The following is a 52168-nucleotide window of genomic DNA, read 5'->3' on the forward strand; positions in this document are numbered from 1 at the left end:
AGTTTGCTTTTAATTTTGCAACAATTTCATCTTCTCTTGGGTGTGAAATAGAAAATCTACTTGGCTCTTTTTTGTATAGCTCTTCGCTTTCACTTATTTGTTGCTCAAAATGAGCAATTGTTGCTTGAGTTGTTTGAATATATGAGTAGGATAAAGCACCATTAAAGTATGCAAATTTCTTTCTAAGTGCTGAGATATTTTCTAAAATTGCTTTATGGAAAGTTCTTAAAACATTTTCATAAACTTTTGCAGCAAAGTGTCTTGTATTTGAAAACTCAATATCTGAAGCTATCTCTCTTTGTTTTCTAATAAGTTCAAAAGGCTCTTGCCACTTTACAACATCATTTTTTATTAGACGATAAACATCTCTAAATGCCTCATCTGTATCTAATTCTATATTTTTTAAAAGCTTAATTGACCTTTTAAACATTTTATCTACTGTTTGGTCATCATAAAATAGTGCTTTATAAACAGCATCGCTATCTATCCAAAAAGTTTCATATTCAAATTTCTCTATTTTTTCACCAAAAAGTGATTTTGACTCTTCAAATCTAAGAGATTTTTTTCTTTTGATATTTTTAAATGTCTCATTTGCAATTTTTTCCATAACAGCTTCCAAAGAGTTATAGATACTAAAAAGCTCTTTTGAATATCTTTTATGAATATTTTCAAAAGCTTCATCAACTTTTGTTTCACATGACTCTAAAACATTAACTAAAGCATCATAAACTTTGATTATTGTTTCATACTCTTTTACTAAAATATCACAAAAACTTCTTAAATCTTTTTTTATTGCAAACTCTTTAGCTTCTGCTGCTTGTGGTCTTATTGTTGTTTCTATAAAATCTAAAACTTCATTAATATTTGAGTCTTCCAAAAGTTTTGTATTATGTGAAGTATCACTTTGTTTTATAGATATTATTTTTCTTTTATGCTCATTTAAAAGATTCTCAATAGATATATTGTTCTCTATATCTTTTGCTAAAAGCTCTTTTTTTAGTTGAGTTAGAAGATTTATATTTTCATCTTCAATTAAAATATCTTTCTCTTTTGCTCTTCCCTCAAGAGCTTTTATAGCTGAAATTGGTACAACCTTTGCAAAATATTTACTAAATTTATCTTTTACATAGTTTGTTGTAGTTTCAACTTGAGTAGGAGTTAATTTATCTTTTTGATTTAGTACACAAAGTGATTTATTTTTAAAGTGTTGCATATACTCTTCTAAAACTTGAGCTTCAGATAGTTTTCCTGCATTATCAATCAAAGTTAGCCAAATAATCCCACCAACATCTTTTAAAACTCTTCTTGTAACATCTGTATCACTTTGAGATTGTGAGTTAAGACCAGGAGTATCTACAAATGAAATCTCTTTTAAAATTGGCATTGGAGCATAAAGTGTAAGATATTTGATATTTTTCATATCATCTTGTCTTTGGTCTGTAAAATCAGCAATGCTTTCTATTGGAGCAAATTCTGTTGCCCCTGAATAGTAAGTGATTTTTAGTTTAAACTCTTCACCATAGTTTATAAAGTTTACTTTTGAAGTAACTGGTGTAATTCCTGTTGGAAGTATATTTCTTGATAAAATAGCATTTAAAAATGTAGATTTTCCTGCACTAAATTGCCCTGTAATTGCAACTTCCATTGGGTATCTTGCCCGTCTTAACTGCTTATTTAAAATAGATTGGAGTTGAATAGAAGGATGAAATTTTTCATCTAGTAATTTATCAATAGTTTTTTTAATATCACCAACTAAACCATCTTCATAAATAATCTCTTTTAGGTTATTTTGTTCCTTAAATTCATTTATAAAACTTTTTAATATATTAATATTTGCACTCATTAGTGTAGTCCTTTGATATTTAACATAATATTTTCTAATTTTTTTATATTTTTATGAAGATTTATAGATAATTCAGCTTTATTTTTATCATTCTCTTCAAAAGTTTTAATCCTATTTTGAAGACTCTCTTCTTCATTTTTAAGTCTTTGTTCAAAAGCTTTTAATGGAGCATTTAGAGTATTGAAAAAGTTTTCAATTAAAAGTGAACTAACTTTTTTTGCTTTTGTTTTAATATCATCTTCAATTCCTTTAAACTGAGTCTTAATAATATCTTCAATAACTCTATCAAGTTCATTTAATCTACCCTCTTTAGAACTTCCAACAGCAGAAATAATCTGACTTACCATAATTTCATTATTTGAAGTTAAAAACCCACTTTTAAAATCATCTTGGAAAAATCCTCTTGCATCAAAATTCTCATTCTTATGTCCTAGAGCAAAACCTAAATCGTGATATTTTTGTTCACATTGCTCCCCAATAGTTTGAGATTTTTTTATAAATTTATATCTATAATCTCTAATTACATCAATAATTCCATCTTTTATAGCAGTTTCAACAATCACTTTTACTCTTGCATTTTCTGGTCTTTTTTTAGTTTTTTCTAAAGAGTATCTAGTATCATTTACAACTCTTTGTTTTATTACATTTTGTAACTCCAAAAGCTCACTTTGTAGAAATGTTTCTAAAGAATCTATATAAGACTTTGCATCGCCTTTGTAGTAATTTATATCTTCACTCATAGAAAAAAGGACTCTTTTATTTGACTCTTTTTTCTTATTAAACTCTGCTAATTCAAGCTCTAATTCATCTTTTGATTTATTTAATAAAGTTAATTCATAGTTATTAAATGTTACTTGCTTCTCAATTAATCTATTTAATTGAGTTTTTGCTGATTGAATTACTAAATCACCTTTTTGTGAATTTGTACCAAATAGGCTCTCCATAAGATAGTTTTCTATCTCTAAAATTCCTGTATCTTCCAAGGTAAATCCAGCTTCAAGTGCCTCTTTTTCTCTACCTGTTCGATGAAGAAGTGCCATATATCCAGAGATTGGAATAAACTTAATAGTTTTTAAAATATGATCTAGTTGAGAGTCTTTGTTCTGTGCTTTTAATTGTCTTTCAATAGATGATTTTGTGTAGTTTATAACTTCTTCAAGATTTTTCTTAGAAACTGTATCAGCTCTAGTAATTACTACTAAAAGTTTTGAGATATTTTGGTATAAAACAGCATCAATAATAAACTCAACATCTTTTAAAGTTGCACTTTGGCTTACATTCATTAAGTGCATCATCATATCACATTTACTTATATACTCTTTTGTTATCTCTTCTCTTTGAATAACAGGGTCATCAAGTCCTGGAGTATCAACTATTTCTATACCATCACTTAAAAATTTAAGATTGCTTCCTAATTCTACATATTTCACAAGGTTGCATTTTTTTTGGCTATGTTCAGCTGAAGTATATAAAGCTAAATCATTTATATCAACTTCATCAAATCTTGAAACTGGTCTTATGTAATTTTTTAGATTTTCACCAAAGACTCTGTTTGTCTCATTTACAAAATCTCTCATACTTTCTAAACTTTTTGCACTCTCTTCTATTTTTTCCCACTCTTTACTATCCCAGTAGTAAACTTTTGCATTATCAGTAGGATTGTGTTTAACAATAGTTAAATTTGCAGTTTCAGGAACAACAGCACTTCCTAAAATCTCTTTTCCCATAAGTGCATTTAGCATTGTAGATTTTCCAGCATTCATAACACCAGTAATTCCAATAGAGAATTTTTGATTATTTATATAATTATCTACACTATTTAACTCTTCTTGAACTTCGATATTTGATATTTCATCTTTTAACTCAATAAGAATATTCTCAATATTTTGTTTTAAATCCTTAAATGATGATTTATTTTCATCATCAATTTTTGATAGATTTAAACTATCTTCATCTTTTAAAGCATCTATTTCTTTGTAATCAAACAAAGAGTGTAGTCTAGTATAGCTATCTTTATCAATAATATTTTCATTTTGTAAATATTCAAAACTTTGGTTAATTGTTTCAAGATTTGATTTTGTTTTATTTGCTGAAATAATTTCTATAATATTTTCTTGAATATGATAAAACTCATTCGCATTTGCAGGTGTTTTTATCTTTAGTTGTTGGCAAAGAGTTTTAAAAGAAGTAAGATTTATGTACTTCTCATAATTCTTCCTATTTGCACTTATAATTAAAGAAAAAATAGTAAAAGTATCAGAATTAAGCTCTATGTGTATTGGCTCTATTTCCAGATTTTTTTCAAAGGTAATTCCGTGGTATAGTAAAAAATAGTCGTTTGTCAAACTCATTTATTGTCTCTCCTAAATAAAAAAAGTTAAATATCACCAATGATATTTAACTTTTTCTATATTTCATATTTATGAGAGCTTAACTCTCATAAATTCTTATCTAAGTGCTACTAATTTTCTTCTTAAGTAAGCAATTTTATTTTGAAGTGGTAAATGTTTTGGACAATGGTCTTCACAAGCCATTAAAGACATACAACCAAATACTCCATCATCATCTCCAATTAATTCATAGAAATCTTCAGCTGTTCTATTATCGTGCGGATCTATATCAAATCTTGCAACTCTATTTAATCCAACTGGTCCAACAAATTTTGGTCTCATTAACATTGTTCCACAAGAAGCAACACAAATTCCACACTCAATACATCTATCAAGCTCAAATGTATCATTTGCAACTTTTGGATCAACTCTCTCTTCTAGTTTTGAAATATCAACTTCAGTATTTGAGTGAATCCACGACTCAACTCTTTTACTCATGCTATCCATCCATTTACCAGTATTAACTGATAAATCTTTGATTAATTCAAATGCTGGCATTGGCATTAATTGAAGTTTTCCTGAAGGGTAGTTTGCAATTAATGTTCTACAACCAAGTGCTGGTTTTCCATTTACCATCATTCCACAACTTCCGCAGATTCCTGCTCTACAAACGAAGTCAAAAGATAAATCAGGATCATAATTTTCTCTAATTTGATTTAATGCAATAAAAAGAGTCATACCAGCTGTCTCTTCTAATTTATACTCTACAAAGTGAGGTTTTGAAACCTTACTTCTAGGATTATATTTAAGAACTGAAATTGTAATTTCTCTACCTTTTTGCGTACTCATTATTTATCTCCTGCTCTTTCGTTTTTCTCTTTGTAGTTCATTGGTAAACTAAACGGCATTAAAGCATCTTGGATTTGATGTCTATCTTTACCTTCAGCTTGCATTTTCTCCGTGATACTATCTACTTGCTCTTGTCTAATTGCTGAATCTTCATGTTCTATAATCATACCTTTTGCACCATATCCTCTAAATGCAGGAGGCATCTCCATAGTCATAATATCAAGTGGTTCATAAGTGATTGTTGGCTCCATATCATCTTTAGAAGGCCAAGATGTAAGAGTTCTATTTAACCAGTTTTTATCATCTCTCATTAAATAATCTTCTCTATAGTGAGCACCTCTACTTTCAGTTCTCTCTCTAGCACCTTTTGCAACACATAAAGCAACTTTAAGCATTTTTGGAACTCTGTAAGCTTCTTCAAGTTCTGGATTTCCAACTCTCTCTTTTGATTTAACAGTAATTTTTTTAGTTTTAGCTAATAACTCTTTTAACTCTTCAACAGCCTCTTTTAATGGCTCTCCACTTCTAAAGATTCCTACTTTGTCATCCATTAGTTGTTTCATTCTATTTTTAATTTTAAAAATATCTTCGCTACCATTGTATGATAAAAGTTCATCAATATAAGCATCTTGCTCATCTAAGAATTTTTGAACAGTTTTTGTAGGAATTGTTACATCATTTGCTAAACAGTAATCAGCAAAATAGTTACCAATAATCATACCAGCAACAACAGTTTCAGATACTGAGTTTCCACCAAGTCTGTTAAATCCGTGCATATCCCAACAAGCAGCTTCACCACAAGCAAATAGACCTGCTAATTTTTGTGATTCACCAGTTGGTTTTGTTCTAATACCACCCATTGAGTAGTGTTGCATTGGTAAAACTGGTGCCCAACCTTTTGGACCTTCATCAGCTGGATCAATACCGTTGAAAATTTGACAAATCTCTTGAACATCTCTTAGGTTTTTCTCAATATGTTCTCTACCTAAAATAGATATATCTAGCCATACATGGTAACCATAAGGTGAAGGAACACCTTTACCATTTCTAATATGCTCAATCATTCTTCTTGAAACAACGTCTCTTGAAGCTAGTTCTTTTTTCTCTGGCTCGTAATCTGGCATAAATCTATGACCATCAACATCTCTTAAAATTCCACCATCTCCTCTACAACCTTCTGTTAATAGAATTCCAGATGGAACGATTGGAGTTGGGTGAAATTGAACTGCTTCCATATTTCCTAAAGTTGCAATTCCAGTTTCAAGTGCAATAGCTGCTCCTGTTCCTTCACAAATAACTGCATTTGTAGTTTGTTTAAAGATTCTTCCATATCCACCTGTTGCAATACATGTACCTTTTGCCACATAAGCTTCAAGTTCACCAGTTACTAAATCTCTAACAACAGCTCCATAACATCTTCCATTTTCGTGAATTAAGCTTAAAGCCTCTTTTCTATCTCTAATATCAACATCATGTTTTAGTGCTTCATTTGCAACACCAAAAAGCATTGTATGACCTGTAGCATCAGCCGTATAACAAGTTCTCCATTTTTTAGTACCACCAAAGTCTCTTGATGTGATTAAACCATGTCTATCTTCATCTTCAGTAATAGTTGTTTTTTTAGCATTAATAACAGCTTCTCTTGTACCAGCTTCTACTCTTGACCAAGGAACACCCCAAGATGCTAACTCTCTAATTGCTTTTGGTGCAGTATGTACGAACATTCTTGCAACTTCTTGATCACATCCCCAGTCAGAACCTTTTACAGTATCAGCAAAGTGTAAATCTTCATTATCTCCATCAGACATTTTAGAGTTTCCTAAAGATGCTTGCATACCACCTTGAGCAGCAGCAGAGTGTGATCTTTTAACAGGAACTAAAGATAAAACGATTGTACTTAAACCTTTTTTTTGTGCAGCAACAGCAGCTCTAAGACCTGCAAGTCCTCCACCAATAACTAGTGCATCACAGTAATTAATTTTCATTATGCAATTCCTCCAACACTTTTAGTTTTTAATTCATAATTCATAATTTTTGCAGATGGTTGGAAAGAACCTCTATCAATACCATTTTTAGAATTTTCGTAACCGATTTTCATATAAGCTGCAAGTGAAGCAAATCCTAAAACTAAGAAGAACACTGTTAATGCCCATTTTAATTTTTTAAGAGTTTTTCTAGTCTCTTTTGGGTTTTCTCCATCAAACCAACCCCACTTAACACAGAGTCTGTATAGTCCAATTGTTCCGTGGAACTCAACAGCTAATAATAAAAGAATGTAAAGTGGCCACATATACTCTTCCCAAACTCTAGCACTACTTTCGTATGGTCCGATTGCATCTGAATGAGTCATAATTACATATAAATGCACTGAACCTAAGAAGAACATTGCAAATCCTGTAAATGCTTGTGTAAACCAAAGTTTTGTATCATCGTGTCCCATACTTTTTGAGTGAGCTTTAATTACTTGGTACTGTTTGAAGTTACCTGGTAATTTTCTCATACCTAAAGCAGCATGAACTATGAAAATAACAAAAATTACAATAGCAGCAATAGATACTAAAAGTGGATTTCCACCCTCAAAAATAAAACTACCTTCTAAAAGTTTTGTAACATAGTACATAAAGTCTTTTGACACCAAAATAGATGCAACAAGCATCATATGTGCCCACATAAATAGAGCTAGAAATCCACCTGTGAAACTTTGAATAAAATCAAGTTTTGCAGGTAATCTACTCTTTTTCCCTTCTGTTGTTTTTCCCAAATAACCCTCTATTAGGTCACTCATTTGCTATCCTTTCTTGCGATTTTAGATTTCACAAAATCATAGCAAAATAATAGTTTAAAGTTTCTTCAATGGCTTAGAGAATATTAACTTTTTGTTAATGTATAGTGGTAAAAAAGTTACACCTAATCCCCAAGTGGGGATTTAAGGGAGTTTCTGAAATTATATATTGTTTCGTTTCTAAACAATTAGTTTAAAAATAGTGATTGAATAGCTATATTTGTAAGGTGTGTAATTGTATCAATACTAAGTGATGGAATAAAGAAAATTATAGCACTTCCAATACCACCAATTATTGTTGCAATTGCTACAACTGCTATTGCATAATTTGAAACACTCTTTTCATTGAAATTTTGAGTTGCACAAGCTTCTTTTACAGGATAAAAATAGATAGCTGCGATTAATCTAAAGTAGTAGTAAATAGAAACAATAGTCGCAAGAATTGCAAGAATTGCTATTAATGTGTAACCAGCTTTTATTGTTTCAGTAAATACATAAAGTTTTCCTATAAATCCTATAGTTCCAGGTATTCCTGCTAAAGATAATAAAAATATAGTAAGCATTAAAGCATAAAAAGGTCTTTGTTTTGCTAAACCATTAAAATCACTAAAAGTAACTCTTATAAGTGATTTTGAATTTATTTGAGAAATTAAACCAAAAGAACCAAGTGCTGCTAACATATATGCAAGTAGATAGAACATTATAGAGTAAGATACATCTATATTTGCTATTTTTGTATTATCATAAGTTAGAGCAACAAAAGCCATTAAAATATATCCCGTATGAACTATTGAAGATGCTGCTAACATTCTTTTTACACTCTCTTGAGTAAGAGCTAACCAAGTTCCAATAACTAAAGTTGCAATTACAACAATAGTTAATAAAGTATCCCAAAAATCAAAAATAGGTGCAACTGTATCAAGAATGATTCTTAAGAAAAGTGCAAAAATTGATATTTTAAAAGTTGAAGCCATAAATGCTGTTACAATCATAGGAGCTCCTTGATAAACATCAAGTAACCAAGATTGGAATGGAAAGGCTGCAATTTTAAATAAAAATGTAAATAAAATTAGAGTTAAACCAATATAAACTAAAACTAAATCATTTGTATTCGCATTTATAATATAGTTTTGAATATCTGCAAAATTTGTAGAAACTACAGTTCCATAAACTAAAACTAAGCCTAAAAGGAAAAATGCTCCAACAAAAGCACCTAAAACTAAATATTTAAATAAAGCTTCAATTCTTTTTGAATTGTCTTGATTAAATCCAACCATAACATAAACAGAAAAAGATGCAATTTCAAGAGCTATAAATGCAGTAACTAGCTCATTTGCTTGAGTTAAAATCATCATTCCAAATAGTGCAAATAAAATTAAACTAAAAAATTCACCTTTAAAATATTCTCTATTTCTAAAATAACTCTCACCAATTAAAACAGTTAAAAGTGTTCCAAAAATAAGCATTGTATTAAAGAAGTTTGAGAAACTATCAAATGTTAAAAGGTTATGTAAAAAACTTTCATAGGCTTGAACAGAGTAGTTTGTATTTATATTTACTAAAGAAAATACTAAAGCAAAAACTAAAAATAGCGAAGTTACAACAATATGAGTTTTTGTAGAGATTTTTTCATACATACTTAAAAACATAAGTACTAATGCTCCAACTAAAACTACAAGTGTTGGTAAAACTAGAATAAATTGATTCATTTTGTTGCTCCAATTTGTAAAATATCTTGTAAATATGAATTTACAGTTGGCTCATAGATATTTGTAAAAATATCAGGAAAAAATCCCATAACAAAGATTAGAAGCACCCAAGGAGTTAAAGCTAAAATCTCTTTAATTTTTAAATCTTTCATTGAAAGTTCTTCTTGATTCTCTTTTCTATCTTGTAAAATTGCTCTTTGAAACATCCAAAGCATATATGAAGCTCCAATAATCACTGATAGTGCTGCAAAAATTCCAAGATATAAGTTAAACTCAAATACTCCAAAAATAATTAAAAATTCAGATACAAATCCACTAGTTCCTGGAAGTCCCACATTTGAAAATAGCATAATTGCAAAAATAAATGTAAGAATAGGTGCTTTTTTAGCAATTCCACCTAAATCTTTAATTTTTTTAGTTCCTGTTTGATCTTGAATATTTCCAACAAGTAAAAACAGTGCTCCTGTTGCTATGGCATGAGCCATTACTAAATATAAAGCACCATTTAAACCATAAGATGTAAGAGTAAATACACCAGCAGCAATAAAACTAAGGTGAGATGCTGAAGAGTATGCAAACATTCTTTTTATATCTTCTTGAGTTAAAGCTGCAATACCAAAATATACCATTCCAAAAATACCAATAAATACTAGATATGTTGAGTATAGTTGAACTTCATCAGGGAAAATAGGAATTAAAAATCTAATAACAGCATAAATTCCTAGTTTTGCCATAATAGATGAAAGGATAAATACTGCACCAGTAGGAGCATTTTTATATGTTGCCATAATCCAAGTATGAACAGGAAATAGTGGAATTTTTATTGCAAAGGCAAATAAGAATGCTAGGAATAACCAAGTTTTAGTTGAAGAATTAAGTGAAGTTATTTTTGCTAAATCATTATAAGCAAAAGACCAAGCACCAAACTCATTTGCATAACTCATTCCTAAATAGAATATTGCAAGTAACATAAATAGTGAACCAGCCATAGTATAGATAGTTACTTTTAAAGTAGTTGCTATTTTGTCTCCACTTCCATACATTCCTATCATTAGGAATATTGGAATTAACATAAGCTCCCAAAAGAAGTAAAATAGAACTATATCTAATGATAATAATGCTCCTGTAACACCAGTTTGTACTAAAAGCATATTTATAAAATATGATTTATTCTCTTTTTCCCATAAAAATAGATAAGAAGATGGAATTAAAATAGCTATCATCATTAAAATTGTTAATGAAAATCCATCTAGCCCTAAATAATAGTTTATGCCATAGTTCTCTATCCATGGAATATTTACTACAAATTGCATAGAAGCATTTGCATCATAATTCATAAATACTTTAAGAGCCAAAGCTAAAACAACTGTAGTTGTAACAAAAGAGATATTTCTTACAGTTTTTATCTCTTTTGTTGTAAGCATTAAACCTAAAGCTACAATGGCTGGTAAAAATATAATAAATGAAAGTATTACTTGATTCATATTACAATCCTAGTGAAATATATAGGTAAATAAAGGCAAAAGTCATACCTAAAAGCATGAATACAGCATAAAATCTTACATTTGCATTTTGAATAGTTGCAACTCTTTTACCTACATTTACAAAGCCAGTCGATATTCTCATGATTGTATCATCAATAATTTTATCATCGATAACTTTGTCAAATAGTTTTGATAAACCTTTCATACCTTTTACAAAAATTGCCTCATAAATCTCATCAACATAAAGTTTTCTTCCAACAAATCCAACTTCTAGCTCTGGTTTATTTAAATCAAAGTTTGCATATTTTTTATATGCTACAAAAATTCCTAAAGCTGCAACTATTACAGAAAGTGCCATTAAAATATACTCTGTACTATGTGATAATGTTATAGTTTTTGAGTTTAATTGACTTAAAAATGTATCAACAAAATGACTTCCACCAAAAATAGCAGGGAAGTTTAAAAATCCTGCACCAATTGCACCAATAGCAAGAATTAAAAGTGGAATTGTAATAGTTTTACTTGTATATACATACTCTTTTTTATGACCATTTGGAGTAACAAAAACTATGAAATATAATCTAAACATATAAAATGCTGTTAAAAATGCTGTAAATAGTGCAATTGCATATATTAAATAGTGTCCCTCTTGAAATGCAGCTGCTAAGATAACATCTTTTGAAAAGAATCCTGAAAATGGTGGAATTCCAGAAATTGCAATAACTCCAATTAAAAATGTAAATGAGATAATAGGAAGACTTGCTCTATGTTTTGCAATATTAAATATATTTTGTTCGTGATGAAGTGCTAAAATAACTCCTCCAGCTCCCATAAATAGCATTGCTTTAAAAAATGCGTGTGTGAAAACATGGAAAAGTCCACTTGAATAAAATCCAAGCCCAACAGCAATAAACATATATCCAAGCTGACTCATTGTTGAGTATGCAAGGATTTTTTTAATATCTGTTTGTCTTGTTGCAATAATAGCTGCTAATAGGGCTGAAAATACCCCAATATAAGCTATAAATATACCAATATTTTCAATTCCAACATATAAAAAGTGGAATCTTGCAACCATATAAACCCCAGCTGTTACCATCGTTGCTGCGTGAATTAGTGCTGAAATTGGTGTTGGCCCAGCCATTGCATCTGGAAGCCAAGTATAAAGTGGAATTTGTGCTGATTTTCCCATAGCTCCAATAAATAGTAATATACCAGCAAAAACTAGCCAACCATTTGTTGTATTTGCTAAGTTTGCTTCAATTGATGCAAATGATAAATCAATCTGTCCTAAAGCAAAAAACAGTGTTGCAACTCCTAGTAAAAAACCAAAATCTCCAACTCTATTTACTATAAATGCTTTGTTTGCAGCTTCAACATTCTCTTTACTTCCATAATAGAATTTAATTAAAAGGTATGAACAAACTCCAACACCTTCCCATCCTATAAATAAAATTACTGGGTTATCTGCTAAAACTAAAATAAGCATTGAAGCTAGAAAAAGGTTAAAATAAGCGAAGAATTTACCAAACCCCTCATCACCTTTCATATATCCAACTGCATAAATATGAATTAACCATCCAACAAAAGTTACAAACATTGCCATAAATATTGATAAATTATCACCTAAAAATGCCATATCAATATTTAAATTTCCAACACTAAGCCAAGTAAATAGGTTTTGTTTGAAAACTATACCTTCATCTAAAATTCTATTAAATAGGCTAAATGTTATTAAAAAAGCGATTAGTGGAGTAAGTGTTCCAATTATTGCAAAACATTTTTCACTAATTTTTTGTTTTTTAATATTGTAAAAATATAAAGCACCGTTTAAAATTGCACCAATTAATGGAGACAATATTATCCAAATAAGTAAATTTGTACTCATTTTTTCTCTCCTTGTGCAAGAGATGTGAATAAATCAGTATCTAAAGATTTTTTAGATCTAAATAAAAGAATAATTACAGATAAAAAAATCGCAGCTTCAGCAGCAGCAATAGATATTACAACGATTGTAATAATTTGTGGGTCTATATTAAAATGGTATCTAGCAAAAGTTACTAAGAATAGATTTATTCCATTTAACATCATCTCAATTGACATATAAATTACAAAGATATTTTTTCTTGCAATTACTCCAATAGCTCCAATTGAAAAAAGCATCATTGAAACAAAGGCATAAGAAGTAAGTGATACCATATTAATCCTCCTTATCTATAATTTTAGTTTTTCTTTTTTTAGCAAGAACAACTGAACCAATTAGTGCTATTAAAAGAAGAATAGATATTAACTCAACAGGAACTATCCATTCATTATATAAAGGAAAACCTAACTCTTTTAAATCTCCAAAATTTGTTTCAAGTGTTGATAAATCTTTTTCTGGAAGCATTGAAACTGCTTTTAAAACTAGGATATTTAAAGGAAGCATTATAATTGCTCCAATAACTATTAATCTATATTTGTTTGGTTCATTTGGAAGATCTTCTTCATTTATATTTAAGAACATTAAAATAAATAAAATAAGAGTCATAATAGCTCCAGCATAAACTATTATTTGAATTAAAAATAGGAAAGTTGCATTTAAAAGTGCAAACATTCCAGCAACACTTAGCATAGAGATTAAAACACCCAAAGCACTAAACATAGGATTTTTATAAACAATCATGGCAATCGCACCAGATATTGCAAAAAATGCAAGAGCTAGAAAAATAATATTTGCTATCATTCAAAATCCTTTGATCTCTCATTTTTCATAAGAGCTTTTTTATCTAATACAAAATCCTCTCTTTTAGGAGCTGTAAATGAGAAAATTCCAGTATCCATTCGTATTGCATCACAAGGACAGGCTTCAACACAATATCCACAAAATACACACTCAAGAAGATCTATTTTAAACTCTTTTGGTCTTTTTTCATCAACACCATCAAATCTCTCTTCAGCTTCAATAAAGATACACTCAGCAGGACAAGCAGTTGCACACATAAAACAAGCAACACATTTTTCAGTTCCATCTTCATGTTTTGTAAGTCTATGAACTCCTCTATATCTTTCTGTTATATCTGTTGGTTGAACCTCTGGATATTGTAAAGTTCCTATATTTTCAACATCTTTTAAATTTTTGAAAAAGTGCTTAAAAGTTGTCTTCATTCCACCTGCAATTGCAGGAAGATATAATTTATCTTTAAATGATTTTCCATATCTTGGTACTACTTTTATTGCCATTTTAACTCCCTTTTACAACAATAAATATTGCAGTTACAACAATATTTAGTAATGCTAGTGGAATTAAAACTTTCCACCCTAACATTTGAAGTTGGTCATATCTAAATCTTAAAACAGTCCATCTAACCCACATAAATACAAACGCCATCATAAAGAACTTGATTAAAAAAGTTCCTATTTGTAGAACAGTTGTAATTATATTAACTCCATTTTCTCCTAAACCAGTTACTAAAAATAGGATTAATAAAGCTGAAACTATAACTCCTAATGACCAAAAAATAGTAACTAAAATTTTTGTCTCTTTTTCTCTACTTCTATCTTCTCCAACGGCTTTATTATTCTTTTTTATCCAGCTTGTAAAAATATATATTACTAAAGGAAGAGTTATTAAAATTGCTAAAATAACATAGTTGATATTTGATTTTATAGTTGCTGTATCCATAAATGGAATTTGATAACCACCAAAAAATAGTGTTACAATAATTGCACTTGAAGCACTCATAGCTGCATATTCACCAACTTGGAAAAGTCCAAATTTCATAGCACTATACTCTGTATGATACCCTGCAACTATCTCACTTTCCCCTTCTGCTAGGTCAAAAGGTGCTCTATTTGTCTCTGCAAATGCACAAACTATAAATATAATGGCTGCAAGAGGTTGAATAAATACTCCCCACATTGGAATAATTCCAAGATAAGTTCCAGCTTGTGCATTTACCATATCTGTTAAGTGAATTGAACCATAAGAGATAATCATAGAGATAATTGCTAATCCCATAGAAACTTCATAAGAGATTACTTGAGCTGATGCTCTAATAGAACCTAAAAGTCCATATTTATTCCCAGATGAATATCCTCCAAGAATAATTCCATAAACACTAAGACCTGCAAATGCAACAAACCACATAATTCCTAAGTGATTAGGAACAGCTTGCATTGTATGAGAAGTTCCGTCATAAACTAAAACATCAGCATAAGGAATAACTGCAAAAGTTAAGAAAGAACAGAAAAATACAATAACAGGAGCTATTGTAAAAAAGAATTTATTTTTAATATGAGAAGGAACAAAATCTTCTTTAAAGATAAGTTTTAACATATCAGCAAGACTTTGGATTAATCCACCAAGTCTGAAAACTCCTATACTACATCTATTTGGACCACTTCTATCTTGTATAAATCCAGCAATTCTTCTCTCCCACCAAACCCAAAGTGGTGTAAGTCCAACTGCAAGAACTACAGATAAAAGTATATTTACAATGATTATAACGATATTACTCATATAGTTCCTTTTTCTATCATAGATTTAATATCTTCTAGCAAAGATGTAATTGTAGGCATTGGATTGTCTCTTTCCATTTTAGAAACTACTTTTTGTCTAACTCCATCACAGTTTATATATGAACCACTTTTTTCATAAAAAGAGGCAACAGGAATAGCTATATTTGAGTTTCCTATTGTTAAACAGTGGTGAGAAAATAAAGAGATAACCTTTTTGTTTTCAAGAAGTTTTAAATTCTCTTCAAAATAACTATTTTCTAATATAAAAATAGTTTTTGCTTCATTTAAAGCATTTTCAAAAAACTCTTTTGATTCATCAATTCCTAGCTCTTTAAAAGAAGCTCTATTTGCAGTTTTATCTGCTTTTTTTAACCAATCATCAGCAAAATTCTCATCATAAGTATTTGGAGAATATCCACTTAATTTTATATTTAATTTACCTGCTAATACTTTTATATTTATCATCTCTTCGTATGATAAATTTGGGCTTAAAAGCATTAAAATATTTTGTGAAGATGATAACTCTTTAAAAATATTAATTGTTGCATTAGAAATTGTTGTTTCATTTTTTTCTAATAAAGCAGTTTCAAATCTATTTTCTGACTCATTTTTATATGATAATCTTCCTTCATCACACATAAACCAACCATTTACCGTTTTATTTGTTCTTGGTCTAAATCTGTAAATCATATCATCTTTATATTTCTCTTTTCTATGATCTACATTTATATTACACCCTTTTGAACAGCCATTGCAAATAGCTTCAAAACTTTGTAAGAACCAAACTCTTTGTTTAAATCTGAAATCTTTACTTGTTAATGCTCCAACAGGGCATAAATCGACAACATTCATAGCATAAGGGTTGCTTAAAGGTCGTCCAGGGAAAGTTCCAATAACAGAGTGATCAGTTCTATCAATAACTCCTAATTCACCAGTTTTTGTAATATCTTTACAGAATCTCACACATCTAAGACAAAGAACACATCTTTCTTGATCTAGCATTACATTTGAACCTAAATCAACTCTTTTTCTTGCCTCATTTTTATCATCTACATTTACTCTTGAAGTATAAAAACCAGATTCCATATAGTAATCTTGAAGTTTACACTCACCAGCTTGGTCACAAGTTGGACAATCTATTGGGTGATTTATTAGTTCAAGTTCAAGAATGTCTCGTCTAACTTTTTCTATTTTCTCACCTTTTGTTCGTACAATCATCCCATCTTTTATAGGTGTATCACAGGCAATTTGTGGTCTTTTTTGACCTTCAATCTCAACCATGCACATTCTACAATTTCCATCTTTTCCCAACGCTTGATGATAGCAAAAGTGGGGAATATGAATATTTTCATCGATTAATTTATCAATTAACAAGCTGCCTTTTGCAGCTTGAAATTGGATACCATTAATTGTAATACTAACTGTTTGGCTCATAAGCATATCCCCTTTTGAATATTTAATCTATTATTTACCTGTATATAATTGTCTAGGTCTTGCAATTTTATGTTTTGGATCTCTTTTTAATTCAGCCCATTGTGCAATCCATCCTGGAGTTCTTCCAATAACAAAGATTGGTGTAAACATCTCAACTGGAATTTTAAGTGCTGTTAAAATTACTCCTGAATAGAAGTCAATATTTGGATATAGCCCTCTATCTTTAAAGTAGTTATCATTTAATGCAGCTTCTTCAACAGCTTTAGCTATATCTAAAAGTTTAGAATCAAGATTTAGTTTTTCTCTTAATTGGTCTTGTAAACCTTTTAAAGTTTCAGCTCTTGGATCTCTATTTTTATAAACTCTGTGTCCGAATCCCATTAATCTAAATGGATCATTTTTATCTTTTGCTTTTGCAATAAATGAAGGAACATTTTTAACATCTCCTATCATTCTTAATTGATCCATAACTTTTTCATTTGCTCCACCGTGAGCTGATCCCCAAAGTGCTGAAATTCCAGATGCAATAGCAACATAAGGGTGAGCTTCTGTTGAACCAACATTTCTTACAGTTGTTGTAGAAGCATTTTGCTCGTGGTCTGCATGTAGAGTTAAAATAGCATCAAGTGCATCAACTTCAATTTGAGTAATCTCTTGGTTAGAACCATCAGCTAAATGTTTCATTTTTCCACCTGGATATGCTCTTAACATATATAAGAAGTTTTCAGTGAAATATCTATCTACATCTGGATAAATTAGAGGTGTTCCAATAGAATTTCTATATGCCATAGCTGCAATTGTAGGCATTTTTGCCATAATTCTATTTTGCATAGTTTTAAACTCTTCTTCATCTTCTAAATGTAAATGGTCTTTATAGTATGCTGAAAGTGCCATAGTTGCAGCTCCCATAGTTGCCATTGGGTGAGCTCTATCTGGAAGGGCATCAAAAAGTCTAATAATTCCTTCATCAACAAATGATCTATGTCTAATCTCTAAATCTAAATTTTTTGAAGTTTCAGCATTAGGCAGCTCTCCATTCATAAGTAGGTATGAAACATCTAAAAATGAGTGTTTACCAGCTAATTCAGCAATATCATAACCTCTATATCTTAACTCTGAATTCTCTCCGTCAATAAATGTGATTTTTGATTCACAAGCTGCAGTTGAAGTATAACCTGGGTCAAAAGTAAACATTCCTGAATCTTTGTAAAAAGTTGAAATATCTACAACACTAGGTCCTCTTGTACCATCAACGATGTTGTATTCATAAACATTACCATTTCTATTGTCTGTAAAAGTCATTGTATTTTTTGCCATTTTATATCCTTTTTTTATTAAAATTTATTTTTGTAAATATGTTTCGAACTCTTCGGGAAACTTTTGCACAATACTTGCAATAATATCTTTAACTGCAGGTGCAAACACACATACAGTTTTTCCATTCATAGTATCACACACATCAAGAATTGTTTGTAAATCTCTTTTCTGTGCCTCTTTTTTTAAAACCTTTTCTAAAATCTTATCAATCCAACCACACCCCTCTCTACAAGGTGTACATTGACCACATGACTCGTGGTGATAAAACTCTATAATGTTTTTTGCAACATCAACCATTGATGTATCTTCATCAATTACAATCATCCCTCCTGTACCTAAAGTCGAGCCAATATCCCACATAGACTCATAATCCAATACAGCTTTTTGCACTTCAGAAGCTGTTAAAATTGGACATGATGTTCCACCTGGGATTATTGCTTTTAATTTTTTACCCTCAATCATTCCACCACCTAAAACATTTAGGAAGTCAATCATTTTGTTTCCATACTGCATCTCATAAACACCTGGATTTTTAACAGGTCCTGAAATTGCAAAAAGCATAGTTCCAGGTGACTTCTCTGTTCCATATTTTGTATAACCCTCAGCTCCATTTTCTACAATATTTGGAACAGAAGAAATAGTTTCAACATTATTTACAGTTGCTGGATCATCATAAAACCACTCACACTCTTTTCCATGAGGTTTTAACCTTGGGTGTCCTCTTTTTCCTTCAAGTGATTCAATAAGTGCAGATTTTTCTCCACAAATATAAGCTCCCCCACCTCTATGAACTGTAATATCAACTCTAAAATCATATTTATCCATAATTTTATTGCCAATAATTTTTGCATCATAAGCTTCTTTTATAGCTTCATTTAATCTATCAATAAAGAATTTATACTCACCTCTTATATAAATGTAAGCATGATTTGCTTGAATTGCCCAACAAGAACAGATGATTCCTTCTATTAAAAGGTGTGGGTCATATTGAAAAATTTGTCTATCTTTAAAAGTACCTGGTTCACTCTCATCCCCATTTACTATTAAATATCGTGGTCTTTCATCAACTGGTGGCATAAGCTCCCATTTTGGACCACAGGCAGCTCCACCTCCACCTTTTCCTCTAAGCCCTGATGCAGTAACTTCAGCAGTTACTTCATCTGGAGTCATCGTAAAAAGTTTATCTATTGAAGAGTATCTACCATTTGCTAAAGCAACTTCAAGTTTGTGTGAATTTGGAATATCAAAATTTTTACTTACTATTCTAGTTATCATTTTTACACTCCCAAATTATTTTTTCTAATTTCTCTTTTGTTAGTTTTCCATGATAAACATTGTTTAAAGCTATCATTGGTGCATCACCACAAGCACCTTGGCACTCAACTTCGCTAAAAGTAAACATCCCATCAGCACTTGTTTGCCCAGGTTCTAATCCTAAAGTATCTTTTATGTAAGCTTTTAATTCCCTTGCACCCATAAGCATACAAGATACTGTTTTGCAAAGCTCTATATGGTACTTTCCTTTTGGTTTTAAGTTAAACATTGTATAAAAAGTTGCTACTTCATATACTTGCATAGGACTTTTTTCTACTTTTTGTGCTACATAAACCATGGCTTCAGGACTTACCCAACCTTCTTGCTCTTGCACTAGCCAAAGTGCTGGTAACATACAAGAGTCAATTTTTGGGTATCTTGAAGCATACTCTTGGAATTTTGCTTCATTTTGTGGTGTATATTTAAAACTACTCATTATCTATCAAACTCCCCAGCAATAAAATTCAAACTAGCCATTGTAACAACGGCATCTGCAAGCATTGTTCCTTCAACTATTTTTGAGTAAGCAGCAAGTGAGTAAAAGCATGGTGGTCGGCATTTTACTTTATAGGGTCTTCCGCTTCCATCACTTACAATAAAAAATCCTAACTCACCATTTGCTGCTTCGCTTGAGCTATAATATTCACCTTTTGGAACTAAAATTCCTTCAAATGTTAGTTTAAATTGGTTCATTAAACCTTCAATATTTCCATAAACATCTTTTTTAAGCGGTAAAATAGTATTTGGTGCATATACATTTATATTACCATCGGGCATGTTTTTCATAGCTTGTCTTATGATTTTTATAGATTGAATAGACTCTTCAAATCTACACATCATTCTATCATACACATCTCCATGGCTTCCAATAACAATATCAAAATCAAAGTTTTCATATCCATAATATGGCTTATCTTTTCTTAAATCATGAGCAACTCCAGCTGCTCTTAAGTTTGGACCAGATATTCCATTTGCTAAAGCAAAATCAGCTTTTATAACTCCAATATCTTGTGTTCTGTCTTGATAAATTCTATTATGAGCAATTAAAGATAGTACATCATCAATTGCTTTTTCTGATGTTTTTAAAACCTCTTCCAAATCTTGTTCAAAACCATCATATAAATCAAACTCTAAACCACCAATTCTTGTATATGTATTTGTAAGTCTAGCACCTGTTAGTTTTGATAGTAAATCATAAGCTTGATCTCTTGCTCCAAACAGATACCATAAGCTAGTAAGTCCACCTAAATCAACCATATTTGCAGCATTACAAACAAAGTGGTCAATAATACGACTTAACTCTCCAATAACAACTCTTATCATGGCAGCTCTTGGAGTAATTTCAATATTTAACATCTCTTCAATAGCTTTTGACCAACCAATATTATTTAAAATAGCACTACAATAGTTTAATCTATCTGTATATGGAATAACTTGTGAATATGTATGGTGTTCACAGGCTTTTTCAAAACCTCTATGTAAATATCCAATTTCTGTTACACAAGCTGTGATTGTCTCACCTTCCATTGCTAAAAAGTTTCTAATAGTTCCATGAGATGCAGGGTGAGAAGGACCAATATTTAAAAGCATTAAATCATTTATCTCTTCTTCGTTGTAACCTTTTGATTTTAATAATGGAGTCATTTCATCCATTAAATCTTCAGTTTCAGTACAAATTTGACCTTTTGTGATATTGTAATCTTTTCTTAAAGGGTGACCAATAAACTGTTTATGATTTAAAACTCTTTTTAAATTTGGATGGTTTGCAAATTTAATTCCATATTGATCATAAGCTTCTCTTTCAGCCCAATTTGCAGAAGAGAAAATGTCATAAAGCGAATCAACTTCTAAAGTTTCATCACTTACAAAGGCTTTTACTGTAGTCTGTTTTTTGAAATCACTGCTTCTTAATACATAAACAATAGCAAATCTTGAAGGTGTAGTATCAGGAAATTTTAGATAATCAACTGCAGTAAGGTCTAAAAGAATTGTAAAATCTTCATCATTTTTTAATCTAATAAGAGTAGCTCTTAAATCTTTTGAATCAACTAATAAATCACATTTAAGCATCTAAAAATCCTTTATACTCTTTTACTCTATCTTTAATGATTGATTCATTTTTTGCTTTCTCTTGAATTCTCATAATTGCATCAAGAACGGCTTCAGGTCTTGGAGGACAACCAGCAACATACTCATCTACAGGGATAATTTGATCTATTCCTTGAACTGTTGCATAATTATCATAAAATCCACCACTACAAGCACATGCACCCATAGAAATAACCCATTTTGGTTCACACATTTGTTCATAGATTTTCTTTAAAATAGGTGCTTGTTTATATGAAATAGTTCCAGCAACTATTAGTAAATCAGCTTGTCTTGGAGAAAATCTTACAACTTCAGCTCCAAATCTTGATACATCGTATCTTGAAGCTGCAACTGCCATAAACTCTATCCCACAACAGGCTGTTCCAAAAGCCATTGGCCAAAGTGAGTATGATCTTCCCCAATTAACAGCAGCATCTAATTTTGTAGTTAGGATGCTATCTCCTAAACTTGATTCAATTCCTAATCCCATAATAAAGCCTTTTTCTTATAGATATAGATTAATCCAGCAAAAAGTAATCCCATAAAGATAAACATTTTAACTAGCCCAGCATATCCTAGTTCTGCTACATTTATAGCCCAAGGAAACATATAAACTAGCTCAACATCAAATAGTAAAAATGATATTGCAACTAAATAAAATTTAATAGAAAATCTTATTTTTGTAGTTCCAATAGGGTTTGTAACACCACTTTCGTAAACAGAATTTTTAATTATAGAGTCTTTGTTATTTGGTCCAATATATTTTGTTGAAACAAAGAACAGAGATAAAACTACACCAATGGCGATGAAAATAGTAGAAGCTAGGATTAACTCAAATGACATCTTTTTTCCTAATGAGTGAATTTTAAACTAATGTTGATTGTATCTTAATTTAAATTTTAAGCAAAGTGTATAGGTCAATAATATGGTATTTGTGAAATATAATGAGAAAAAAAGTAATACTTATTTCAAATAGATTTGTATTTTTTTTATAATCAAAAGTGAATGCTAAAAAAATTATTTTATTTTTTTACTTAGTTTATCTTAAAGCATAAAATGATATAAAATTGAGATAATTTAAAAAAATTAGGAAAAATATGAGAAGAGCGATAGAACTTTTAAAAAAAAATAACCTTTTAAAAATAGTTGATGAAGAACTTGATATAAATTTAGAAATTCCACATCTTGCTTATGTTGAGGTAAAAAAAACAGATTCAAAGGCAATTTTATTTACAAAACCAATAGATAAAAAAACTGGAAAAAAATTTGAAACTCCTGTTTTAATGAATGTTTTTTGTAATGAAGAAGCTGTAAAACTTTTTATAGGTGATGGAGATAAAATTGCAAGTGAAATAGAGGGGCTTTTAAAACTAAAACCACCTGTTACATTTAGTGAAAAACTTTCAACTTTAGGCAAACTTTTTTCACTTAAAAATACAATTCCTAAAAAATTAAAGACAAAAGGTGCTTGTCAAGAAGTTATAAAACTAGGAAATGATGCAAAACTTGATGAGTTACCAGTGGTTACAACTTGGGAGCAAGATGGTGGTCCATTTATTACTATGGGACAAGTTTATACTCAAAGTTTAAATGGAGAGTTAAAAAATCTTGGAATGTATAGACTTCAAGTTTATCCTGATAATACTTTAGGAATGCATTGGCAAATACATAAAGATAGTAACCACTTCTTCCACGAATACAAAAAAGCTGGTAAAAAAATGCCAGTAAGCATAGGAATTGGTGGTGATCCTATGTATATATGGTGTGGACAAGCACCACTTCCTATTGGAGTTTTTGAGCTTATGCTATATGGATTTGTAAAAAATACTCCAGCAAGGCTTGTAAAATCTATTACAAATGATATTTGGATACCTGAAGATAATGATTTTGTAATTGAAGGTTTTGTAGATCCCGAAAAACTAAAAATAGAAGGTCCTTTTGGTGATCACACTGGATATTATACACTTGATGAAGAGTTTCCTTTTATGCAAATTTCTGCAATTACAAGTAAAAAAGATCCAGTATTTTTAGCAACAGTTGTAGGAAAACCACCTTTAGAAGATAAATATATGGGGTATGCAACGGAGAGAATTTTCTTGCCACTTCTTAAAACAACAGCACCTGATTTAGTAGATTATTATATGCCTGAAAATGGTGTTTATCACAACCTTATTTTGGCAAAAATAGATGCATTTTATCCTGGACATGCCTCTCAAATGATGCATGCATTTTGGGGAGTAGGGCAGATGAGTTTTGTTAAACATGCTATTTTTGTAAACAAAGATGCTCCAAAATTAACTTCTCATGATGAGATTACAAAATATATTTTAAATAGATTAAATATTGATGATATTTTAGTTTCAAAGGGAGTTGTTGATCATCTTGATCACACTGCACCAAAATTTGCTATTGGTGGGAAACTAGGACTTGATTGTACAGGTGAAGAGATAGAAGAGCTTGGAATTACGCTTTTAAGTGATGCTGAATTATTAGAACAAATGCAAAATATTACTAATGAAATAAAGGGAATAAAGCAGTATTACACTGATACAAAAAATCCAATTTGTGTAATTAGTGTTGAAAAAACAAGAAGCCAAAAAGAGCTATTTAAAGAGTTAAAACCACTATATAAAAATATAAAAATATTGATAATTGTGGATGAAAAAGCAAATGATTTGGAAAATCCATATATGCTTATTTGGAGAGTTACAAATAATATAGATTCAAATAGAGATTTATATATTAAAAAGAACACTTTATGCTTAGATGGAACAAATAAAAACTCATTAGACGGATTTACAAGAAGATGGCCTGATGATGTTGATTGTACAAAAAGTGTAATTGATAGTTTAAGAGAAAGAAAATTAATAGATATTGATGATGAATTAATCAAAAAGTACCAGTTATATTAAATAACTGGTCTATTTAATCTTAAAAAATATAAAGATGGTAAAACCAAACCAAAAGTAATAGCAAATAAAACTGCTACAGATTTTAAGCCATTATGAATAAAAATCTCTATTAATTGGGCATTTGCACCATATCTGTTTATATCAATTAAAGCTATCATTGCACTAAAAGCATAAGTTCCAGGTAAAATAGGAATTATTGAAGCAACTGTATAAACGGGTCTTGGAATTTTATATTTTCTTGACCAAAAAAGTGCAATAAGTCCTATAATTGCAGATGCAATAAAAGTAGAAATCTCTATTCCAAAATTCAAACTTAAAAATATTGTTCTTAAATCATAAACCAAAAATCCACCCAAAGCACAATATTTTAAAGTCTGTTTTGGAACATTAAAAACCATAGCAAATCCCAAAGATGCAAAAGCAGCAAAAGTACCTTCAATAAAAAGTTTTAATAAAAATTCCATATTATGCCTTAAATCCTAAAATCGCAATTGCTAAAATAATTCCAACACTTGTTGCTAGAGTTAAAATCATACCATCCATAAATCGTCCCCATCCCATCATCATATAGCCTTTGAATGAGTCTAAAAATGAGTTAACAAAAGCAAATCCAGGAGCAAGAAGTAAAACACTTGCAGCCATAGCAATATTTGGAGTTGCACTAAAACCGTAGATTTTTGATAAACCTGCAATTAGTGTCGCAACAAAGGCGGTTATTCCAAAAACTATAATCATTACAAATCTTCTTTTTGATAGTTCTTGCCTTGTTATCATAGCTAGAGTTGAAGCCACAAATGTAATTGCAATCGCCATAAAATCGCCACCTTGCAAATATGCAAAACTTCCACAAGCAATTCCAACCATAAATACAACCAACCAACGATTATAATAATTTGGTTCAATTTTCTTTAAAATTGTGTATAAATATGTGATGTCGTAGTTTACTTCGTTCTCTTTTTTTTCCATTTTTAAAACAATATTTTGAATTTCGCAAACTATACTCATATTTATTGGTTTATGATGAACTCTTCTTGTTGTTGTAACACTTTGCCCGTGATATAGGGTTGTAAGAACTATTGCAGATGGAATTAAAGATAACTCAACACTTGAAGCACCAAGAACTTTTCCTAATCTTTGTGCTGTTTGTTCAATTAAAATACTCTCCGCTCCATATTCACTCATTAAAACAGCTGCTTTTATTATTCCTCTTGTGATTGTAGATTGTTCTTCATAAGATAGTTTTTTCATTTTTTTCTTTTATTTTAAAATTTATGAAATTATACAAATTTTGTTATAATAAAGGTTTTAAGGATATAAATGAGAGAAATTACGCAAGTTTTTGCTAAAAAAAACATAATTTTCAAAGAGTTTAAAGAAGTTTTACCAAAAGAGATAAATAGTAGAAAAAATATAAAAATTTATGTAGCAACTGGAGTTGATATGAAGTTTTATGCTATTTTTGTGCTTGAACAAAAAAGTAGATTTTTAAGAAAAAATGCAAATGAGCTAATGGAACTTTGTGAACAACTAGCTAGTTTTATGGGGCATAATTTCAAAGTAAAAGAGCTGTTTTTTAGTGGAGATATGTGTAGCAAAGCAAAAGCTTATCTGAAAGATAATTTTTGGGGTGTAAAGGAAAATAAAAGTGATTTTATGTGATATTGGAAATACAACTTTTCATTTTTTGATAAATAAAGAGCATAAAAAATATTTTTTAGATGAGGAAATACCAAAATTTAATGATGAGGTATTTTTTATCTCTGTAAACGAAAAAGGTACAAAAAAGCTACTCAAACAAAACAATAAAGCAAAAGATTTAAGCTCTTTAATTGATTTTAAAACACCTTATAAAGGAATGGGAATTGATAGAGTTGTAGCTTGTTTATTTCAAGAAAATAAGATAATAGTTGATGCAGGAAGTGCAATAACAGTCGATATTATAGAAAATTCCACTCACAAAGGTGGTTTTATTCTTGTAGGAATACACAATTTTTTAAAATCTTATGAGCAAATATCAGAAAAATTAAAGGTTGATTTTGAAAAAAATATTAATTTAGATAAAATACCGCTTCAAACAAAAGATGCTATTTTGTATGCTTTAATGAAATCTATCATTTTACCTATCAAAGAAGTAAGTTTAAATAAAAATATAATAATTACAGGTGGAGATGGAGAATTTTTAAGCCAATTTTTTGAAAATTGCACATATAAAAAAGATTTAATATTTGAGAATATGAAAAGGATAATAGATGCTAACAATTGCATTGCCAAAGGGTAGAATTGCAGATGAAACTCTTGATAGATTTGAAAAAGCTTTTGGAGAAAAGTTTATTTTTGAAGATAGAAAGTTAATTTTAGAGAAAAGTGGATTTAAATTTTTAAATGTAAGAAACCAAGATGTTCCAACTTATGTTATGCACGGAGCTGCTGATTTGGGAGTTGTTGGACTTGATGTTTTGGAAGAAAAAGAGTACGACTTAATCAAACTACTTGATTTAAAACTAGGTCGTTGCAGAGTTGCTTTTGGTTTAAGAGCTGGTGAAAAACTAAACTTTGATAAAAGCAAAATCACAATTGCAACAAAACATGAAAAAATAGCAAAGAAATATTTTGAAGAAAAAGCTATGGCGGTGGAAATCATCAAGCTTTATGGTTCTATTGAATTAGCTCCTCTTGTTGGGCTTTGTGATTGTATTGTTGATATTGTTGAAACGGGCGAAACTATGAAGCAAAACGGACTTGAAGTAGGGCCTACTATTATGGAGACAACAGCTCATTTAATAGCAAATAAAAACTCTTTTTATGCAAAAAAAGAGCTTATTTTCAATTTAAAAGATAGAATAGAAAAATATTTATAATGACAAACTTAGATTTATATGCAAAAATAGAGCCTTATTTAGATTTAGAGGAAGCAACTTACACTCTGCACAAAGAGTTTATGAAAATAGTAATGGAAAACTCTTTGGAAAATATTTTGGATATTGGTTGTGGAAGAGGCTATTTTTTAGAGAATTTACGAATAAATGGGCTTAACTATTTAGGAATTGACCAAAGTAAAATTCAAATTGATGTTTGCAAAGAGAAAGGTTTAAATGCCAAAAATATTGAACTAAAAGATATAAAAGAGAAGTTTGATTGTGCAGTTGCTATTTTTGATGTTGTAAATTTTGTAAACAAAGATGAGTTAAAAGAGTTTTTCAGTGATATTAAAAATGTTTTAAATCCAAATGGATATTTTATTTTTGATGTAAATACTCTTTATGCTTTTGAAAATATTGCACAAGGAAGTATAAATATTGATTTAGAAGATGGATTTATTGCTGTAAACTCAGATTTTGAGAACTCAAGACTTATTACAAATTTCTTTTTATTTGAAAAAGAAAAAGATGATAAATATATAAAAAATAGCGGACAAATAGTTCAAGAGTATTATAAAAATAGTTATTTAGGAAAATTATTAAAAGAGTGTGGTTTTTCTATTTTTGAGAAAAAAGAGCTTTTTTTATATACAGATGAAGAAGCAGATAAAATTATATTTATTTGTAAAAAAGCTAGTTTTGAAAAAAGTTAGCTTTTTAGTAATTCTAACAACAATTTTTGTTTTCATACACTACATTGACTTAGATGATAAGTTACTTTATAAAGTTTTCTCTTCTAAAAATAATTATTTAGTATCTGAAGAAAATCATCATTATGAATTAAAATATATAAAATATATTAAGAAGAATTTATCTGGAATTACTTATAATGAAAAAAGTGATACTCTATTTGTAATTACAAACTCTCCAAGAGATATTTACGAACTTGATAAAAATGGCTCAATCTTAAGAAAAATAGATTTAAAAGGTTTTAAAGATACTGAAGATTTAACCTATATAAAAGATGATATGTTTGCTATTCTGGATGAAAAATTAAGTAGTTTTTTTGTTGTAAAAATAGATGAAGATACAGAAATAATTTCTAAAAAAGATAGCATTAAAGAGTTTAATATTGATGTTAGAAACTTTAAGAACTTTGGACTAGAAGGTATAAGCTATGATAAAATTGAAGACAAATTTTATCTAGTAAATGAAAGAGGTCCTAAAAAAATAATAACAGTAAAAGGTTTTATGGAAGATATAGATATGGAGGTTAATTATAAAGATGAACTCAAAGATAATAACCTATATTTAGGTGATTTTTCAGCTATACATTTTGATGATAAAAGTAAAAATATATATATTTTAAGTGATGAATCAGCTCTTTTGGCTAGAGTAGATAATAATGAAAAATTTAGTAAATATTTAGATTTACAAGAAGATGACTTATCATCTAAATTAAAAGCTGCTGAGGGTTTTACAAAAGACAGCGATGGAAATTTTTATATAGTTAGTGAGCCAAATATATTTTTAAGTATAAAAAAGATGAAGGATTAAATTAATCCTACTACATCTCTTATTTGCTCCATTTTAGAAGCTGCAATTTTTCTAGCCTTTGCTGCTCCAAACTCCAAAATATCTCTTACTTCTTTTGGTCTTTGCGAGAAATACTCTCTTTTTTCTTCATAAGGTGCAAAATAATTCTCTATTTTTGCTAGTAAAGTTTGTTTAAAATGTCCATAACCCTCACCTGGTGTTTCATATCTTTTTTGTAAATCTTTTAACTCATCATCATTCATAAATAGTTTTGAAATAGCATAAATATTGCAATTTTCCCACTCTTTAGCTTCATTTAACTCTTTTGAATCTGTAACTATTCCCATAACTTGTTTTTTTCTAGTTTTTGAACTTGTAAACATATCTATTGTATTGTTATATGATTTACTCATTTTAGCCCCATCAGTTCCAGGAACTGTTGCAACTTCTTCATCTACTTTTGCAAGAGGAAGAGTAAAAATCTCTTTTTTATATGAGTGATTAAAAGATATTGCAATATCTCTTGTCATCTCCACATGTTGAATTTGATCTTTTCCAACTGGAACTATATTTGAATCAAATAGTAAAATATCAGCAGCCATCAAAACAGGATATGAAAAAAGTCCATGATTTGCACTAATTCCTCTTGAAGTTTTATCTTTATAAGAGTGAGCTCTTTCAAGAAGCCCCATAGAAGTGTGGTTTGATAAAATCCAGTAAAGTTCTAAAACCTCTTTAACATCGTGTTGAATCCAAAAAGTAGATTTCTCAACATCCATTCCAAGAGCTAGAAAATTAATAGCTGCTTCAAAAGAGTTTCTTTCCAAATCTTCTTTATTTTTAACACTTGTTAATGCATGATATGAAGCAATAAATGCAAATAATTCGCCATCGTTTTGCGAATCAATCATCTTTTTTACCATTCCAAAATAGTTTCCTATATGAATTGTTCCAGAGGGTTGAATACCTGATAAAATTCTCACACTAAATCCTTTTAAATATCTTTTATAAAATTTTTGAAGATTATATCTAAACTTGTTAAAATCTCTAAAAGTGCTTATCCAAGTTTTTATAGCTTTTTAGATAAAATAAAAGAAAAACAAAGGGTATTTAATGGAATTTGAACTTATTTTAAGTTTTTTAGGCTTCTTTCTGACAGCAACAATTTTGGTTGTTGCTTTCTTATATTTGTATGCAATTGTAACTCCTTATGATGATTACAATCTTATATTTAAAGAGAATAATGTTGCAGCTGCTTTAGGTTTTGGAGGTGCAATTATTGGTGTTTCAATACCACTTTATAGTGCTTTAGAACACTCTGTTTCGTATGTGGATTTTGCTTTTTGGGGAGTTGTTGCTATTTTAGTTCAACTTATTTTTGCTTTTTTAGTAACAAGATCAGGAGTAAAATTTTCATTTACAGAAAAAATAGAAAAAGGTGATGTAGCTGTTGGAATTTTAATGGCATTTTTATCTATTGCTATTGGGCTTTTAAACGCTGGATCAATGAGTTATTAAACTTTTTAAAGATAGTAGATTTAATTCAAAGAAAATTTACTATCTTTTTCTATAAGATTTTTTATATAAGTATTTAAAGAAACCCCAATTTTTGTAGCATTTAAAACAGCAAGTCTATGAAGTTCACTTCCAGTTCTTACATTAAAAACACCTTTAAATGCTTTTTGTGGTTCTCTATTTAACTCTTTACAAGTCAAAATATATTCATCAACTGCATTTTGTGCTTCAAATGTTACTAAATCATTTATCATATCAATTTTACCAAAAAAGCATTTATCTTCAGAAGAGTATTCAACTGTACCAATATAGCCATTGTATTCAATTGTATTTGACATATTAGAAAATCTCCTTTAATTTATTTTGTATCTGTTTTATAAGATAAACTTTATTTTAGTTGCAAAATTATATAAAATATATTAAAAAAACAAAATCTTAAACCCAATAAGTATTAAAACAACTCCACCAAATATTTCAGCCTTACTCTCATATTTTTCTCCACCTTTTTGTCCAAATAAAACTCCAAAATAACTCATAATAAATGTAATAATTCCAATAATAAACAAGCTTAAATATATATTTATATTAAACAGATGTAAGCTATAACCAGCTGCCATTGCATCTAAACTTGTAGCAATTGCAAGAGTAAATAAAATTCTATTTGTAATTTGTGGAATCTCTTCATCATCTTTTTTGAAAGCTTCAAAAATCATTTTTGCACCAATTACAAAAAGTAAAATAAAAGCCACAATTTTGTCATATCCTTGAATATACTCTCTTAATCCAATTCCACCTAAAAAACCAATAAATGGCATAAGTGCCTGAAAAATACCAAAATATAAGGCAGCACTAAGTGCTAGTTTTCTAAGATTTCCTCTATTTTTAGCCCCAAGTCCAATAGAAACAGCAAATGCATCCATAGATAAAGCTAAAGCCAAAATAAAAATTTCTAACATAAATTTTCCTAAAACTATAAAATAAATGGTAATTGTAACCAAAACTCTATATAATTGGCTTTTAAAAAATTTATAGGAATAATTTATGAAAAATTGTAATATTGGTTTAACTCTGCATAAACCTTATATAAAAGATTCTCACTCTTGTTCACACAATCACCATCACACTCATGCACACGAAGATGCACATTCACATGCACATTCGCACGATCATAGAAAAACAGATAAAAAAGTATTAAAAATCGCTTTGGTTATCACACTTATTACTATGTTTGCAGAGTTTTTTTATGGTTTTTTATCAAACTCACTAGCACTTATTTCAGATGCAATTCATATGTTTACACACTCTTTTGCTTTGATTATTTCACTTGTTGCCATAATAATTGCTAGTAAAACAGCACCAATATCAAAAACCTTTGGTTACTATAGAGTTGAAGTATTAGCAGCTTTTATAAATGGAATTACTATTGTTTTATCAATTATTTGGATAGTTTATGAAGCCTTTGAGAGATTTTTAAATCCTCAAATAATAGATATAAAAATGGCTATGATAGTGGCAATTATTGGGCTTGTTGTAAATATTATTACAGGTGTTATTTTAATGCAAGGCGATAAAAATAATATAAATCTAAAATCAGCTTTTGTGCATATGTTAAGTGATGCTTTATCCTCTGTTGCAATAATTATTGGATATATCGTAATTTTCTACACTTCTTGGTATTTTATAGATATTATTTTAGCTGTTTTGGTTGCATTTGTTATTTTAAAATGGGCTATTGATATTCTTAAAAACTCTACAAACACTTTGCTTGAAAGTTCGCCTCTTGATATAAATGAGGTAAAAAACTATATAGAAGAAAATGAAAAAGTGCTAGATTTACACGATATTCATATCTGGGAAATTACACAAGATATGTATTTCTTAACAGCACATCTAAAAATAGATAAAAAAGATATAGAAAACTATGAAGAGATTTTAGAAAATATTAACCATAATCTAAAAAGCAAATTTAAAATAGTTCATACAACTTTTCAGTTTGAGTGGTAAATAAGGAAAAATTTCCTTATTTATTTAAGCCTAAAAATCATACTTTACAGCAAATCTATAATCTCTTCCCATTTCATATCTATAAATATCAGCTTGATTTTTTGTAGATATTGTTGTAGCTTTTGCATACTGTTTATTTGTTAAGTTATTAACAGCTAAAAACAAAGTCCAATCAGAAGTTATCTTATACTGCATACTAACATCGTGAGTTGTATATCCTGCTCTTCTTATTGTAGTATTATTACTATCTAAAACATCAGTTCCTGCAACTGCATTTAGTGTATAATTAATAGCTAAATCTTTTGTTACTTCGAATCCTAAATTCCAAACAAATTTTTCACTATCATATCCACCAACTCTTCTTATATTTTGGTCTTCATTTATTCCTACAACATTTCCAACATCGCTACTTTTATTATTTGTATCGATTTTTGTATAACCTAAACTTGTAGAAAAAATATCATAAGCATAAGATAGCTTTAACTCAAAACCTTCTGACTCAAACTTATCATCTCTATTGTACATATCTTGCAAAGTCCATCCACCTTCTCCACTTCCACAAGTACCAGTAGCACAATTTGTATCTTTTGATACTATAAAATCTTTAATCTCTGTTTTAAAAATATTTGCATTAAAACTTAAATAATCATCAGAAAGAAAAGTATCTCTTTTCTCATATTTGTATCCAGCTTCATATCTTTTTGATTTTTCAGCTTTTAAATCATTGCTATAAGTTTCACCAATTTTTGTATTTAAAGCCCAAGTAAATGGGATAATTCCACTCATTCTACTAGCATTTCCATAGTTTGCATAAATTAAAGAGTTTTCGCTAAGTTTATAATCAAGCCCAATATTTGGAGAAATTGTATTATCATCTGCTTTTCCTAAACCTGTTTCAAACTCATAATCATCAAATCTTAAACCATAATCAATTCCTAAATCCCCAATTTGTGTTCTATTTTGGATAAATAGTGCTATATTTTGAGAGTCTAAATCACTATATTTTGTGATATTTTTATCTGCAGGTTTTAAATCTGCTATATAGAAACTACCTTTCCCATGCTCTTTTTGAAGTTCTGCTCCAATAGAAACTCTATTTTCACTTGAAGAAATATCAAAATCAAAATGATTTTGTACTTTTAATCCAATATTTCTATTATCGTATTTTCTATTTTCATCTTCTCTTTCAAGTGTTATATCTGTTAGATTTAAGCTTGTCTCTAAATTTAACAAATTATTTGGGTTATAAGTGTGGTTTAAAGAGTAATTTGTTGTAGATGATACAATTTTTTCAAGCTCATTTGGAAGTGGTCTATATTCTGAACCTCTCCATCTTGTATTTCCACTATTTTCATTATGATTTATAGTTAATCTTAAGTCATTATCTTTTGCATTTAACATAGAGATTTTAAATAGATAATCTCTATCGTGATAGTTACTTCCTATCTCCTTATTCTTATCTCCATCTTCATAATCTTCGCTATTTACTCCACTTACACTTAAATAAGCTCCTACATAGTCATTGAAAACTGAATATGCTGTTGCAGTTCCATGTTTTTGTTCAGCATTTGTATTGTATCCAGCTTTGAAAACTGTACCATAGTTTTTACCATTTTTAGCAAAATCTTGAGCATCTTTTGTAGTCATCTCTATACTTCCACCTAATGCTCCACCTTTTGAAGCATCAGGAGAGGTTTTTACATCTACAACTTTTAGTAAATCAGGATTTATCCCCATTTCATTGGCTCTATGTTGAAACATATTTTTACCTTGTTTCGCTCCATCGAGTGAAATATTTAGGTTTGAGCTTTCAATACCTCTTAAATATATCCTTTGTGCATTTTTTGCACCACCACCAATTTCTATTGAAGAGTTGTTTTTTAACATCTCTGTAAGAGAGTTTGCTTGATTTTGTTCTATTTTTTCCATATCAATCTCTATGGAGTTTGTATTTAACTCTTTTTTCTCTATTATATTTATCTCTTCAAGCATTGAAGTTTGGGCATTTAGTAAATAGGGTATCAAAAGAGCTGATAGTTTACAAATACTCTTATAGTTTAATTTTTTGTTGTATGAATTCAATACATTTCCTTTTGTTTAGATTAATTATGCAACTAAGTTGCAAAGTGAAATAATAGTTAAATGCAACTTAGTTGCAAATTAAGAGAAAATAGAAAATCAAATTACAATAAAATGGCAAGAATAGTTTTGATATAATTCCAAAAAACTAAATAAAGAAGACGGTATGATTGATATAAAATTACTACAAAAAGATTTTGAAAGTGTTGCAAAAGCACTTGTAAGAAAGGGTCTTTCAAGCGAATCTTTAAACAGCTTAAAAGAGTTATCACTAAAAACAAAAAACACAAGACAAGAGATGGAAGAAGTAACTGCAAAACAAAATCTTCTATCAAAAGAGTTTCCAAGATATAAAAAAGAGAATCTGGATTTAACACAACTACAATCAGAAATAAATGAATTAAAAGCAAAAAAACAAGAGCTTGAAGATGAGTTAAATGCACTTGAAGAGAAATTAAATGGAGAACTTTTTGCTATTCCAAATATGCCAGATGATAGTGTGCCTTACGGTGAAGATGAAGATGAAAATGTGGTTTTAGAAGTGATTGGAAAAAAACCAGAGTTTAGTTTCACTCCAAAAGAGCATTGGGATTTAGATTGTGGTTGGTTGGATTTTGAAAGAGGTGTAAAACTAGCAAAATCAAGATTTACAGCTTTAAAAAGTGATGGAGCAAGACTAGAACGTGCTTTGATAAACTATATGCTTGATTTTAATAGACAAAGAGGTTTTAATGAGTGGTATGTGCCTTTTATGGCAAACTCAAATGCACTAAAAGGAACAGGACAACTTCCAAAATTTGAAGAAGATTTATTTAAAATTGAAGGAGAAGATTTATACCTTATCCCAACAGCAGAAGTAAGTCTTACAAATCTTTACAATGATGAAATTTTATCTAAAAGTGAACTACCACTTCTTCTTACATCTTACACACCTTGTTTTAGAAAAGAAGCAGGAAGTGCAGGGCGAGATACAAGAGGACTTATAAGACAACATCAATTTGACAAAGTTGAGATGGTAGCTATTACAGCTCAAGAAGATTCTGATGAGGTTTTTCAAAAAATGGTTCAAACAGCTAGTGATTTATTAAGCTCTTTGGGACTTTGTCATCAAAAAGTACAACTTTGTACAGGTGATTTAGGATTTAGTGCTGCTGTTACTATTGATTTAGAAGTTTGGTTACCAGGACAAAATAAGTTTAGAGAGATTTCAAGTATTTCAAACACTAGAGATTTTCAAGCAAGACGGGCAAAAATCAGATATAAAGAAGATAAGAAAAATATCTTAGCTCACACTTTAAATGGTTCTTCTTTGGCTGTTGGAAGAACACTAGTTGCAATTATGGAAAACTATCAAAATGAAGATGGCTCAATAACTATTCCAGAAGTTTTAAAGCCATACTTAAGATAGATTTAAATTTTGGGTATAAAAAAAGGGAAGCTAAAATAGCTTCCCTTTTTTATTGAGTTTTGTTAAAAAAATATGAAAAAAATAAAATACAAAACTCAATCGGAGAGAACGACCTTTTGATAGAGATTTTACCCAAAAAATGAAACATTTTTTAACTAAGGAGAGATAAGTGTAAAGGTAAAATCTCTTAATCGGTGAAATAATACAAGAACTAAACTTAAAAAATGCTATTTTAATGCTATTTTTCTAAAAAAATTTATAAATTTAGTAAAAATTATTTTACAAAAACTCTTGCATCATAAAGTTTATTATCAACTCTTACTTCTAGTCTTCCAGTTGTTACTGTATAGTGCTTGAAAGTGTATTCATAGCCTATTACAATTTTTCCAATATTTGTTATTGGAATTTTATTTTCAAAAGCTCCTATTGAATTTCCTATTTTTACTTCTATATTTGTATTGTGTTTTAGTTTTCCAAAAACAGCTATTTTTGTATAACAAATTTCATTGTAATCATATTTTGTTATATTTATATTTTGAATATTTTCACTTTGTCCATTTTCATCATAAATAGCAAAGGCAAAGGCTTTATTGATTTGATTTGAGTATGAAAAGGAGAGAAGAACCAATAAAAATAGTAATATTCTTATCATAATACTTCAGGTTTTCCTATAAAATAACCTTGAGCAAAATCTATTTCTAACTCTTTTAAGTTTTCCAAAATCTCTTTTGTCTCTACAAATTCAGCTACTGTTTTAATCCCAATCTTTTTTGCAAAACTTGAAATTGTTTCAACAATAATTTTTTGTTTCTCATTTGATGTTATATTTTTTATCAAAGAACCATCAATTTTTATATAATCAACATTTAATTTTAAAAGATGCTCAAAATTTGAATATCCACTTCCAAAGTCATCAATTGCTATTTTTGCTCCAAGGAGCTTTATTTTATTGATAAAATCTAAAACTTCATCATAGTTTTCAATTCCCTCAGATTCCAAAATCTCAAAAGTAGCCCTTGAAGCAGTTCTTGTTTTTTTTAAAGTTTTTATTATAAAATCTACTGTTTCTTTATTTTTTATATCATCTATTGATAAATTTATAGAGAAAAAGTCTTTTTTCCTTTTGAAAGTTTCACAAGCATTTAATATAACTCTTTGAGATATTTTATGATAAAGCTTAATTCTTTTAGAGAAATTAAGGAATTTAAATGGTGAAATAATATCTCCATTTGAATCTTTCAATCTTACAAGAGTTTCATAAGCTAAAATTTCTCCATTATTCACATCTACAATTGGTTGATAAAAACAGACAATTCTATCTTCAATTAAGGCTCTTTTTATTTCGTAAGCCATATTTATATTATCTTTATATTTCTCTTCAATCTTCTCATCTTCATTATAAATAAATATTGTTTCGTGTGAATTTTTTGCCATATTTACAGCTATATCAGCTTTTGAAAGAAGTCTATTACTTGCTTTTGCTATTCCTACTGAAAAACCTAAAGATATTGTTTTATCTTCTATTGAGTACTCTTGATTTTCAAGAATATTTAAAATTGCATAGGCCTTTTGCTTTAGTTCATCATAAGATAAATTTCCATAATAAGTAATAGCAAATTCGTCTCCACCAACTCTATAAGCTTTTAAGCCACTTGAGAAAAATCTATTTGCAACTTCTTGAAGAATTTTATCAGCATTATAAATTCCAAAAAAGTCATTTACCTCTCTAAAACCATCTATATTAAAAATCATACAAGCTTTTGGATTTGTTTTTAAAATATCTAAGAGGATTTTTTGTCTATTTGGAAGTTTTGTAAGTAAATCATAATATGTTAGTTTGTAGTTTTCTTCTTCTAAAATTGCTTGAGAAGTTATATCTCTTGCAATTCCAATAATCCCAACCAATTTTCCTATTTCATTATAAAATGGAGCTTTATTTATCTCAAAGTATCGTAAAACACCTCTAATTGTTCCACACTCTTTAACTGTAATTGCCTCTTTCTTTTCTAAAACTTCTAAGTCAGATTCTTTGCAGTTTTCTCCAAAGGTGTGCCAATTTGGACTGTTTGGAAATCTCTCTCGTTCTTTTTGTGAAAAATATAAATCATCTTTTCCTATTGCATCATTTGGCATAGTATTTAAAAATATTCTGCAAGTTGATTCATTTGCATAAATATATTTTCCATTTAAGTCTTTAATCCATAGTAAATCAGGAAGGTTTTCTGTAATTAACTTTAATAAATTTTCAGATTTTACAAGATTTGACATACCTTTCCTTATTTTATTTTTTAGGACTCGCTTATTATATCACTAAAAGCTTAGTTTTTGGTATTTATTCATAGATGATTTTTCTAATTTTTTCATTATTTTTTCTTTTTAACTCATCATAATATAGTTGATATCTCTTTTTCTCTTCAAAAGATATAGGTGTTCTAAGTGATTTATACTCTACTAATTTATTATCCTTTAAAACACATGATATTTCTGCATAAACCCAATAAAAGCCACTATCTTTTCTAAGATTTTTTACAATACCACTCCATTTCCCTTTTGTTTGTAAATCTTCCCAAAGCTCTTTAAATATCTCTTTTGGCATATCTGGATGTCTTACAATATTGTGTGGTTTTCCTATTAATTCATCTATACTATAACCTGAAATTTCTGCAAAAGTATCATTTGCATAAGTGATATTCCCTTTTAAATCGGTTCTTGAAATAATCAACTCATCACTAGGAACTATTGTTTCAATTAAAAAATTACCACTATTAAATTCCATATTATTCTCCTAATTTATCGAAATCTTTTGCAAAACCTATTAAATCTTTTCGTTTTAAATCACCTCTATAAACAATATCTTCTACATTTATATCTTTATCATTTAAAACTTTTGGAACAGCATCAGCATTTTCTAAAACTTGCATATGACGACTTAACTCCTCTTCGCTATAAGACATTTGCATATCTGCACTTGCAACATTTGGAATAGCTTCAATAACTTTTAGTTTTTTAAGCTCTTCTTCTACATTTTCACCCTCAATAGTAATAATAATTCGCCCTTTATCATCGTGTAGATGATAATCGCAAACACCAGAGTTTTTTAAATCTTCTATTACTTTATCTAAGTGTTTAGGTAAAGTTTGTACTACTATACTTGAAATATTCATTTTAATTCTCCTTTAAATTATAAAAATTTATATTTTCATCATCACTTGCAACAAAAATTTCATCTTCATTTAAAAATAAAATATTTGTAAGAAGTGCTTTATTTTCATCTAATTTGTATAAAATTTCTTTTGTTTGTGTATCAAAAATAGCGACACTATTTTGCTCATCAAAACAAAAAGCTGCAAGTTTAGAACTAGGGCTTAAAGCTGCACTATATACCAAAAAATCGCTATTTATATAGTAAGGTTTAGAAAAGCCAAAAGAGTAAACAGCAACTCTTCTATCTTGACCCGCTGTTAAAAGTAAATCTTTTTTTACATCAACTTGAAAAACCCTATCTACATTTTGACCTTTAAAGTTTTTTGTTTTTTTGAAGCTTTTTATATCAACTAAAGATATTATTCCACTCTCATCTGCTACAAAAATAGAACTTTTATCTTTATTTAATACAAAATGTGAAAATGATGATTGAGAAATTTGAAGCTCATTTTTAATTTTTTTCTCTTTTATATTGTAGATAAAAATCTGATTAGATAAAAGTGCATAGATTATATTTTCACTATCCAAAAATTTTGCATAAGCTATAAATAGTCTATTTTCTGAAGAGATTATATTTTCTAATTTTTCATTTTCATAGATAAAAATATCTCTTCCACCACTTTTGCCTTGCGATAAAATCAAGATTTTATTATCAATTATATCTACACTATAAACTTTGCTATCTATTTTTTCATTTGTGAAATCTTTGATTTTTTTAATATCTATCTTTTTTACTAACTCTTTTTTTTCAATATCAAAAATATCAACACTACTAGCAGTTGTTCCTGCTATTAAAAGATTCTCTTTTAAAACTAAATTTGTAACAGCTCCACTTGCTTTTAAAAAATATGTTGGTTTTAGCTCTTTTATTTCACTTGAGTATAAATTTAAGACAAAAACAGAGATAAAAATATATTTAAAAAACTTCATAAACTACTCACTTTTATTGCATTTGTTGGACAAACTTTGATGCAAAATCCACAAGATGTGCAACTATCTTTTATAGCTGGTCTAAAAAGCCCCAAAAACTCTATTGCATCATCAAGGCATGGATCTTTACAAGAAAAACACATAGTATTTTGCCATGCTAGACAAGATAAAATATCAATTTGAATTCTAGCTTCTATTTGCTTTTTATCTTCTACTTTTAGAACTTCATTTGGGCAAGATTCTGCACACATATCACAATATGTACAACCACTTTCTGTAAAATCAAGAGCAACAGTTTCATCTTCCACAATTTTAATTATATTTTCTTCACAAGCTGTAACACAAGGCTTATCTATACACTCTATACAGTTTGTGAAAAAAAGATTTATATCTTTAAAGTAGGGTGGTCGAATAGCTTTCTCTTGCATATCTTTTTTTGAAAAAGGTTTTGCAAGAGAGCTAAAAAGCTCTCTTCTTTGCATAACTTATTTAACACCCTCTTTGATTACATCCATAAGATTTGATTTATCATTTAAATCACTACTTCTAAACTCTGGTGCAAAGTTATTTTTTGGAACATTTGCACTATCTGATTGTGGAGCATGACATGCTGAACAGTTAAATCTAGCATTTGATAGCATATCAAGAGGTTTTGTAATAGTATCTAAATCACTACTATTTTCAACAACTTTACCATCTCTTTCTAATTGCCCATCTTTATTTAAAGCAACATACTCTCTAAAATTTGTAAAGTGAGATTTTGGAATAGGAGTTGCTCCCATACTTTCAGCTACTAGTGGATCATGACAAGAAGTACACATATTATTATCAATAGTAATAGGTAGCAATCCTTCTATATCGTGTGGAATCATAGGTGGAGCATTTTCAAATGCTCTTTTTATCTTTGTACTTCCACCAGCTGGGTCTGTTCCATATTTTGTCTCATCACCTACAACTTTATCTTCTTTAAATAAGCTATCATGTCTAAGACCAATAGAATCATCTTTTATTGTAGTATTTGTAGCAGCAAAACTAATAGTTGAAATCACAGCTGCTGTAAATAGACTTAAAGTTATTTTTGCTAACTTCATTTTTTATCCTTTATATAATTTCTTAATTCAAAATTTAGTGCATCATCATCACACACTTCAATACATCTAGCACAGTTTGTACACTCTTGCAAAACTGGCTCACTTGATTTTGTAATCATATGTAAAACTTGATTTTCAGGACAAACAACCTTACACTTCATACAAGCTGTACATTTTTCATGGTCGTGATGAACTCTAATAAGGCTAAATCTTCCAATTAGTGAATAAAATCCACCAAGTGGACAAATATGCCCACACCAACCATTTTTTAAAACAAACAAATCAAACAAAAATATTACTAAAATAGTTGCCCAACCAAATCCAAGACCAAAAACTATTCCTCTATGTACCATTGATACTGGAGATATAAGCTCAAAAGCTGTAACACCCATAAGGCTTGATAAAATAAGAGTAAGAGCAATTGCCCAATATCTTATAGATCTTGATGCTGGTTGATTTTTTTGAATTTGCTGAAAATTAAATTTTCTTCTTAGATAGTTTGCAAAATCTGTAACTATATTTACAGGGCAAACCCAAGAGCAAAATGCTCGTCCACCAATAAGAAAATAAAATATCGCTATCAAAAAAGCACCTAATAAAATATCAAAAGATAAAACTGCTCCTGCAAATAACATCTGTAACACTGCAAATGGGTCACTCAATGGAATTTTTTCAAAAATCAATGAAGAACTTAAATTCCCCATTAAGATATTTATTCCATAAATATTTGCAAGGCTATAAAGAACTAAAATAGAGATTTGAGTAACTCTTCTAGCAATTAAAAATCTAATCTTTTTCATTCTAAAAGCTCCTTCATATCACTATTTAGTGAATCTATTGCACTTTTTTTATTTATTTTTGTTTTTGTCTGCCCAATATCGGCATTTTTAACTCTTTGTTCATCTTCTTCATCCCAACCTTTTATATAGTGATCTCCCACTTTACCAAGTGCAATTCCTTTTGGAAGCACAAAAATGGCTGGTTTTTCAGTAATACAGGCTTTCTCACAAAGTCCACAACCTGTGCAAATATCTGTATTTACAACAGGTTTTAAAAAGGCATGTTTTCCTGTTCGTTCATTTTTTTCATATACTATATCAATAGCTTCTCCCAAAAGTGGACAAGCTCTATAACAGGCATCGCATTGTATTCCCCAAAAAGCTACACAAGATTTTACATCTACAACTGCAACTCCCATTTCCATTTGTCTTATCTCAAAAGCACCTTCACTATTTCTTACTTTTTTTTCATCAAGTGCATTTGTAGGACAAATTGGAACACAAGGAATATCAACACACATATAACAAGGAATCTCTCTTGGAACAAAAAATGGAGTTCCCAAAGGTAAATTATCCCCTGGTTTTGCCAATTTTAGTGTATCAAAAGGACAAGCCTCAACACAAAGTCCACATTTTATGCAAGTTGCTAAAAAATCATTTTCATTTAAAGCAGCTGGTGGTCTTAAAATTAGACTACTAGCTTTTACTTCGCTTAAATATGCACTCCATGTTAAACCACCAAGTATTACTAAGCCTATAGCTCTAGCACTTTTTAGAAGAAATTTTCTTCTATCTTCTTGATAGTTTTCTATTATGTTCATCTATTTAACCTTAGGCTTTATAAACTTTAACTGCACACTTTTTGAAGTCTGTTTGCCCTGATTGTGGACAAGTTGCATCTAAACAAACTTTATTTATAAATACTTTTTCATCAAACCAAGGAACATAAACTAAACCTCTTGAAGGTCTATTTCTTCCTCTTGTTTCAACTCTTGCTTTTACTTTTCCTCTTCTTGATTCAACCCAAGCTAATTCACCTTGTTTTACACCAAATTTTGTTGCATCTTCTGGGTGCATATAGCAAAGTGCCTCTGGAACTGCACGATATAGTTCAGGAACTCTCATAGTCATAGTTCCACTATGCCAATGCTCAAGAACTCTTCCCGTACTTAGCCATACTGGATATTCTTCGTCTGGTTTTTCAGGTGGATCCATATATGGTCTTGCAAAGATTTTTGCTTTATTTTTTAGAGATTTTTTAGTTTGGTCTTTAATTCCTGTTAAATCTCCAAAAGCTAACTCTTTTGCTAAAGTTCCATAGAATGCAAAATCACTATTTGGATTTGCTTTTTTCGCATAAGGGTCATATTTTGTATTAAATCTCCAAGAAGTCTCTTTACCATCAACAACTGGCCATTTTAATCCTCTTACCTTGTGATAAGTGTCAAAATCTGCTAAATCGTGTGCATGACCTCTTCCAAAATCTGCATACTCTTCAAATAGATATTTTTGTAAGAAGAATCCATACCCTTTCCAAGGTTTTCCATCACTTCCTAAAACATTTCTATTATCTCCAAATGCTTCAGTGTTATCAAAACCTTTTTGAATTGGGTCATTTTGATCAGCTTTATATGATTTTGCTCTATCATTTGCAAATAAAATTTCATACATAGTTGTATCTTCGTTGTAACCCATAGCTTTTGCAGCTTCTATCATACTAGGAAGTTTTACTTCACCATTTGTACTAAGTAAGCTTTGTTCTCCCCAAACATCTTTTACTGTAAATCTTTTTGATAACTCAACCCATTGCCAAGTATCACTCATAGCATCTCCAACTGGGATTACTTGTTGTCTCCAAAGTTGTGTTCTTCTTTCAGCATTTCCATATCCACCCCATTTTTCATAAATCATAGCAGATGGTAAAATCAAATCTGATACTTTTGCTGAAATTCCAGGGTATCCATCTGATGTTACGATGAAGTTATCCATCTCTCTTGCTGCTTTTATCCAGTGAGTCGCACTTGCTGTATCTTGATATGGATTACAAACATTTACCCAAGCAAATTTTATATTTCCATCTTCAATATCTCTATGGATTTTCATAATATGTTGAGTACCTTTTGGATTTATTGTTCCAAGTGGAATATTCCAAGCTTTTTCAGTAATTTCTCTATGTTTTGGATTTTCATTCATCATATCTGCTGGAAGTCTATGTGTAAATGTTCCAACTTCTCTTGCTGTTCCACAAGCACTTGGTTGTCCTGTAAGACTGAATGCTCCACTTCCAGGTTTTGCCTGTTTATTTAAAAGGAAATGCACATTATAAGAAAGTGTATTTACCCAAGTTCCACGTGTATGTTGATTCATTCCCATAGTCCAGAAACTAACAACTTTTCTATCTTTTTCAATATACCAATCTGCTAATTGTTGAAGTTTTTTCTTAAACTCTTCAATGTCCTCATCTGGATTTCCTTTTGCGATTGTTGCAACATAATCAAGAGTATAAGGCTCTAGGAATTTTTTGTACTCTTCAAATGAGATTTCCCAGTGAGCAAGACCTGCATTTTTATGAGTCATTTTATCACCAGCTTTATATCCATAAGGAGCAAGTGCAGGAGCTTCAGTTTCTGAAACTATTGTTTCCATCTCTTTTGAGATTATTTCCATTTCAGCTTTTGAGTATTTCCCATCTTTAATAGATTTTTCGTCACTTCTTCTCATACCATAACCAATATTTACAGGACTTGCAGCAAAAACTATATGCTCTTTTACAAAATCCCAATCAATAGCTTCTGGACGATTGTAAACTATCTCTCTTGCTATGTAGTTCCATAGAGCTAAATCTGTATTTGGAGTAAAGATAATTTCTAAATCAGCAATATCTGAAGTTCTATGTCTATATGTTGAGATATTTACAACTTTTACTTTTTCTGGATTACTTAATTTTCTATCAGTTACCCTTGACCATAAAATTGGGTGCATTTCAGCCATATTTGAACCCCAACAAACAACAGTATCAGTAAGTTCAATATCATCATAACAACCACTTGGTTCATCAATTCCAAAAGTTTGGTAAAAACCAACAACAGCAGATGCCATACAGTGTCTTGCATTTGGATCTATTGCATTTGATCTAAAACCAGCTTTCATCATTTTTAAAGCTGCATATCCTTCCATAATTGTGTATTGCCCACTTGCAAATACTCCAATTCCCTCTGGACCTTTCTCTTTTAGAGCAATTTTTATATGTTTTTCCATCTCATCAAAGGCTCTTTGCCAAGAAACAGGAGTAAAATCTCCTTTTTTATCAAATTCACCTTTTTTGTTTACTCTTAAAAGTGGAGTTTTAAGCCTATCCGCTCCATACATAATTTTTGCATTAAAATATCCTTTAATACAGTTAAGTCCTCTGTTTACTGGAGCTGCTGGGTCACCTTTTACTGCAACAATTTTTCCCTCTTTTGTTGCAAGCATAATTCCACAACCTGTTCCACAAAATCTACAGGCTGCCTTATCCCATCGCCAACCACTTTCAGCATTAGATGCTTGTGCTTTTAGGTCTGTTGGTACACTCATACCAATAGCTGCTGCTGCACTTGCTGCTGCTGAACTTTTTAGAAAATCTCTTCTTGAAAGTGACATCTTTACTCCTTTTTGAAATAAATTTTAAAACAATTTATTCTATCAAATAGGGAAGAGTAAATAACTTGACATTAGTCAAATTATTTAATGTTTTAAGTTAAATTAAAGTTTTAAAAGTAAATTATTTACTTTCGCAAGTAAGCATAATTTTTTCAAGTTCATTTTTTAGTTCGGCTAATCTTTTTGTAGAATAAAGTAGCTGTTCTTGAGTTTGAATAGCAATATCTTCACTTCTATTTAGCTGTTTTGAAAGTTCTTGCGAGTTTTCAAGTTCATTTATAATTTCATCAAACTCATTTGTAAGTTCTTCTAGCTTGTATGAAGCATTTTTTGATTGTTCTAATGCACTATTTGAGTCAATTATTGCACTATTTACTTTATTTAAAAAACTATTAAACATATTAGAAGCTTCTACTAATTCACCTTCAGCATCTATAGAAATAGGTTTTAATGGCTGTTCTAAATTTTGTTCCATTGCTTTTTTTGACTCTTCTATAAATTTAAGAGCATTTTTTTCCATAGTCTTTAACTCTAAAAAACTATATAAAATTAGTAAAGCTATTAAAAGTGCAAAGAAATATTGTGTATATTTTAGAAAAATAATTTTTTGTTCACTATTTATAGTGTATAAGCTAACCAAAGAATCAACTTCATATAAAAGAGTTGTGTTTGAGTTATAAATTTCATTTACAATATTTTTTAATTCATCTATTTTTGTCTCTTCTAAAAGATGTTCTTTGAAAAGATTAATATTTTTTAAAAAATCAATCCATAAAGATTCAACTTTTAGAGTTTGTTTATCTATTTTTATATTTGGTGAATCCTTTAATTTATCAAGATTATTTCCACCTTTTAAACTAGAAAGATTGTAGATAAATTCGTTTATACTTTCATTTAGTTCAGTTTGGTTTGCATTCTTATTTGTATATAGATAAAAAATATTTTTTGTGATATTTTGGGTAAGCATTCTTTGTTTTCCAGCTATATTTATAATCATTGCATCTTTTTCATTTTTGTTGTTTAAATAAATTGTTGTTGCAATTATGCTAATCAACAAAAGTGTAAACAGAACTCCTAAGATTTTTATTTTTGTACTAATACTACTTTTTTTCATATTGCTACCCCTGTAAAAATTTTATTTAAGGCTATTTTATCTTTTATTATTATTTCTTGATTCTCAATCTCAATTATATCATCTCTATTTAGTTTTTTTAATACTCTTGATAAAGTTTCTGGTTGAATATGTAGCATAAAGCTGACTTCTTGCCTTTTTAAGCTATTAAACATTTCAAGGTCATTTACGAGCATATAAGCAACTTTTGCAGTTGCATCAAAAACAAGCTCTCTATTTACTAAACATTGAAGTTGATGAGTTTTCTTTAAAAGAGCATTCATAAGCTCTTTTACTAAAATATTATTATCTAAAAAATGCTCTTGAAGTTTTAAAAAATCAACAGATAAAACTATTGAATCTTCTATAAAAGAGGCATTTGAAAAACAGTAAATTTCACTACTATTAATTGAACTTAATTCGCTAATTAAGGAGTTTGAATAGATATGATATAAGAAAATTTCATTATCAAATTTATCATATTTATAAATTTTCACTAAACCACTAACCAAAAAAAGAAGATTATTTTTTATATCGGTTTCATAAAAAAGAATAGAATTTTTATCATATTTTGATATAAATGAAAAATCACTTAATATCTCTATTTGTTTATCATCTAAATTTTTGAAAAAATCTAAACTTTGAATACTCTCTTGAAGTGTCATAAAGTGCCTTGAATAATGTTTTATTTAAGCAAGTATATATTAAGCTTGTGAAAAATAGAATTAAAGCATTATATAATGGGAGATACAATGGATTTTAAAACTTTTATAAAAGCAGTTGGAACAGGAGTAAAAGGAAATAGAGATTTAACATTTGATGAGGCTTTTGAAGCAGTTTCTCAAATTTTAAGACAAGAACCAACACAAGCACAAATAGGAGCTTTTTTGATAGCTTGGAGAGTAAAACTTGAAACTGTTCCTGAATTTAAAGGAGCTATACAAGCACTAAACTCTTTTATGAAAATAGAAAAATTAGAAGACTCTTTTATTTTGGGATACAACAGCGATGGAAGAGTAAATTTTCCATATTTATTTCCTCTATATGAAGAGCTATTAACTGACTTTTACAAAAAAAATAGTGATGTAAAAAGGCTTAATCTTGTGGTTTGTGGGGATTTACTTCAACCAACAAAAAGTGGCTTTGCTACAAAAGATATTTTTCCTAATTTTGAGCAAGGTCAATATTTGCACTATTTAAATAGAGTAGAATACTTGCCAGAGCTAAGCAATCTAACTACTTTAAGATGGGAGTTTGGTTTAAGAACAGCCTTTAATACGGTTGAAAAACTTTTAAATCCAACTCTTAGTGAATACGGAGTTTGTGGGGTTTTTCATAAACCTTATGTAAAAAAATATTTAGATATGTTTGAAGATAGTTTCAAAGAAATTACTGTTATTAGAGGAAGTGAAGGTGATATTGAAATATTTAAAGATTCTAAATATTGGCAAAAAAACGGTGATGAAATTTTGGAGTTTGAATTTTCTCTAAAAGATTTTGGAGTAAATTTTGATAGAACTTTTGAAAATATAAGTTTAGAAGAGAATTTAGCTATTTTAAAAAATCCTACTAGCGATATTTTAAATTTAGCTAAATTTAATTTGGCCTTATATCTTCTTTTTTCAAAAAGAGTAAGTTCTCTGGATGAAGCTTGGCAAAGATTGAACTAAAAAAAGGAATTATATGTTAATAGATGGATTTGGAAGAAAACACGATTATCTAAGAGTTTCAGTAACTGAAAGATGCAATTTTAGATGTCATTACTGTATGCCAGAAAAACCATTTTCATGGGTTCCAAAAGAGAATTTATTATCTTATGAAGATTTGTTTAAGTTTATAAAAATAGGAATTGATGAAGGTATTAAAAAAGTGCGAATTACTGGTGGAGAGCCACTTTTAAGAGATAATTTGGACTATTTTATAAAACTAATAAATGATTATAAAAGCGATATTGATTTAGCACTTACAACAAATGGTTTTTTGCTTCCACAAATGGCACAAAAATTAAAAAATGCAGGATTAAAAAGAATAAATATCTCTCTTGATACTTTAAATCAAGACAGAGCTTCAAAAATAGCCCAAAAAGATGTTTTACCAACAGTTCTAAGCGGAATACAAAAAGCAAAAGAAGTAGGACTTAAAATAAAAATAAATTGTGTTCCTTTAAAAGGAATAAATGATATTGATATTATTGATGTTTTAGAATACTCTAAAAAAGAGGGTTTTGTGGTTAGGTATATTGAATTTATGGAGAACTCTTTTGCAAAAAATAGTGCAAAAGGTTTAAACTCTGATGAGATATTAAATATCATAAAAGAGAAATATCCAAATCTTGAGAAAGTTCCAAGAGATACAAGCTCTCCAGCCCAATATTATAGACTTGAAGATGGATATGAGTTCGGAATAATTGAACCACATAAAGATGATTTTTGTGCATCTTGCAATAGAATAAGACTTACAGCTGAAGGTTTTTTAATTCCCTGTTTATATTTTGAAGATGCCTTAAGTATCAAAGATGCAATACGAAACAATGATATAGATAAAGCTGGAGAGATTTTAAAACGAGTTTTACAAAATAAACCAGAAAAAAACAGATGGTCAAATAAAGATGATAATAAAGTTTCAAGTAGAGCTTTTTATGAAACTGGTGGATAAATTCTTTTTTTAAAGTAAATATAAAGCAAAATTTATATAAAATTCGCACCTATTTTCATTTGGAAATAAATTTACATTATACCTATTAGGAGGTCAAAATGGCTTTAGATCAGGAATTAAAAGCAAGTATTATCGCAAAATATGCAAAAAAAGATGGTGACACAGGTTCAGCTGAAGTTCAAATTGCACTATTAACAGAGCAAATTAAAACTTTAACAGAGCATTTAAAAGTATTTAAAAAAGATCACTCTTCAAGATTAGGTCTATTAAAAATGGTTGGAAAAAGAAAAAAACTTTTATCATATTTAAAAAGAACAGACTATGCAAGATTTACTGAATTAGTTGCTTCTTTAGGAATTAGAGCAAAATAATTTTTCTTTAAAAGAGATATTAAAGGGACTATGGTTTTCCATAGTCCCTTTTTTTGTATGTGAAGATTAATAATAGTTTTTGTAGAATAAAGAAAAATTATAATAATGGAAAAAATATAATATGTTATTAACAAAAAAAAGTGAATATGCACTACTATCTTTAATCTCAATCGCAAAACACGAAGAACCTGTAAATGTTGATGTTTTATCAAAAGAGCTTGAAATTTCAAAATCATTTTTAGCAAAAATAATGCAAAACTTAGCAAAAGCAGAATTAGTTGTTTCTCATAGAGGAGTAAATGGTGGTTTTGTTCTAAATAAACCAATAGATGAGCTTACAATTTTGGATATTGTTGTAGCTGCTGAAGAGAGAAATCCTATGGTTTTTGAGTGTTCTGATTCTCTTGAATCTTGCCCAAATAATAAAGCAAAACTTTGTGGTATTTGGCCACTTTTGAATAATCTACAATTCAAAGTAAATGATTTTTTATCAAAATTAACGCTAAAAGATATAGCATAATGCGACTTTTTCACATTTCTCATACAGATTTAGATGGTTACTCTTGCCAATTTCTAACTTCAAAATTTTTTTCAAAAACTCACTATTTTAATGCAAATTATGGAGTAGAAGTAAAGTTAAGCATTGCCAAAGTTTTAGAAGATATAAAAAATTATAAAGATGAAGAGATTTTATTAATTATTAGTGATTTAAACTTGACTTTGCAAGAAAGTGCAGATTTGAATAGAGATATAAATTTATTAAATAATGATGGCTTCAAAGTAACTTTACAGCTTTTAGACCACCATATTACAGGTAAAAAAAGTGCAGAAAAATTTGATTGGTATTTTTTGGATGATAAAAGATGTGCTACAAAGATAGTTTATGATTATCTTTTAGAGAAATTTGATGCTCCTATTAAAAACTATGAAAGTTTAGTAAACTGTATAAATGCTGTTGATATTTGGCTTGAACACGAAAAAGATAATTTTGAATTTGGAAAAGTTTTAATGTCAAGTTTGGTTAAAGCAAGAGAGATTAACTCTATACTTTTCCCAAATATAGATAGAGAATATAAGTTTTATTTGTTGGAAAAATCTATCTCTTTTTTAGGAAAAGAGAGACAAAATATAATGCTTGACAATGAAGTTCACTTTTTGAAAAAAGAGTTTTTAAAACTTGATGATATTGATGATACAATCGACAATTTAAGTGCAAAATATTTAGTAAAAACTCTTGAAAATGTAAAAAATGAACTAACTGTTTTTTACAAAGGTCAAAAAGGGCTTTTAACTTACTGTTTGGGAAGTATTTCTATTCCTGCAAATACATTTTTAAAAGAAAATCCAGATTATGATTTTTTTATAGATATAAATAAAAAAGGAAACGGCTCTTTTAGAGCAAATGGAAAACTTGATGTTTCACTTCTTGCCCAAAAAATAGCAAATGGTGGCGGACATATAAATGCAAGTGGTGGGAAATTTGAAGATTTTAAAGATAGTATTGATTATTTATCAGTTAAAATATATATTCAAGATAAGTTAGATAAATTAAACTAAGGAGAATAAAATGGAGTGCGAATTTCCAACAGTAAATTCAAATAAAGATGAGATAAAAGCTATTTTTGAGGAGACAAAAACTATTGCAATAGTTGGGCTTTCTCCTGATAGTGAAAAAGCTTCATATAGAGTTGCTGAGTATTTACAAAATGCAGGTTTTAAAATAGTTCCTATTTATCCAAAAGAAGATGAGATTTTAGGAGAGAAAGTTTATAAATCTTTGAGCGAAATTCCTTTTTCGATTGATATGGTTGATATTTTTAGAAAACCTGATGCAATTGCAAAAGTTGTAGATGAAGTTTTAAAAATAAAAGATGAAAAAAATATAAAAACTGTTTGGTTTCAATTAGGACTTGCAAACAATGAAGCTGCAAAAAAAGCTTTTGACAATGGACTAAAAGTAGTTCAAAATAAGTGTACGAAAATAGAACATAACTCTATTTTTTAAGAGAATAAAGGAGTTTATATCTCCTTTTTATCGATTATCAAAAATCTTTTGTTTTTTATCTTCTAGCTCACTTTTATTTATTTTTATAAAAAGATATGAAATATCATCTTTTTTTGCTTTATATTTTGTAAACTCGAAAAAATTAATATAATATTTTTCTAGTTCTTCATTATCAGGTGTTAAAATAAGCCATCTTAAACCTATACTATCTTTTATATCAACTGCTTTTTTGATAGAAAAAGAGATTAAAAATTCTGAAATCTTCTGATTGTCTAAATTTTCAAAAACACTTTTTCTATATTTTTCCAGGCTTAATGAAAAAAATGGGTTGCTAAATTATCATTTTTTATTATAGTTACTTAGATATTCATCTATAAGTTTTATCTTTCTTTTTTTAGCTAATCCTTGATGTAATTTT

Annotated in this window: 52 protein-coding genes (1 of these 52 running past the window's edge); 15 read left to right on the forward strand and 37 right to left on the reverse strand. The window is 29.2% G+C overall.

All coding sequences use genetic code 11. From position 1 onward, the window contains the following. From IQC44_RS02680 to IQC44_RS02770, 19 genes are all read right to left on the reverse strand, one after another. Nucleotides 1-1843: the 5' portion of a dynamin family protein gene (locus IQC44_RS02680; RefSeq protein ID WP_198304664.1), read on the reverse strand. The gene continues 182 nt to the left of window position 1, outside the view; only the first 1843 of its 2025 coding nucleotides appear in the window; it begins with the start codon at nt 1841-1843; its stop codon lies off the left edge, out of view. After that, nucleotides 1843-4194, reverse strand: a complete 2352-nt coding sequence (locus IQC44_RS02685) for a dynamin family protein (protein WP_198304665.1) — start codon at nt 4192-4194, stop codon at nt 1843-1845. Before IQC44_RS02685 ends, IQC44_RS02680 begins: the two co-directional genes overlap by 1 nt. Before the next feature lie 96 nt (nt 4195-4290). Continuing rightward, on the reverse strand, nt 4291-5022 hold the full coding sequence (locus IQC44_RS02690; RefSeq protein ID WP_198304666.1) for a fumarate reductase iron-sulfur subunit: 732 nt from the start codon (nt 5020-5022) through the stop codon (nt 4291-4293). Further along, nucleotides 5022-7007 carry a fumarate reductase flavoprotein subunit gene (locus IQC44_RS02695; protein ID WP_198304667.1) on the reverse strand — a complete coding sequence of 662 codons (1986 nt, stop codon included), beginning with the start codon at nt 7005-7007 and terminating at the stop codon, nt 5022-5024. The genes IQC44_RS02690 and IQC44_RS02695 overlap by 1 nt, the downstream gene beginning before the upstream one ends. After that, the gene (locus tag IQC44_RS02700) at nt 7007-7807 is read right to left on the reverse strand and encodes a fumarate reductase cytochrome b subunit (protein ID WP_198304668.1); all 801 of its coding nucleotides are present in this window, start codon (nt 7805-7807) and stop codon (nt 7007-7009) included. The genes IQC44_RS02695 and IQC44_RS02700 overlap by 1 nt, the downstream gene beginning before the upstream one ends. 185 nt (nt 7808-7992) lie before the next feature. Continuing rightward, nucleotides 7993-9513: an NADH-quinone oxidoreductase subunit N gene (locus IQC44_RS02705; RefSeq protein ID WP_198304669.1), complete on the reverse strand. Its 1521-nt coding sequence runs from the start codon at nt 9511-9513 to the stop codon at nt 7993-7995. After that, on the reverse strand, nt 9510-10997 hold the full coding sequence (locus IQC44_RS02710; protein ID WP_198304670.1) for a complex I subunit 4 family protein: 1488 nt from the start codon (nt 10995-10997) through the stop codon (nt 9510-9512). Before IQC44_RS02710 ends, IQC44_RS02705 begins: the two co-directional genes overlap by 4 nt. Nucleotide 10998: 1 nt before the next feature. Next, the gene (gene nuoL / locus IQC44_RS02715; protein ID WP_198304671.1) at nt 10999-12885 is read right to left on the reverse strand and encodes an NADH-quinone oxidoreductase subunit L; all 1887 of its coding nucleotides are present in this window, start codon (nt 12883-12885) and stop codon (nt 10999-11001) included. Further along, nucleotides 12882-13196 carry an NADH-quinone oxidoreductase subunit NuoK gene (nuoK, locus tag IQC44_RS02720; protein WP_198304672.1) on the reverse strand — a complete coding sequence of 105 codons (315 nt, stop codon included), beginning with the start codon at nt 13194-13196 and terminating at the stop codon, nt 12882-12884. Before nuoK ends, nuoL begins: the two co-directional genes overlap by 4 nt. A 1-nt stretch (nt 13197) precedes the next feature. Beyond that, the gene (locus IQC44_RS02725) at nt 13198-13722 is read right to left on the reverse strand and encodes an NADH-quinone oxidoreductase subunit J family protein (RefSeq protein WP_228286233.1); all 525 of its coding nucleotides are present in this window, start codon (nt 13720-13722) and stop codon (nt 13198-13200) included. Next, nucleotides 13719-14219, reverse strand: a complete 501-nt coding sequence (locus IQC44_RS02730) for a NuoI/complex I 23 kDa subunit family protein (protein WP_198304673.1) — start codon at nt 14217-14219, stop codon at nt 13719-13721. Before IQC44_RS02730 ends, IQC44_RS02725 begins: the two co-directional genes overlap by 4 nt. Nucleotide 14220: 1 nt before the next feature. Beyond that, nucleotides 14221-15498: a complex I subunit 1/NuoH family protein gene (locus IQC44_RS02735; protein WP_198304674.1), complete on the reverse strand. Its 1278-nt coding sequence runs from the start codon at nt 15496-15498 to the stop codon at nt 14221-14223. Beyond that, the gene (locus IQC44_RS02740; RefSeq protein WP_198304675.1) at nt 15495-16931 is read right to left on the reverse strand and encodes an NADH-quinone oxidoreductase subunit G; all 1437 of its coding nucleotides are present in this window, start codon (nt 16929-16931) and stop codon (nt 15495-15497) included. The genes IQC44_RS02735 and IQC44_RS02740 overlap by 4 nt, the downstream gene beginning before the upstream one ends. Nucleotides 16932-16961: 30 nt before the next feature. Beyond that, nucleotides 16962-18248, reverse strand: a complete 1287-nt coding sequence (locus IQC44_RS02745) for a citrate synthase (RefSeq protein WP_198304676.1) — start codon at nt 18246-18248, stop codon at nt 16962-16964. Between the two features lie 24 nt (nt 18249-18272). Then, nucleotides 18273-19523: an NADH-quinone oxidoreductase subunit NuoF gene (nuoF, locus tag IQC44_RS02750; RefSeq protein WP_198304677.1), complete on the reverse strand. Its 1251-nt coding sequence runs from the start codon at nt 19521-19523 to the stop codon at nt 18273-18275. Further along, nucleotides 19513-19998: an NADH-quinone oxidoreductase subunit NuoE family protein gene (locus IQC44_RS02755; RefSeq protein WP_198304678.1), complete on the reverse strand. Its 486-nt coding sequence runs from the start codon at nt 19996-19998 to the stop codon at nt 19513-19515. Before IQC44_RS02755 ends, nuoF begins: the two co-directional genes overlap by 11 nt. Continuing rightward, the gene (locus tag IQC44_RS02760; RefSeq protein ID WP_198304679.1) at nt 19998-21632 is read right to left on the reverse strand and encodes an NADH-quinone oxidoreductase subunit D; all 1635 of its coding nucleotides are present in this window, start codon (nt 21630-21632) and stop codon (nt 19998-20000) included. Before IQC44_RS02760 ends, IQC44_RS02755 begins: the two co-directional genes overlap by 1 nt. Further along, nucleotides 21625-22140 carry an NADH-quinone oxidoreductase subunit B gene (locus tag IQC44_RS02765; protein WP_198304680.1) on the reverse strand — a complete coding sequence of 172 codons (516 nt, stop codon included), beginning with the start codon at nt 22138-22140 and terminating at the stop codon, nt 21625-21627. The genes IQC44_RS02760 and IQC44_RS02765 overlap by 8 nt, the downstream gene beginning before the upstream one ends. Further along, nucleotides 22131-22493, reverse strand: a complete 363-nt coding sequence (locus IQC44_RS02770; RefSeq protein WP_198304681.1) for an NADH-quinone oxidoreductase subunit A — start codon at nt 22491-22493, stop codon at nt 22131-22133. Before IQC44_RS02770 ends, IQC44_RS02765 begins: the two co-directional genes overlap by 10 nt. A 254-nt stretch (nt 22494-22747) precedes the next feature. On the opposite strand from IQC44_RS02770, the gene IQC44_RS02775 reads away from it, so the two are divergent. Continuing rightward, nucleotides 22748-24562: a menaquinone biosynthesis decarboxylase gene (locus IQC44_RS02775; protein ID WP_198304682.1), complete on the forward strand. Its 1815-nt coding sequence runs from the start codon at nt 22748-22750 to the stop codon at nt 24560-24562. On the opposite strand, the gene IQC44_RS02780 is transcribed toward IQC44_RS02775, so the two are convergent. Then, on the reverse strand, nt 24559-25026 hold the full coding sequence (locus IQC44_RS02780; protein WP_198304683.1) for a threonine/serine exporter family protein: 468 nt from the start codon (nt 25024-25026) through the stop codon (nt 24559-24561). The two genes, IQC44_RS02775 and IQC44_RS02780, sit on opposite strands and share 4 nt — an antisense overlap. A 1-nt stretch (nt 25027) precedes the next feature. Continuing rightward, nucleotides 25028-25810, reverse strand: a complete 783-nt coding sequence (locus IQC44_RS02785; protein WP_198304684.1) for a threonine/serine exporter family protein — start codon at nt 25808-25810, stop codon at nt 25028-25030. Between the two features lie 69 nt (nt 25811-25879). On the opposite strand from IQC44_RS02785, the gene IQC44_RS02790 reads away from it, so the two are divergent. From IQC44_RS02790 to IQC44_RS02810, 5 genes are read left to right on the forward strand one after another with little or no spacing between them, the layout of a single operon-like run. After that, a complete protein-coding gene (locus tag IQC44_RS02790; RefSeq protein ID WP_198304685.1) occupies nt 25880-26221 on the forward strand; it encodes a hypothetical protein in 342 nt (113 codons plus the stop codon). Continuing rightward, entirely contained in the window at nt 26208-26840 is a 633-nt protein-coding gene (locus IQC44_RS02795) for a type III pantothenate kinase (RefSeq protein ID WP_198304686.1), read from the forward strand. Before IQC44_RS02790 ends, IQC44_RS02795 begins: the two co-directional genes overlap by 14 nt. Then, nucleotides 26812-27420 carry an ATP phosphoribosyltransferase gene (gene hisG, locus IQC44_RS02800; RefSeq protein ID WP_198304687.1) on the forward strand — a complete coding sequence of 203 codons (609 nt, stop codon included), beginning with the start codon at nt 26812-26814 and terminating at the stop codon, nt 27418-27420. Before IQC44_RS02795 ends, hisG begins: the two co-directional genes overlap by 29 nt. After that, nucleotides 27420-28133, forward strand: a complete 714-nt coding sequence (locus IQC44_RS02805) for a class I SAM-dependent DNA methyltransferase (RefSeq protein ID WP_198304688.1) — start codon at nt 27420-27422, stop codon at nt 28131-28133. Before hisG ends, IQC44_RS02805 begins: the two co-directional genes overlap by 1 nt. Then, entirely contained in the window at nt 28120-28977 is an 858-nt protein-coding gene (locus tag IQC44_RS02810) for an SdiA-regulated domain-containing protein (protein ID WP_228286234.1), read from the forward strand. Before IQC44_RS02805 ends, IQC44_RS02810 begins: the two co-directional genes overlap by 14 nt. Here the strand turns inward: IQC44_RS02810 and trpS are convergent. Further along, the gene (gene trpS, locus IQC44_RS02815) at nt 28974-29939 is read right to left on the reverse strand and encodes a tryptophan--tRNA ligase (protein ID WP_198304689.1); all 966 of its coding nucleotides are present in this window, start codon (nt 29937-29939) and stop codon (nt 28974-28976) included. The genes IQC44_RS02810 and trpS overlap by 4 nt on opposite strands. A gap of 130 nt (nt 29940-30069) precedes the next feature. Here trpS and IQC44_RS02820 point away from each other — a divergent pair, with 130 nt between their 5' ends. Then, entirely contained in the window at nt 30070-30474 is a 405-nt protein-coding gene (locus IQC44_RS02820; protein WP_198304690.1) for a DUF350 domain-containing protein, read from the forward strand. A gap of 20 nt (nt 30475-30494) precedes the next feature. On the opposite strand, the gene IQC44_RS02825 is transcribed toward IQC44_RS02820, so the two are convergent. Together IQC44_RS02825 and IQC44_RS02830 are read right to left on the reverse strand one after the other, a co-directional pair. Further along, on the reverse strand, nt 30495-30809 hold the full coding sequence (locus IQC44_RS02825; protein ID WP_198304691.1) for a type II toxin-antitoxin system HicB family antitoxin: 315 nt from the start codon (nt 30807-30809) through the stop codon (nt 30495-30497). Between the two features lie 81 nt (nt 30810-30890). Beyond that, on the reverse strand, nt 30891-31427 hold the full coding sequence (locus tag IQC44_RS02830; RefSeq protein WP_198304692.1) for a manganese efflux pump MntP: 537 nt from the start codon (nt 31425-31427) through the stop codon (nt 30891-30893). A gap of 85 nt (nt 31428-31512) precedes the next feature. On the opposite strand from IQC44_RS02830, the gene IQC44_RS02835 reads away from it, so the two are divergent. Beyond that, on the forward strand, nt 31513-32475 hold the full coding sequence (locus IQC44_RS02835) for a cation diffusion facilitator family transporter (protein ID WP_198304693.1): 963 nt from the start codon (nt 31513-31515) through the stop codon (nt 32473-32475). A gap of 30 nt (nt 32476-32505) precedes the next feature. Here the strand turns inward: IQC44_RS02835 and IQC44_RS02840 are convergent, their stop codons facing one another. Then, nucleotides 32506-34557 carry a TonB-dependent receptor domain-containing protein gene (locus IQC44_RS02840; RefSeq protein ID WP_198304694.1) on the reverse strand — a complete coding sequence of 684 codons (2052 nt, stop codon included), beginning with the start codon at nt 34555-34557 and terminating at the stop codon, nt 32506-32508. Between the two features lie 163 nt (nt 34558-34720). Here IQC44_RS02840 and serS point away from each other — a divergent pair, with 163 nt between their 5' ends. Further along, nucleotides 34721-35962, forward strand: coding sequence for a serine--tRNA ligase (gene serS / locus IQC44_RS02845; RefSeq protein ID WP_198304695.1), 1242 nt, complete (start codon nt 34721-34723; stop codon nt 35960-35962). Nucleotides 35963-36236: 274 nt separating this feature from the next. Here the strand turns inward: serS and IQC44_RS02850 are convergent, their stop codons facing one another. From IQC44_RS02850 to IQC44_RS02905, 12 genes are all read right to left on the reverse strand, one after another. Then, complete coding sequence (locus tag IQC44_RS02850; protein WP_198304696.1) at nt 36237-36614, reverse strand: hypothetical protein; 378 nt, start codon at nt 36612-36614, stop codon at nt 36237-36239. After that, nucleotides 36611-38230 carry an EAL domain-containing protein gene (locus tag IQC44_RS02855; RefSeq protein WP_198304697.1) on the reverse strand — a complete coding sequence of 540 codons (1620 nt, stop codon included), beginning with the start codon at nt 38228-38230 and terminating at the stop codon, nt 36611-36613. The genes IQC44_RS02850 and IQC44_RS02855 overlap by 4 nt, the downstream gene beginning before the upstream one ends. A gap of 64 nt (nt 38231-38294) precedes the next feature. Then, the gene (locus tag IQC44_RS02860) at nt 38295-38738 is read right to left on the reverse strand and encodes a PAS domain-containing protein (protein WP_198304698.1); all 444 of its coding nucleotides are present in this window, start codon (nt 38736-38738) and stop codon (nt 38295-38297) included. A 1-nt stretch (nt 38739) separates the two neighbouring features. Further along, a complete protein-coding gene (locus IQC44_RS02865; RefSeq protein WP_198304699.1) occupies nt 38740-39126 on the reverse strand; it encodes a chaperone NapD in 387 nt (128 codons plus the stop codon). Between the two features lies 1 nt (nt 39127). Continuing rightward, entirely contained in the window at nt 39128-40096 is a 969-nt protein-coding gene (locus IQC44_RS02870; RefSeq protein ID WP_198304700.1) for a WD40 repeat domain-containing protein, read from the reverse strand. Then, nucleotides 40093-40578: a 4Fe-4S dicluster domain-containing protein gene (locus tag IQC44_RS02875; protein WP_198304701.1), complete on the reverse strand. Its 486-nt coding sequence runs from the start codon at nt 40576-40578 to the stop codon at nt 40093-40095. Before IQC44_RS02875 ends, IQC44_RS02870 begins: the two co-directional genes overlap by 4 nt. 3 nt (nt 40579-40581) lie before the next feature. Next, nucleotides 40582-41187: a nitrate reductase cytochrome c-type subunit gene (locus IQC44_RS02880; protein ID WP_198304702.1), complete on the reverse strand. Its 606-nt coding sequence runs from the start codon at nt 41185-41187 to the stop codon at nt 40582-40584. After that, on the reverse strand, nt 41184-41987 hold the full coding sequence (gene napH, locus IQC44_RS02885; protein WP_198304703.1) for a quinol dehydrogenase ferredoxin subunit NapH: 804 nt from the start codon (nt 41985-41987) through the stop codon (nt 41184-41186). Before napH ends, IQC44_RS02880 begins: the two co-directional genes overlap by 4 nt. Next, nucleotides 41984-42787, reverse strand: a complete 804-nt coding sequence (gene napG / locus IQC44_RS02890; protein WP_198304704.1) for a ferredoxin-type protein NapG — start codon at nt 42785-42787, stop codon at nt 41984-41986. Before napG ends, napH begins: the two co-directional genes overlap by 4 nt. 10 nt (nt 42788-42797) lie before the next feature. Next, nucleotides 42798-45608 carry a nitrate reductase catalytic subunit NapA gene (gene napA, locus IQC44_RS02895; RefSeq protein ID WP_198304705.1) on the reverse strand — a complete coding sequence of 937 codons (2811 nt, stop codon included), beginning with the start codon at nt 45606-45608 and terminating at the stop codon, nt 42798-42800. 121 nt (nt 45609-45729) lie between these two features. Beyond that, a complete protein-coding gene (locus tag IQC44_RS02900; RefSeq protein ID WP_198304706.1) occupies nt 45730-46722 on the reverse strand; it encodes a type IV pili methyl-accepting chemotaxis transducer N-terminal domain-containing protein in 993 nt (330 codons plus the stop codon). After that, a complete protein-coding gene (locus tag IQC44_RS02905) occupies nt 46719-47384 on the reverse strand; it encodes a Crp/Fnr family transcriptional regulator (RefSeq protein ID WP_198304707.1) in 666 nt (221 codons plus the stop codon). Before IQC44_RS02905 ends, IQC44_RS02900 begins: the two co-directional genes overlap by 4 nt. 75 nt (nt 47385-47459) lie before the next feature. On the opposite strand from IQC44_RS02905, the gene IQC44_RS02910 reads away from it, so the two are divergent. The 6 genes from IQC44_RS02910 (at nt 47460) to IQC44_RS02935 (ending at nt 51750) form a co-directional block, all read left to right on the forward strand. Further along, entirely contained in the window at nt 47460-48389 is a 930-nt protein-coding gene (locus tag IQC44_RS02910) for a glycosyl transferase (RefSeq protein ID WP_198304708.1), read from the forward strand. Between the two features lie 13 nt (nt 48390-48402). Further along, nucleotides 48403-49374 (forward strand): GTP 3',8-cyclase MoaA, encoded by a 972-nt coding sequence (moaA, locus tag IQC44_RS02915; RefSeq protein WP_198304709.1) that lies wholly within the window; start codon nt 48403-48405, stop codon nt 49372-49374. A 98-nt stretch (nt 49375-49472) separates the two neighbouring features. Next, nucleotides 49473-49745 carry a 30S ribosomal protein S15 gene (rpsO, locus tag IQC44_RS02920; protein ID WP_198304710.1) on the forward strand — a complete coding sequence of 91 codons (273 nt, stop codon included), beginning with the start codon at nt 49473-49475 and terminating at the stop codon, nt 49743-49745. Between the two features lie 121 nt (nt 49746-49866). Further along, nucleotides 49867-50265, forward strand: a complete 399-nt coding sequence (locus tag IQC44_RS02925) for an RrF2 family transcriptional regulator (RefSeq protein ID WP_198304711.1) — start codon at nt 49867-49869, stop codon at nt 50263-50265. Then, nucleotides 50265-51302 (forward strand): DHH family phosphoesterase, encoded by a 1038-nt coding sequence (locus tag IQC44_RS02930; RefSeq protein WP_198304712.1) that lies wholly within the window; start codon nt 50265-50267, stop codon nt 51300-51302. Before IQC44_RS02925 ends, IQC44_RS02930 begins: the two co-directional genes overlap by 1 nt. 10 nt (nt 51303-51312) lie before the next feature. Beyond that, the gene (locus IQC44_RS02935; RefSeq protein WP_198304713.1) at nt 51313-51750 is read left to right on the forward strand and encodes a CoA-binding protein; all 438 of its coding nucleotides are present in this window, start codon (nt 51313-51315) and stop codon (nt 51748-51750) included. The last annotated feature ends 418 nt before the right edge of the window (nt 51751-52168 follow it).

This window comes from Arcobacter vandammei (genome assembly GCF_016106035.1).
Taxonomy (GTDB): domain Bacteria; phylum Campylobacterota; class Campylobacteria; order Campylobacterales; family Arcobacteraceae; genus Aliarcobacter; species Aliarcobacter vandammei.

Excerpts from the sequence above, each read along its gene's own strand:
- IQC44_RS02685 (WP_198304665.1), bottom strand. The coding sequence starts at position 4,194 with ATGAGTTTGACAAACGACTATTTTTTACTATACCACGGAATTACCTTT.
- IQC44_RS02690 (WP_198304666.1), bottom strand. The coding sequence starts at position 5,022 with ATGAGTACGCAAAAAGGTAGAGAAATTACAATTTCAGTTCTTAAATAT.
- IQC44_RS02695 (WP_198304667.1), bottom strand. The coding sequence starts at position 7,007 with ATGAAAATTAATTACTGTGATGCACTAGTTATTGGTGGAGGACTTGCA.
- IQC44_RS02700 (WP_198304668.1), bottom strand. The coding sequence starts at position 7,807 with ATGAGTGACCTAATAGAGGGTTATTTGGGAAAAACAACAGAAGGGAAA.
- IQC44_RS02705 (WP_198304669.1), bottom strand. The coding sequence starts at position 9,513 with ATGAATCAATTTATTCTAGTTTTACCAACACTTGTAGTTTTAGTTGGA.
- IQC44_RS02710 (WP_198304670.1), bottom strand. The coding sequence starts at position 10,997 with ATGAATCAAGTAATACTTTCATTTATTATATTTTTACCAGCCATTGTA.
- nuoL (WP_198304671.1), bottom strand. The coding sequence starts at position 12,885 with ATGAGTACAAATTTACTTATTTGGATAATATTGTCTCCATTAATTGGT.
- nuoK (WP_198304672.1), bottom strand. The coding sequence starts at position 13,196 with ATGGTATCACTTACTTCTTATGCCTTTGTTTCAATGATGCTTTTTTCA.
- IQC44_RS02725 (WP_228286233.1), bottom strand. The coding sequence starts at position 13,722 with ATGATAGCAAATATTATTTTTCTAGCTCTTGCATTTTTTGCAATATCT.
- IQC44_RS02730 (WP_198304673.1), bottom strand. The coding sequence starts at position 14,219 with ATGGCAATAAAAGTAGTACCAAGATATGGAAAATCATTTAAAGATAAA.
- IQC44_RS02735 (WP_198304674.1), bottom strand. The coding sequence starts at position 15,498 with ATGAGTAATATCGTTATAATCATTGTAAATATACTTTTATCTGTAGTT.
- IQC44_RS02740 (WP_198304675.1), bottom strand. The coding sequence starts at position 16,931 with ATGAGCCAAACAGTTAGTATTACAATTAATGGTATCCAATTTCAAGCT.
- IQC44_RS02745 (WP_198304676.1), bottom strand. The coding sequence starts at position 18,248 with ATGGCAAAAAATACAATGACTTTTACAGACAATAGAAATGGTAATGTT.
- nuoF (WP_198304677.1), bottom strand. The coding sequence starts at position 19,523 with ATGATAACTAGAATAGTAAGTAAAAATTTTGATATTCCAAATTCACAC.
- IQC44_RS02755 (WP_198304678.1), bottom strand. The coding sequence starts at position 19,998 with ATGAGTAGTTTTAAATATACACCACAAAATGAAGCAAAATTCCAAGAG.
- IQC44_RS02760 (WP_198304679.1), bottom strand. The coding sequence starts at position 21,632 with ATGCTTAAATGTGATTTATTAGTTGATTCAAAAGATTTAAGAGCTACT.
- IQC44_RS02765 (WP_198304680.1), bottom strand. The coding sequence starts at position 22,140 with ATGGGATTAGGAATTGAATCAAGTTTAGGAGATAGCATCCTAACTACA.
- IQC44_RS02770 (WP_198304681.1), bottom strand. The coding sequence starts at position 22,493 with ATGTCATTTGAGTTAATCCTAGCTTCTACTATTTTCATCGCCATTGGT.
- IQC44_RS02775 (WP_198304682.1), top strand. The coding sequence starts at position 22,748 with ATGAGAAGAGCGATAGAACTTTTAAAAAAAAATAACCTTTTAAAAATA.
- IQC44_RS02780 (WP_198304683.1), bottom strand. The coding sequence starts at position 25,026 with ATGGAATTTTTATTAAAACTTTTTATTGAAGGTACTTTTGCTGCTTTT.
- IQC44_RS02785 (WP_198304684.1), bottom strand. The coding sequence starts at position 25,810 with ATGAAAAAACTATCTTATGAAGAACAATCTACAATCACAAGAGGAATA.
- IQC44_RS02790 (WP_198304685.1), top strand. The coding sequence starts at position 25,880 with ATGAGAGAAATTACGCAAGTTTTTGCTAAAAAAAACATAATTTTCAAA.
- hisG (WP_198304687.1), top strand. The coding sequence starts at position 26,812 with ATGCTAACAATTGCATTGCCAAAGGGTAGAATTGCAGATGAAACTCTT.
- IQC44_RS02805 (WP_198304688.1), top strand. The coding sequence starts at position 27,420 with ATGACAAACTTAGATTTATATGCAAAAATAGAGCCTTATTTAGATTTA.
- IQC44_RS02820 (WP_198304690.1), top strand. The coding sequence starts at position 30,070 with ATGGAATTTGAACTTATTTTAAGTTTTTTAGGCTTCTTTCTGACAGCA.
- IQC44_RS02825 (WP_198304691.1), bottom strand. The coding sequence starts at position 30,809 with ATGTCAAATACAATTGAATACAATGGCTATATTGGTACAGTTGAATAC.
- IQC44_RS02830 (WP_198304692.1), bottom strand. The coding sequence starts at position 31,427 with ATGTTAGAAATTTTTATTTTGGCTTTAGCTTTATCTATGGATGCATTT.
- IQC44_RS02835 (WP_198304693.1), top strand. The coding sequence starts at position 31,513 with ATGAAAAATTGTAATATTGGTTTAACTCTGCATAAACCTTATATAAAA.
- serS (WP_198304695.1), top strand. The coding sequence starts at position 34,721 with ATGATTGATATAAAATTACTACAAAAAGATTTTGAAAGTGTTGCAAAA.
- IQC44_RS02850 (WP_198304696.1), bottom strand. The coding sequence starts at position 36,614 with ATGATAAGAATATTACTATTTTTATTGGTTCTTCTCTCCTTTTCATAC.
- IQC44_RS02855 (WP_198304697.1), bottom strand. The coding sequence starts at position 38,230 with ATGTCAAATCTTGTAAAATCTGAAAATTTATTAAAGTTAATTACAGAA.
- IQC44_RS02860 (WP_198304698.1), bottom strand. The coding sequence starts at position 38,738 with ATGGAATTTAATAGTGGTAATTTTTTAATTGAAACAATAGTTCCTAGT.
- IQC44_RS02865 (WP_198304699.1), bottom strand. The coding sequence starts at position 39,126 with ATGAATATTTCAAGTATAGTAGTACAAACTTTACCTAAACACTTAGAT.
- IQC44_RS02870 (WP_198304700.1), bottom strand. The coding sequence starts at position 40,096 with ATGAAGTTTTTTAAATATATTTTTATCTCTGTTTTTGTCTTAAATTTA.
- IQC44_RS02875 (WP_198304701.1), bottom strand. The coding sequence starts at position 40,578 with ATGCAAAGAAGAGAGCTTTTTAGCTCTCTTGCAAAACCTTTTTCAAAA.
- IQC44_RS02880 (WP_198304702.1), bottom strand. The coding sequence starts at position 41,187 with ATGAAGTTAGCAAAAATAACTTTAAGTCTATTTACAGCAGCTGTGATT.
- napH (WP_198304703.1), bottom strand. The coding sequence starts at position 41,987 with ATGAAAAAGATTAGATTTTTAATTGCTAGAAGAGTTACTCAAATCTCT.
- napG (WP_198304704.1), bottom strand. The coding sequence starts at position 42,787 with ATGAACATAATAGAAAACTATCAAGAAGATAGAAGAAAATTTCTTCTA.
- napA (WP_198304705.1), bottom strand. The coding sequence starts at position 45,608 with ATGTCACTTTCAAGAAGAGATTTTCTAAAAAGTTCAGCAGCAGCAAGT.
- IQC44_RS02900 (WP_198304706.1), bottom strand. The coding sequence starts at position 46,722 with ATGAAAAAAAGTAGTATTAGTACAAAAATAAAAATCTTAGGAGTTCTG.
- IQC44_RS02905 (WP_198304707.1), bottom strand. The coding sequence starts at position 47,384 with ATGACACTTCAAGAGAGTATTCAAAGTTTAGATTTTTTCAAAAATTTA.
- IQC44_RS02910 (WP_198304708.1), top strand. The coding sequence starts at position 47,460 with ATGGGAGATACAATGGATTTTAAAACTTTTATAAAAGCAGTTGGAACA.
- moaA (WP_198304709.1), top strand. The coding sequence starts at position 48,403 with ATGTTAATAGATGGATTTGGAAGAAAACACGATTATCTAAGAGTTTCA.
- rpsO (WP_198304710.1), top strand. The coding sequence starts at position 49,473 with ATGGCTTTAGATCAGGAATTAAAAGCAAGTATTATCGCAAAATATGCA.
- IQC44_RS02925 (WP_198304711.1), top strand. The coding sequence starts at position 49,867 with ATGTTATTAACAAAAAAAAGTGAATATGCACTACTATCTTTAATCTCA.
- IQC44_RS02930 (WP_198304712.1), top strand. The coding sequence starts at position 50,265 with ATGCGACTTTTTCACATTTCTCATACAGATTTAGATGGTTACTCTTGC.
- IQC44_RS02935 (WP_198304713.1), top strand. The coding sequence starts at position 51,313 with ATGGAGTGCGAATTTCCAACAGTAAATTCAAATAAAGATGAGATAAAA.